This window comes from Nostoc sp. LPT (assembly GCF_017115165.1).
Taxonomy (GTDB): domain Bacteria; phylum Cyanobacteriota; class Cyanobacteriia; order Cyanobacteriales; family Nostocaceae; genus Nostoc.
The window spans coordinates 1-50,754 of record NZ_JABXKF010000053.1 but is presented as its reverse complement, the minus strand read 5'-3'; the positions used below and the strand labels follow the sequence as shown (position 1 = coordinate 50,754).

Annotated in this window: 45 protein-coding genes, 1 tRNA gene and 2 pseudogenes; 21 read left to right on the top strand and 27 right to left on the bottom strand. The window is 41.7% G+C overall.

The window, feature by feature from the left end:
- From HWQ58_RS12300 to HWQ58_RS12285, 4 genes and pseudogenes are all read right to left on the bottom strand, one after another.
- A pseudogene (locus HWQ58_RS12300) lies at positions 1 to 233 on the bottom strand (hypothetical protein); the annotation flags it as partial.
- A gap of 342 nt (positions 234 to 575) precedes the next feature.
- Entirely contained in the window at positions 576 to 1,097 is a 522-nt protein-coding gene (locus HWQ58_RS12295) for a DMT family transporter (RefSeq protein ID WP_292862340.1), read from the bottom strand.
- An 18-nt stretch (positions 1,098 to 1,115) separates the two neighbouring features.
- Complete coding sequence (locus HWQ58_RS12290; RefSeq protein ID WP_292862337.1) at positions 1,116 to 2,615, bottom strand: EamA family transporter; 1,500 nt, start codon at positions 2,613 to 2,615, stop codon at positions 1,116 to 1,118.
- 45 nt (positions 2,616 to 2,660) lie between these two features.
- Positions 2,661 to 3,968 carry a mannosyltransferase family protein gene (locus HWQ58_RS12285; protein ID WP_292862334.1) on the bottom strand — a complete coding sequence of 436 codons (1,308 nt, stop codon included), beginning with the start codon at positions 3,966 to 3,968 and terminating at the stop codon, positions 2,661 to 2,663.
- 625 nt (positions 3,969 to 4,593) lie between these two features.
- Here HWQ58_RS12285 and dxr point away from each other — a divergent pair.
- Together dxr and HWQ58_RS12275 are read left to right on the top strand one after the other, a co-directional pair.
- Entirely contained in the window at positions 4,594 to 5,790 is a 1,197-nt protein-coding gene (gene dxr, locus HWQ58_RS12280; protein ID WP_292862331.1) for a 1-deoxy-D-xylulose-5-phosphate reductoisomerase, read from the top strand.
- A gap of 455 nt (positions 5,791 to 6,245) precedes the next feature.
- Positions 6,246 to 6,443, top strand: a complete 198-nt coding sequence (locus tag HWQ58_RS12275; RefSeq protein WP_292862328.1) for a hypothetical protein — start codon at positions 6,246 to 6,248, stop codon at positions 6,441 to 6,443.
- A gap of 367 nt (positions 6,444 to 6,810) precedes the next feature.
- On the opposite strand, the gene HWQ58_RS12270 is transcribed toward HWQ58_RS12275, so the two are convergent.
- Positions 6,811 to 7,311 (bottom strand): thioesterase family protein, encoded by a 501-nt coding sequence (locus HWQ58_RS12270; RefSeq protein ID WP_292862325.1) that lies wholly within the window; start codon positions 7,309 to 7,311, stop codon positions 6,811 to 6,813.
- A 117-nt stretch (positions 7,312 to 7,428) separates the two neighbouring features.
- Here HWQ58_RS12270 and HWQ58_RS12265 point away from each other — a divergent pair, with 117 nt between their 5' ends.
- Complete coding sequence (locus tag HWQ58_RS12265; protein WP_292862322.1) at positions 7,429 to 9,498, top strand: CHAT domain-containing protein; 2,070 nt, start codon at positions 7,429 to 7,431, stop codon at positions 9,496 to 9,498.
- A gap of 245 nt (positions 9,499 to 9,743) precedes the next feature.
- Here HWQ58_RS12265 and HWQ58_RS12260 read toward each other — a convergent pair whose 3' ends face one another.
- The 4 genes from HWQ58_RS12260 to HWQ58_RS12245 all read right to left on the bottom strand — a co-directional run bounded on the left by HWQ58_RS12260 (position 9,744) and on the right by HWQ58_RS12245 (position 13,191).
- A complete protein-coding gene (locus tag HWQ58_RS12260; RefSeq protein WP_292862319.1) occupies positions 9,744 to 10,088 on the bottom strand; it encodes a DUF1815 family protein in 345 nt (114 codons plus the stop codon).
- A 1,027-nt stretch (positions 10,089 to 11,115) separates the two neighbouring features.
- Positions 11,116 to 11,331 (bottom strand): DUF2839 domain-containing protein, encoded by a 216-nt coding sequence (locus HWQ58_RS12255; RefSeq protein WP_292862316.1) that lies wholly within the window; start codon positions 11,329 to 11,331, stop codon positions 11,116 to 11,118.
- 79 nt (positions 11,332 to 11,410) lie between these two features.
- The gene (locus tag HWQ58_RS12250) at positions 11,411 to 11,581 is read right to left on the bottom strand and encodes a hypothetical protein (protein WP_292862313.1); all 171 of its coding nucleotides are present in this window, start codon (positions 11,579 to 11,581) and stop codon (positions 11,411 to 11,413) included.
- A gap of 32 nt (positions 11,582 to 11,613) precedes the next feature.
- Positions 11,614 to 13,191: an ATP-dependent DNA helicase gene (locus tag HWQ58_RS12245; protein ID WP_292862310.1), complete on the bottom strand. Its 1,578-nt coding sequence runs from the start codon at positions 13,189 to 13,191 to the stop codon at positions 11,614 to 11,616.
- A gap of 236 nt (positions 13,192 to 13,427) precedes the next feature.
- On the opposite strand from HWQ58_RS12245, the gene HWQ58_RS12240 reads away from it, so the two are divergent.
- The gene (locus HWQ58_RS12240) at positions 13,428 to 14,390 is read left to right on the top strand and encodes a M48 family metallopeptidase (RefSeq protein WP_292862307.1); all 963 of its coding nucleotides are present in this window, start codon (positions 13,428 to 13,430) and stop codon (positions 14,388 to 14,390) included.
- A gap of 128 nt (positions 14,391 to 14,518) precedes the next feature.
- Here the strand turns inward: HWQ58_RS12240 and HWQ58_RS12235 are convergent, their stop codons facing one another.
- Both HWQ58_RS12235 and HWQ58_RS12230 read right to left on the bottom strand, forming a co-directional pair.
- Positions 14,519 to 15,379, bottom strand: coding sequence for a type II CAAX endopeptidase family protein (locus tag HWQ58_RS12235; protein ID WP_292862304.1), 861 nt, complete (start codon positions 15,377 to 15,379; stop codon positions 14,519 to 14,521).
- A 164-nt stretch (positions 15,380 to 15,543) separates the two neighbouring features.
- The gene (locus tag HWQ58_RS12230; RefSeq protein WP_094350106.1) at positions 15,544 to 15,981 is read right to left on the bottom strand and encodes an AbrB family transcriptional regulator; all 438 of its coding nucleotides are present in this window, start codon (positions 15,979 to 15,981) and stop codon (positions 15,544 to 15,546) included.
- Positions 15,982 to 16,129: 148 nt separating this feature from the next.
- On the opposite strand from HWQ58_RS12230, the gene HWQ58_RS12225 reads away from it, so the two are divergent.
- A complete protein-coding gene (locus HWQ58_RS12225) occupies positions 16,130 to 16,291 on the top strand; it encodes a hypothetical protein (protein ID WP_292862301.1) in 162 nt (53 codons plus the stop codon).
- 1,162 nt (positions 16,292 to 17,453) lie between these two features.
- Positions 17,454 to 18,461, top strand: coding sequence for a succinate dehydrogenase/fumarate reductase iron-sulfur subunit (locus HWQ58_RS12220; protein WP_292862623.1), 1,008 nt, complete (start codon positions 17,454 to 17,456; stop codon positions 18,459 to 18,461).
- Positions 18,462 to 18,666: 205 nt separating this feature from the next.
- Here the strand turns inward: HWQ58_RS12220 and HWQ58_RS12215 are convergent, their stop codons facing one another.
- The 4 genes from HWQ58_RS12215 to HWQ58_RS12200 form a co-directional block, all read right to left on the bottom strand.
- Positions 18,667 to 19,191 (bottom strand): Tol biopolymer transporter periplasmic protein, encoded by a 525-nt coding sequence (locus HWQ58_RS12215; protein WP_292862297.1) that lies wholly within the window; start codon positions 19,189 to 19,191, stop codon positions 18,667 to 18,669.
- Positions 19,192 to 19,367: 176 nt separating this feature from the next.
- A complete protein-coding gene (locus HWQ58_RS12210) occupies positions 19,368 to 19,928 on the bottom strand; it encodes a hypothetical protein (protein ID WP_292862294.1) in 561 nt (186 codons plus the stop codon).
- 47 nt (positions 19,929 to 19,975) lie between these two features.
- Entirely contained in the window at positions 19,976 to 20,893 is a 918-nt protein-coding gene (locus HWQ58_RS12205) for a Ycf66 family protein (protein ID WP_292862291.1), read from the bottom strand.
- 248 nt (positions 20,894 to 21,141) lie between these two features.
- Positions 21,142 to 21,261, bottom strand: a complete 120-nt coding sequence (locus HWQ58_RS12200) for a photosystem II reaction center X protein (protein WP_012412183.1) — start codon at positions 21,259 to 21,261, stop codon at positions 21,142 to 21,144.
- Between the two features lie 305 nt (positions 21,262 to 21,566).
- Between HWQ58_RS12200 and HWQ58_RS12195 the strand changes: the two genes are divergently transcribed.
- Positions 21,567 to 21,854 (top strand): YggT family protein, encoded by a 288-nt coding sequence (locus tag HWQ58_RS12195; RefSeq protein WP_292862288.1) that lies wholly within the window; start codon positions 21,567 to 21,569, stop codon positions 21,852 to 21,854.
- A gap of 92 nt (positions 21,855 to 21,946) precedes the next feature.
- Here the strand turns inward: HWQ58_RS12195 and accC are convergent, their stop codons facing one another.
- Entirely contained in the window at positions 21,947 to 23,290 is a 1,344-nt protein-coding gene (accC, locus tag HWQ58_RS12190) for an acetyl-CoA carboxylase biotin carboxylase subunit (RefSeq protein WP_292862285.1), read from the bottom strand.
- Between the two features lie 183 nt (positions 23,291 to 23,473).
- Between accC and HWQ58_RS12185 the strand changes: the two genes are divergently transcribed.
- The 8 genes and pseudogenes from HWQ58_RS12185 (at position 23,474) to HWQ58_RS12150 (ending at position 30,491) form a co-directional block, all read left to right on the top strand.
- Positions 23,474 to 23,704, top strand: coding sequence for a hypothetical protein (locus HWQ58_RS12185; protein ID WP_292862282.1), 231 nt, complete (start codon positions 23,474 to 23,476; stop codon positions 23,702 to 23,704).
- An 86-nt stretch (positions 23,705 to 23,790) separates the two neighbouring features.
- Positions 23,791 to 23,871, top strand: a tRNA-Leu gene (locus tag HWQ58_RS12180).
- A 202-nt stretch (positions 23,872 to 24,073) separates the two neighbouring features.
- Positions 24,074 to 24,697: a chorismate lyase gene (locus HWQ58_RS12175; RefSeq protein WP_292862279.1), complete on the top strand. Its 624-nt coding sequence runs from the start codon at positions 24,074 to 24,076 to the stop codon at positions 24,695 to 24,697.
- 351 nt (positions 24,698 to 25,048) lie between these two features.
- Entirely contained in the window at positions 25,049 to 25,612 is a 564-nt protein-coding gene (locus HWQ58_RS12170; protein ID WP_292862276.1) for a Uma2 family endonuclease, read from the top strand.
- 423 nt (positions 25,613 to 26,035) lie between these two features.
- Positions 26,036 to 27,805 (top strand): DUF3352 domain-containing protein, encoded by a 1,770-nt coding sequence (locus tag HWQ58_RS12165; protein ID WP_292862273.1) that lies wholly within the window; start codon positions 26,036 to 26,038, stop codon positions 27,803 to 27,805.
- A 191-nt stretch (positions 27,806 to 27,996) separates the two neighbouring features.
- Entirely contained in the window at positions 27,997 to 29,058 is a 1,062-nt protein-coding gene (gene ccsB, locus HWQ58_RS12160) for a c-type cytochrome biogenesis protein CcsB (RefSeq protein WP_292862271.1), read from the top strand.
- 304 nt (positions 29,059 to 29,362) lie between these two features.
- Entirely contained in the window at positions 29,363 to 29,671 is a 309-nt protein-coding gene (locus tag HWQ58_RS12155) for a KGK domain-containing protein (protein WP_292862268.1), read from the top strand.
- Positions 29,672 to 29,780: 109 nt separating this feature from the next.
- Positions 29,781 to 30,491 (top strand): annotated as a pseudogene (locus tag HWQ58_RS12150) (Uma2 family endonuclease).
- Between the two features lie 107 nt (positions 30,492 to 30,598).
- Here the strand turns inward: HWQ58_RS12150 and HWQ58_RS12145 are convergent.
- Positions 30,599 to 31,942, bottom strand: coding sequence for a TMEM143 family protein (locus HWQ58_RS12145; RefSeq protein ID WP_292862265.1), 1,344 nt, complete (start codon positions 31,940 to 31,942; stop codon positions 30,599 to 30,601).
- Between the two features lie 262 nt (positions 31,943 to 32,204).
- Here HWQ58_RS12145 and HWQ58_RS12140 point away from each other — a divergent pair, with 262 nt between their 5' ends.
- Complete coding sequence (locus HWQ58_RS12140) at positions 32,205 to 32,882, top strand: Uma2 family endonuclease (RefSeq protein WP_292862262.1); 678 nt, start codon at positions 32,205 to 32,207, stop codon at positions 32,880 to 32,882.
- Between the two features lie 34 nt (positions 32,883 to 32,916).
- Complete coding sequence (locus tag HWQ58_RS12135; RefSeq protein WP_292862259.1) at positions 32,917 to 33,126, top strand: hypothetical protein; 210 nt, start codon at positions 32,917 to 32,919, stop codon at positions 33,124 to 33,126.
- Positions 33,127 to 33,393: 267 nt separating this feature from the next.
- Here HWQ58_RS12135 and HWQ58_RS12130 read toward each other — a convergent pair whose 3' ends face one another.
- Both HWQ58_RS12130 and HWQ58_RS12125 read right to left on the bottom strand, forming a co-directional pair.
- Positions 33,394 to 35,316 carry a tetratricopeptide repeat protein gene (locus tag HWQ58_RS12130; RefSeq protein WP_292862256.1) on the bottom strand — a complete coding sequence of 641 codons (1,923 nt, stop codon included), beginning with the start codon at positions 35,314 to 35,316 and terminating at the stop codon, positions 33,394 to 33,396.
- Positions 35,273 to 36,625: an ATP-binding protein gene (locus HWQ58_RS12125; protein ID WP_292862253.1), complete on the bottom strand. Its 1,353-nt coding sequence runs from the start codon at positions 36,623 to 36,625 to the stop codon at positions 35,273 to 35,275. The genes HWQ58_RS12130 and HWQ58_RS12125 overlap by 44 nt, the downstream gene beginning before the upstream one ends.
- A gap of 162 nt (positions 36,626 to 36,787) precedes the next feature.
- Between HWQ58_RS12125 and HWQ58_RS12120 the strand changes: the two genes are divergently transcribed.
- Positions 36,788 to 37,372 carry an Npun_F5749 family FMN-dependent PPOX-type flavoprotein gene (locus HWQ58_RS12120; protein WP_292862250.1) on the top strand — a complete coding sequence of 195 codons (585 nt, stop codon included), beginning with the start codon at positions 36,788 to 36,790 and terminating at the stop codon, positions 37,370 to 37,372.
- 44 nt (positions 37,373 to 37,416) lie between these two features.
- Here HWQ58_RS12120 and cysE read toward each other — a convergent pair whose 3' ends face one another.
- The 8 genes from cysE to HWQ58_RS12080 form a co-directional block, all read right to left on the bottom strand.
- Positions 37,417 to 38,181 carry a serine O-acetyltransferase gene (gene cysE / locus HWQ58_RS12115; protein ID WP_292862247.1) on the bottom strand — a complete coding sequence of 255 codons (765 nt, stop codon included), beginning with the start codon at positions 38,179 to 38,181 and terminating at the stop codon, positions 37,417 to 37,419.
- Between the two features lie 224 nt (positions 38,182 to 38,405).
- On the bottom strand, positions 38,406 to 38,897 hold the full coding sequence (locus tag HWQ58_RS12110; RefSeq protein ID WP_292862244.1) for a hypothetical protein: 492 nt from the start codon (positions 38,895 to 38,897) through the stop codon (positions 38,406 to 38,408).
- A gap of 184 nt (positions 38,898 to 39,081) precedes the next feature.
- Positions 39,082 to 39,567 carry a nucleotide exchange factor GrpE gene (gene grpE / locus HWQ58_RS12105; RefSeq protein WP_292862241.1) on the bottom strand — a complete coding sequence of 162 codons (486 nt, stop codon included), beginning with the start codon at positions 39,565 to 39,567 and terminating at the stop codon, positions 39,082 to 39,084.
- Positions 39,560 to 40,174: a molecular chaperone DnaJ gene (locus HWQ58_RS12100; protein ID WP_292862238.1), complete on the bottom strand. Its 615-nt coding sequence runs from the start codon at positions 40,172 to 40,174 to the stop codon at positions 39,560 to 39,562. The genes grpE and HWQ58_RS12100 overlap by 8 nt, the downstream gene beginning before the upstream one ends.
- Positions 40,175 to 40,187: 13 nt before the next feature.
- Complete coding sequence (locus tag HWQ58_RS12095; protein WP_292862235.1) at positions 40,188 to 42,917, bottom strand: peptidase M, neutral zinc metallopeptidase site; 2,730 nt, start codon at positions 42,915 to 42,917, stop codon at positions 40,188 to 40,190.
- Positions 42,917 to 43,426, bottom strand: coding sequence for a LysM domain-containing protein (locus tag HWQ58_RS12090; protein WP_292862232.1), 510 nt, complete (start codon positions 43,424 to 43,426; stop codon positions 42,917 to 42,919). Before HWQ58_RS12090 ends, HWQ58_RS12095 begins: the two co-directional genes overlap by 1 nt.
- Positions 43,423 to 45,636 carry an Hsp70 family protein gene (locus HWQ58_RS12085; RefSeq protein WP_292862229.1) on the bottom strand — a complete coding sequence of 738 codons (2,214 nt, stop codon included), beginning with the start codon at positions 45,634 to 45,636 and terminating at the stop codon, positions 43,423 to 43,425. Before HWQ58_RS12085 ends, HWQ58_RS12090 begins: the two co-directional genes overlap by 4 nt.
- 219 nt (positions 45,637 to 45,855) lie before the next feature.
- Positions 45,856 to 47,517 carry a DUF3352 domain-containing protein gene (locus HWQ58_RS12080; protein WP_292862226.1) on the bottom strand — a complete coding sequence of 554 codons (1,662 nt, stop codon included), beginning with the start codon at positions 47,515 to 47,517 and terminating at the stop codon, positions 45,856 to 45,858.
- A 159-nt stretch (positions 47,518 to 47,676) separates the two neighbouring features.
- Between HWQ58_RS12080 and HWQ58_RS12075 the strand changes: the two genes are divergently transcribed.
- The 3 genes from HWQ58_RS12075 to HWQ58_RS12065 all read left to right on the top strand — a co-directional run bounded on the left by HWQ58_RS12075 (position 47,677) and on the right by HWQ58_RS12065 (position 50,445).
- Positions 47,677 to 48,009: a rhodanese-like domain-containing protein gene (locus HWQ58_RS12075; RefSeq protein ID WP_292862223.1), complete on the top strand. Its 333-nt coding sequence runs from the start codon at positions 47,677 to 47,679 to the stop codon at positions 48,007 to 48,009.
- A gap of 472 nt (positions 48,010 to 48,481) precedes the next feature.
- Positions 48,482 to 49,651, top strand: a complete 1,170-nt coding sequence (locus HWQ58_RS12070) for a heat-inducible transcriptional repressor HrcA (RefSeq protein ID WP_292862220.1) — start codon at positions 48,482 to 48,484, stop codon at positions 49,649 to 49,651.
- 122 nt (positions 49,652 to 49,773) lie between these two features.
- Positions 49,774 to 50,445 carry a DUF2834 domain-containing protein gene (locus tag HWQ58_RS12065; RefSeq protein ID WP_292862217.1) on the top strand — a complete coding sequence of 224 codons (672 nt, stop codon included), beginning with the start codon at positions 49,774 to 49,776 and terminating at the stop codon, positions 50,443 to 50,445.
- Positions 50,446 to 50,754 lie beyond the last annotated feature (309 nt).

Sequence of the window (50,754 nt, the reverse complement as noted above, 5' to 3'; positions counted from 1 at the left end):
GGGTATTTTAGTCGAACAATTTTGTAAGTTAAAAAGCCACAAAGAAAATCAACAGTCATCGCAAAAAGCTTAATTGCCAAAATTTTCGGCAATCCAGAAAGCAGGGTGGCAGCAATTAAAATCCAGTAGAGGTAGGGGGGTGTATAGTCGGCAAAACTATATTTAAGAGCGCTCAACCCGCCATGAGATGCGATGAAATCATACCAGCGCGCTAAAAAAAACTTGTAATCCACTGATTTATTTGGAACACAAACCAATCGAATCAGCACTGCTAATATAATCCCAATAGGCAAGTATCCAGCAACCGGGAATGGCAGAGAGTTTAAGAACCTATTAAATGGAGATTTCACTAATTTGAATAATGTTTTGTCGGAAGCTTTCGTCATAAATTGTATCAGTCTCGTTGGCTGTGTCCAAATACTACAGCAGATTTTAAGTTGATGAAGTACAAAAATACCCCACCCGCGCCGATATAAATTTCATCAATATTTTGGAGTTTGGGCAATATTTTCACACTACTTATACAAGTTAAATGTGGAACAGCTTATCTTTGGTAACTAGCTCTCATACTGCTACTATCCTTCGTTTGTTACTTGAATAATCGATTGACTAGATTGGGCTAAATAGATACCCGCTAAAACTACGGCAAAAGTAGCCCAGTCAAACAAACCTACTTGTTCTGAAAAAATGAACCAAGCAAAAATGGAAGCTAGAACTGGTTCTAGAAGAAGTGTGACGGCAACAACGCCTGAAGAGATTCTACTGAGGCTATAAGCTAAAAGTCCCTGACCCAGCACTTGACAGAAGAGAGCTTGGAAAATGATGAAAAACCAACCCGTCCAGGAATAGGGCAATAGTCTATCTTCGAGGAATGGGAGAACGGGTAGTAGAAACATTGTTGTTACTCCACAGCGCCACAGCATGATAGTTGCAGTGCTAAATCTGGTTCGGAGTCTTTCTATCAGCAGCATACAAGTAGCCATGAAAACCGCAGTTAGCAATGCTAATGCATCCCTTAATATTTGATCGGTTGCAAATTGCACCTTATTGAGTTCAAAGGCGATTGCTCCTGCCAAAGCGATGACCAAACCAATCACGAATCTGTTGTCGAAACGTCAACCAAATAACAGATACCCAGCCAAAGCAACAAATAAGGAGTTCAAATTAGACAGTAAAGCCACGTTGGCAACACTAGTTTGACTCAGCGACCAAGCCCACAATAGAAGGTAGGTTCCAGCAGAGGTTCCCATTGCCAACAATAGCCACACTTCTTGACTTGTAAAAGGCTTCTGTTCTATGGATTGGTTATCAAGCAAGGCAGAAGTAATATTGCCCTCTCCCTCTGCCTCCTGCCTCCTGCCTCCTGCCGGCGCTCGTGGACTCGCTACCGTTGCGCTATCCTGCCTCCTGCCTCCTTCAACAGACTGTTGGTAGCGGAAAGCCTCAAGTCCATTCCACAGCCCAAAGACAATTGTCGCAATCCAACTGCGATGAAAGACTACAGCATTTGCACCAATTTCTTGTTGACACAATTTGGTCAGAGATGGTGCTAAAGATATGGGAATTAGAGCAAACAATAATGAGACAGTTCCTAATAAAGCTGGTGTTTCGGAGAATTGTTGCTTCAGTAATGACAGTTTGAGCGTCATACTTTGAACGAAAGTGTTAATTATATTTTTGACTGATTCTTGCAACGGCAAATTAACAGCCTCTTGGCTAGATACGGCTAAGTATAAACCCATTAAAACTACAGCGAAACCTACCCAATTTGAGAAAGTTAATGTTTCCGAAAAAATTACAAGAGCGAAAATACCGCTAAATACTGGCTCTAATAGATGCACCAAGGAGACAACCACAGAGGAGAACTTGGCAAGGCTATAGGTCAAAAGCCCATGACCTAAAACTTGGCAAATCAGCGCCAAGAAAATTACCCAAAGCCACCCACTGACTGTAGAAGGAAAAAGCTGATCTTGAGTAAACAAAAGTATAGGGAAGATCGCTAAAGCCGCGATCGCACAGATCCACAACTGAATTGTGGCCGGAGAAAATTTGGTTCGTAATTTTTCTACGATCAGCAGGTATGCACTCAATAAAATCGCCGAAACGATCGCAGCCAAGCTTCCTTGAACCTCATCTGTGGCAATTTGCAACTCCTCAAATTCAATAGCGATCGCTCCACCAAGGGCGATGACCATCCCAATCAGGAATTGGTTCTCAAAACCCTGACGAAATAACAGCCACACCCCTAAGCTAGTAAATATGGGAGCGAGGTTATGCAACACACTAGAAATCGCAACGCTAGTTTGAGTCAGCGACCAAGCCAACAAAACTAAAGTGGCAGCCCAAAGAATACCAGCACCTAGCAATAGCAAAAGATCCTGGCTGGTGTAGGGTTGCTGTTCTACAGGTTTGTCTCCAGAAAATCGCTGCCATATTGCTTTGTATCCATGCCAGAGCAAGAAAACCACACTAGCAAGCCAAAAGCGATTAAATACAGTGGCACTGGGGCTGAGTTCAATTTCGCTCAATTTCATAAAAATAGAGTCAAAAGATATGGCACCTACACCTAGAAATAATGAAGCGATCGCTATCTTCGTTTGATTCGATACATTCATTAGGAAATTTAAATTCAATTTCTTAGCAATAATGGATTGAACTTTCTAACCAACCCAATGCTCTTGGGCAAATCCTACAGCTATTTTGGCTAGTAGTATCACAAAAGCGCCCAATATTAAATATCCTTGACGAGGATGGCGAGATAGCAGCACACCAATTGCTATGTTCAAAGGCACAATACCGTAGGCGAGACGGCTTAATGAGATAGTGCCTCCAGAAGCTAGCAGCAAACCAATACCACAAAAGCCATAAATAACTGTAACTGGGGTCAGTTGCGTGTGTAAGCGCCACAACACATAGCCACCACCTAAGACCATGAACAAGTTGAGGAAGTTATTGATCCACTCTTCGCTTGCCAGAATCAACAAAAAGAAGACTAAACCATAAAAGCCATAAAATAATTTTACAGAACTAAAACGTTGACGGAAATGCCATAAAAGATAGCCACCGGCAACAATCACGCCAAATAACAAGAGATACCAGGGGTCTTGAATTGTACCAGAGGAGTTTTGAACCCAGCCAAATTGCCAATTTTTACTGCCAACGGCAATTTGCATGAACATATTTAACCAACCCTGCCAATCAAACCCCAGAGTTGGTCGCCATCCCCGCTGTGCTTCGATAAAAGCTAAAGGGTCGCCAAAATAAATCGCACAATACAAACTGAATAGAAGTATGCCAATAGCAGTAGTGAAACTAGCTATATAGGCAACGGGTGGTCGGCGTTCTTTCCAGGCTGCGATCGCCAATGCTGAAATTAGTGCCATACCTGTAGGACGTGTTGCTGTCGCCATCGCGCCCCAAAAAGCAGTCCAGCCATACTGCTTTTGATCGAACGCCCGCAAAGTCGCCGTACTCAAAAATAAATACAGCCCCTCTGTGTAAATCACTCCCGTAAACATCGAAGCTGGATATAAAGAAAGTACAGCAGTTACCCAGTGTGCTGTATTGATGCCATAATGATCCTTGACCCAAAAGTACAAACAGTAAAGTGCTGCAAAAAATGCCAAGTTGTTGATTAATGTGCCTGCCAATTCAAACGATAAGCCCAACTCCATCAAAACCCAGATGCTTAAGGGAAACAGGGGAAAGAAGGCCAGATTATGTTGCTTGCCGTCATTCACAAATTCATAACCAGAAGTTGCGATCGCTCGATAATGGATACTATCCCAAGCATCAAAAACCCCCCAGCCAAAACGGGGCAAAAATTCCTCTGCTGGTAAGGATAGTTTTGGCGCAACCAGCAACATAGCTGTCCAGATAAATATTCGACTGGCAAGCCATATTGCTGCTGGAAACAAGAAATCATTTTTCCATAAAACTTTTTTTATAACTATCTGAACTTTGACCATAGGGTTGAGTGCTTCAACAAACTCCTTTGAGCATCCTTTTACCTATGGCTGTAACACAGCAATTTATGAGTAATATTTTGCATATTAAATCCTCCACCAACATAATTAACAAACTGGACAGATTAAAAATTACTTAAAAGTGTTCCATACTTGGTTACTTTTGCCAATTTTCTCAGAATTTATCTTTAGAAATATAGTATTTATAAATACAAATTTTGTCTAGTTATATGAAAATTTGTCATTTGTCATTTGTCAAGAGTCATTAGTCATTGGGCATTGGGGAAAAGGCAGGAAGCAGGTGGTAACAGAGCGTAGTCGTTGGCGCAGCCTCTCGTAGAGAAGTGAGGCAGTCCCAATGAAAAAATTTTCATCACCATGCATGAAAATGGGACTGGTAACTAGTATTTTTACTCAGCACGGGCTAAACGCCCCGCTACCGCTAACAGCACTTTCAAGTCAGAAGGCAGAAGTTCTTTAATGCGTGAATTTTGAATTGATTTCTCCCTCATCTCCCTCATCTCCCCACTCCCTCTTTTGGCATCAGTGTATCGATTATGGTGATTGCTGTGATTAAAGAGTCCCAAGCAATTTATAGTGGGAGTTGTCTGTAAATCCTTAAGCAATTGTGAAAGCGATTACTCTCGTTGGTTCCACTGGTTCTATTGGTACTCAGACTTTAGATATTGTCACTCAGTACCCAGATCAGTTTCGGATTGTGGGATTGGCATCTGGGAACAATGTTGAAATGTTGGGTGCTCAAATTCGGCAGTTTCGACCAGAAATAGCAGCCATTTGCTCAGAAGATAAATTACCAGCGCTCAAAGAAGCTATCATTGACCTCGATCCCCAACCGATTCTACTGGCAGGTGACGCCGGAGTGATAGAAGTAGCCCGTTACGGTGATTCCCAAACCGTTGTTACTGGTATCGTTGGTTGTGCTGGTTTACTACCCACGATTGCAGCTATTGAAGCTGGTAAAGATATTGCCTTAGCGAACAAAGAAACTCTGATTGCTGGGGCCCCTGTGGTTCTACCCTTAGTTGAAAAACATGGTGTAAAATTACTTCCAGCTGATTCCGAACACTCCGCAATCTTTCAATGCCTCCAAGGTGTGCCAAAGGGAGGCTTACGGAAAATTTTACTCACTGCATCGGGTGGAGCTTTCCGCGATTGGGATGTAGAAAAGTTAGCAGATGTAACCGTTGCTGATGCCCTCAAACATCCTAATTGGTCGATGGGACGGAAAATCACAGTAGACTCTGCTACTTTGATGAATAAAGGACTGGAAGTAATTGAGGCTCACTTCCTGTTTGGGTTGGATTATGAGAATATCGAAATTGTCATTCATCCTCAGAGCATTATTCACTCACTGATTGAACTGCAAGATACTTCAGTTTTAGCTCAACTCGGTTGGCCAGATATGCGCTTACCTTTACTGTATGCCCTATCTTGGCCCGATCGCATCTACACCAACTGGGAACGACTAGATTTAGTCAAAGCTGGAAATTTCACCTTCCGCGAACCAGATCACCAGAAGTATCCTTGTATGCAGTTGGCTTATGCTGTGGGTAAAGCTGGTGGTTCGATGCCAGCGGTGTTGAATGCCGCAAATGAGCAAGCTGTAGCTTTATTTTTAGATGAAAAAATTCGGTTTTTAGATATTCCCCGGTGTATCGAATGGGTGTGCGATCACCATCAAAATGATAACCGTGCAAATCCCTCTTTAGATGACATTTTGGCAGCAGATAAATGGGCAAGACAAGAAGTTTTAACAGCGACTGAAAAATTAGAAACTCACTCGCGGATAATTTCTCTGCGATAAAAACCTTCAGTTCAGTTTGGACTGAGGATTAGAAATTGATGTTTAGTCCCCAATCTCTAATCCCCAGCCTCTAATTTAATTAATATGGAAATCATTTCACTTGATGGCAAAGATGTATTTACCTAACTACAAAAAAGTTCACAAATAAAACTTTATTGAAGATAACTTTTGACTTCCGGCTCAGTCGTCAGTTTTATGTATATTTATAATTTATCTACAAAAAAATAGAAAGCTTTACAAAAACTTTGCAAATAAAACTAGCATATCACATGAATAATTCTCTCGTTTTTAGGTAAAATATCTCCAGGCTAATTATTACAAAAAGCCCCATTTGAGTAAATATTCAAATCTGGGTTTAGCATCTTTTATACCAGTAATTTTTACCAAAAGAAAAGTTTACCCTTTCTGAGTCAACCCACTTTCAGACAAGGGTAATTATTAAGGAACTAATATATATGATTATTACGTTAATTGTAGCTTGGATAGTCTTCATAATATTATGGAAATTGCTGAAAGCAACTGTGAGCACTGCATTAACTCTTGCGGCAATCCTTATTTTATTAAATATTAGTTTTGGCATTACTCCCCAAGACATTTGGCATTACCTAATGCAGTTTGCTCAAAATCTGTCACAGATCCAAACTGGCAAGTAAGAATCTATATTTCAATTTTGCTAATCAAAGGTGAAGCTTGAAGAATAATTCAGAAACCTACAGCAGATTGCAAGTTAATGAAGTACAAAAATACCCCACCTTAACCCTCCCTGATCGATTGGGTGGGGAACAAGATTTCTTATTTTCCCCCTTTATAAGGAGGGATTAAGGGGAGTAAGAATGTACTTCATTTAGATGCAAAATCCTATAAATTCAGGAGTCAAAAAAAGAAAGTGAGGATTCAGCGAAAAGTCGGACTCCTGACTCTTGGCTCCTGTATTTTTTTGTGATAAATATGAAATGACAAAATTTTTAATTTTGATGCAACTGGCGTCAAAGTTTATGTGGTGTTTACAACCTTTGATGTTCAATTATTATTTAATGCTGAAATCTTGGCTAATGCATCCTTAACACTCGGCGGCAACTGACGCATAATCTTCCCTCTTTCGCGATCTAAAGCGACTAAAGTCACCTTGGCAGTGACGTACAATTGTTGTCCATCAGTTGAGACAATGGCATAGTCCCAATTGATTCGCACACCTGTTACCTCAGCCATACGCGTTTTTACCAGCACTGCCATACCCAATTGAATTGAACGGTGATAGCGCACCGACAGTTCTACTACTGGTAAATCGCAACCTATAGCGACTAAATCAGCAAATTCAACCCCTATAGATCGCAAGCATTCAATCCGCGCTTCTTCCATCCAAGCTATATAGGAACCGTGCCAGACAAGACCGGCATAGTCAGTGTGGTGGGGTTGCACTCTCACAGGGTATTCAAACCAATTCGCAAATTCATGATTGGATGAATTGTCAAGGGCGCTGGTTGGTGGTAGTTTTGGTTGGCTGGGTTTTTCTTCTGACATCTTCAATTTTCTCAGTACCTATAAGTTTTTAAAATTATTGAATAGTATAAAAATTAATTGTGTTGCCGGAATTCTTGATTTAATATTTACACTTCCGAGTATAGGGAGTGTTTTGTTATGCAGCCTAATCTCCAGTATGTTGGTGTTGTTACTTTAACTCTACTTAGTTTACTAACTTTTGGGATGGCTTACCAAGAAAGTAGCCAGGTCAACACAAATGCAAGGTTGAGATACGACTCTGCAGAAAAAGCTCAAGCTTTACCCAAGAATAATCAGCTTTCAGAAATTGCAAGGCTTAACAAAGAAGCGATTAAAGAATCTCGGCAAGGTCAATCGAAGGAAGGGTTACAGAAATTACAGCAAGCATTAGCCATCAGCAGAAACCTTGGAGAACGCTCTTGGGAAGCGGTAACATTCAACAATATTGGCAGAATCTACCAAAGTCAAAAAAAGTATTCTGAAGCACTTCAATCCTATCAGCAAGCCTTATTGATTAACAAAGAACTTGGGGATCTGGTTCGACTTGGCAAAACCTACAGTAACATAGGTTACTTATTCGATATCCAAAACCAGCCAGAGTTAGCAATTTTTTTCTACAAGCATTGCTTGATTAATCGTGAGAAAGCTCGCTTGAATCCATCAGCACTGAGTGCAGCACAACCAGATGCTTACAGCATAACTGTTAGCCAGACATATCGTATTTTGGGCGAACGATTGCTAAAACAGGAACGTGTTGCTGAGGCACAAAGGACAATGGATTTACTCAAAGTTGAAGAACTAGAGGAATATCTCCAGACTGTGCCAGGTAATCAACGTACTGTCAAAGGTATTAATATAGCGGCAATAGAAAAACCAATTAAACAAAAACTGGATCAAAGTGTGGATAATGCTGTTGTGCTGGGTAAAGAACTGACAACATTACGTAAAATTTCCCCCCAACAGCGCTCGCTCGAACAGAAACAACGCATTGAACAACTAGTCTTAAATCAACAGCAACTTCTAGATGGATTTAACGAATTTATCAATAGTCCTTCAGTGAAAGCACAGGTAGAGCAAATTAGTCGTACAGCGAGGCGGCAAAATTTGGATTTGGAAAGTCTCAACGAACTTCGGGATAACTTGGCGCGATTGCCGCAAAAATCGGCATTACTCTACCCACTGATTTTAAAAGATAGTTTGGAATTGGTCTTGGTAACTCCTGAATCTTCACCAATTCATCGCACCGTTGCTGTAAAACGCGAAAACCTCTATCAAACAATTGATGCTTTCCGCCAAGCTTTAATCAATCCCAGTCGAAATATCAAAGCACCTGCACGCCAATTGTATGACTGGCTAATTAAACCGATAGAGAAAGACCTGAAGCTATCAGGTACGCAAACTCTGATTTATGCTCCAGACGATCGGTTACGCTACATTCCTTTAACTGCTTTATATGATGGCAAACAATGGCTAGTGCAGCGCTTCAATGTGAATCATATTACATCTGCCAGTTTGACTAACTTAAACACCTCAAAACAATCGACTTTGCGGGTTTTAGCAGGTGCTTTTACGAAAGGTAATTATCAAATCAGAGTTGGTAATCGACAGGTTGCTTTCGCTGGTTTACCCTTTGCAACGCGGGAGGTGGAAAGTCTAGCAGCTGCGGTTCCTGAAACTACGAAGCTTTTAGACGATGCCTTTACCCCTAAAGTCACTGTACCCCAAATGGATGATTATACAATTGTCCATTTAGCGACTCATGCAGCCTTTGTGGTCGGTAAACCAGAAGATTCATTTATTTTATTCGGGAATGGCGATCGCATTAATTTTAGAAATGTCGCCACTTGGTCACTCCCGAATGTAGATTTGGTAGTGTTGAGCGCCTGTGAAACCGGCTTGGGAGGCAAGTTAGGTAACGGTGAAGAAATTTTGGGCTTTGGCTATCAGATGCAACAAACCGGCGCTAGAGCCGCGATTGCCTCTTTGTGGTCTGTAGATGATGGTGGTACACAAGCACTCATGAGTGCTTTTTATGGTATCCTCTCTACTGAAAAGTTGACTAAAACTGAAGCTTTACGCCAAGCTCAAGTCTCATTAATTACTGGAAACTGGAAGGAAATAAGTCATAATGCACTCGTAGCAGCAGTTAATGACTTTAGTCATCCGTACTATTGGGCACCCTTTATTTTAATTGGCAATGGACTTTAGGTGTATCGCATCTGACATCAACTACCCAACCTCTGACTTTGGTGTGTTTTAACACCTTCTATCTAGAGGCTGAAAATCCGACTCGTAAGATTTTGGCAGATACCAAAAAATATGCGATGGGCCAGCCATAGCCAATCACTTAATGGTAATGGAAAAATAGGTAAGAGCGATCGCTAACTAAGCCACTATTACCGATTAACAGTTACCAATAATCAATTTCTAATTTGCCATCGACCTCTGAAACCTTAATACTTCTTGGCAAGAGTTTTAGAGCTTGTATCACTTTGCATAGATTGCTTGACAAGATCGGCCAGTTCGTCTAATTGGCTAATTGCCTCCGCACCCTCTAGCTTCATTAATTCGCGGTCATCCCGCATTTCCGTCCAAGTAATGCCGTAATCGGACACTAAAAATCGAATCAGGTGGTTATCACCCAAGCTAACCATAAACGATGCACTATTCATTTGGTCGCCACAGGTATAGCAGGATGCAGGATACCCACGCCGCTCTAATACAATCGCCAAGGCTTGCAGGTTCATTACTAAGTCTTGGACGAATTGTCGATGTTGATGTGCTAGTCTCAGAAACACTTTTGTCCTCCAGACACCACAGTAAGTTGAGTTTCTTTTATATTTTCTTTAGATTTTCTCACCCATTGGTATTGTAAACTATTCATTACAATTACCAAACAGATGATATTGAGTCGTTAATTGACTACTTTGTTTAGGGTAGTGGATCGGGATTTTGAGGGTCGTATCAAACTATTCAGTTTGCAAATTCAAAATCTCGGACAGAATTGCTAAATTTAACTATATCTTTATACACTTCTGTCAGGGTAGATTCTTAGAGTAAGCGATCCGCTTTAAGAGTAACTTAAATCTAGCACTAGTCAACTACAAAAAAGCTAGATATTTGGGTTTTATTGGCTATGAGCAGCCAAATACACTGTTATTAAATGCCATAATGTAGTTTTGCATCGTTATAGTGTCTCTTTTAGATGTTTAATCTGTTTTCTTTCTAACGTAGATTTTGGTATAGACAAATGATTAGTTATACCAAATTCATTCCTCCTATATATATAAAGTGAAGCAGATGACAGTGCAAATTATAGATTAAGTAGTAGCAAGTGATAAATGTAATAATCAATACAAAGATAGCCTAGTTAGTAGACAAGTGTGAGTGTAGAATCCACATGGGGAAACTTAACACTGACAATACCTAAACTCAGCAGAGCAATGTTGCCATTTAGGCAATATTTCCAGGTATTTTCAGATTATTTTCAGAAAGTTGTACGAACTAAAGCACGGCAATTTAGAAGGATTCTTATCTTAGTTTAGTTTTACCAAACTTAATGCATATATAATATATTTCGATTATCTATCCAAAGCGAGTAATTATTTTTTATTAATAACTCAGTTAACTAATTCGTAATTCGTCATAATGCTTTCTACAAGAGGCTGCGCCTAGCTTGCTTTCCCATAGGGTATGCAAACTCGCTACCGTTGCGCCAACGTAATTCGGAATTATTGGCGAAACACTTGCGCGTCATTGTCTTTTTTAGTGGTCTTGAATTAGTTGGAGTCTGGATATCCAACTAATTCAATTATGAATTAAGAATTAATAGACTACTTGCCACCAACCGAAAGCTGGGCCGATAAAACGGATTGTTGCCCATCCCACAACCATAAGACCAATGCCTATCCAAGCACCACGAGTAGTCCAAGTGACAAATTGTTCGCCTTGAGTTTTAGTGATCGGAACCCAAGATAAGATCCGAGTCTCTTGACCGTATGTTTTCCCTAGTGTGGTTTTACGACGTTTTGCTTCACCCATAATCAGCAACTCAAATTATACTTAGGTTCTAAATTTATTTTGCCACTAATCATGCCTACTCCAGAGGCGATGAATCGCATCACCTTCCATAAGCTGATAATAGTGCTTGCTTGTTTGCGATCGCGCTTTGTTGACAAAATGTAAATTGGGGGGCAAAACAGTTCCGAGTTTCGAGTTCCTCGGCAAGCGAGTAAAGAAGTGAGATTCCCCACTCAGCACGGGCTAAACGCCCCGCTTTTGCTAACAGCACTCAGCACTCCTGAAGGACATTGGGAAATAACCTTAAGCTGAATTTTCTTCACCAGTGTTAGAAAACAGGCTGGGATCGAGATAGTTAATGCGTGCCAGAGGACTTAAAGCTGCGAGAATTTGAGCGCCGTAGCTGCGGTTAACTACACGACTATCAAGTAAAGCCACAATCCCTTGACTTTCTCGTACTGGAGCGATCGCCCGTTGTAATTCATTTAAAGCTGCTGGCAACAAGTATAAACGGAACCAATCTTGATGCGATCGCTTATAAAGAGCTACTCTACCAGCTACCAGGGGATTTTCCAAAGATGGTAGGGGCAAAGTAGCAATGATTAACAGATGGGGTGCGGGCAAGACTCGTTGATGTTCTCGCCAAAATTCCCAACCGCTAATCAAAATACCATTTTCATCTAAACAAGTTTTTTCTACTTGCACCCGCGAACCAAACTCTGAGGCCAGAATTGTCGCCACTTGAGACTTGAGTGGTACATCTCCCACCAAGACAACCGTCAACCCTGGTGCTGTCGCACTTAGACAAACTAGTGTGCGGACTTTGTGAATAAATGCTGCTTGAAATTCTGGTGTGTTGGGTAGGGGCAACTTATAGGGTACATACAGTTGAATTGCTTCCGCTTGGTTCTCCGAGGAGAATTTCAGGCAAGTTAAATCGTCCAAACCCAGGCGCTGGCGAAAAAGGGGAGCCTCAGTTTCCGGTTCGATAGCGCTGCCAATTAAAACTACTGGTTGTCGCTGCCAAATAGGCGAGAGTATTTCCCCTAATTCCATTGGGGCGTAGTGCAAAGAAAATAAACCTTGTCGATGGGCAATAGTCGCCCAGAAGAGAGGTGGGGGAGATGGGGGAGATGAGGGAGATGAGGGGGAAAGATTTTCGTTAAGGGTTTGAAATTGTTGCCAGAATTTTTTCCAGGGTTCCGGCAGTGTTTGTACTGTCTCTAAAGCAGCATAAAGATGGCCTAAAATTTCTATTTCTGGCTGGGAAATTAGATAGCACTGATATGGATTAGCAGGATGCTGAAAAAGTTCGTGTGTTAGTTGTATGCGTGCTTCACGAATTGCCTCAGCTTGGTTGGGACAAGCTAGCATCAGTTGATCCCAATCATCGGGTTGAATATCTTGAGTAAGTTGATGACGCACCCAATCTTCGAGATCGTCTACCCCATCAATAATTGTGGGAATGCCTTGGGGAAAGCGTGAGCCACCAGCCAATTGTCCTCTTAACCAAGCTTCTGGGGAGGTCAACAGTAGCCCTTGGAACTCAGCATCAGGCCAAGCGTCACCTGTTCTAATTGATTTATTGGCTGGTAGCCACTGCTGTAGACGGGGAATTTCCACCCGCAGCAGAAGTTGCTGAACTGCTTCTTGAGCAACAATAATTACAGGGCCATGCCACATCAGGGCTGATGCTACGAAACTAGTACGATACCGCCCTTGATAGCCACAAACTGCCCCGACTTGAATTAGGGCGCTACGTCCCAGGCGCAAGGCGCGTGCTACCAACCGTGCCATCGTCAAATGATGGGGCCAGGAAGGGAACCCCGCTTGCGATCGCAAAAAGTTATGTAGTGACAAATGAACTTCTGCCTCAATCACACGCTTTCAATTCCATACAAAGTGATTTTTACTTCCAATTGCCCCATTTCTATTATCTTGTCATTTGTCATTTGTCCTTTGTCCTTTGCCATTGATCCAAAACTAATGACCAATACAACTCTTGGAGAGGCTGCACTTCGACTACGCTCAGTGACCACGCCAACGACTACGCTCAGTACAAGTGACTAATGACTAATGACCAATGACCAATCACCAATCACCCAATACCCTAAATTATGCCAACTTACACAGGAATTTCCAGCGAAGCCTTTAGGCATCCACTAGATCGTCAAGCCGAGCAAGCTTTACGAAATTTACCAGGATTTGATTTAATCGCTCGTAAATTTGTGGAATTTATCTACGAACGCCCTCAATTAGTCTATCTAATGGGTAACACCATCCAAGTCGGGCCGCGTCAATATTCCACTATTTACCAGATGTTTCGGGAATGCGTCCGAGATTTGGACATTTACCCAGAACCAACACTGTTTGTCTCGCAAAATCCCCAAGCAAATAGCTATGCGCTGGGGCAAGAGAATCCTTACATAGTCATAAATACAGGGATACTAGACTTACTAGACGAAACCGAGATTCGGGCGGTGCTAGCCCATGAATTGGGGCATATTAAATGTGGTCATACTATTTTAATTCAAATGGCGATGTGGGCGATGAGTGCTGCTTCTGCCTTGGGAGAATTGACCTTTGGCATCGGTAATATTGTCACACAAGGCTTGATTTACGCCTTTTTTGAGTGGCGGCGCAAAGCCGAGTTATCGTCAGATCGCGCTGCACTACTAGTGATGGATGATTTGAATCCTGTGATGTCAACGATGATGAAACTTTCTGGCGGTAGTAACAAATATGCCAATGAGTGTAGTTTACAAGAGTTTATCAAGCAGTCAGAAAATTATCAGGCATTGGATGAGGATGGACTGAATCAGATATATAAATTCTTGATCTACAATGGCGCTCAGGGTATGATGTTGAGTCATCCTTTCCCTGTTGAACGCTTACATTACTTACGGTCGTGGGCAATATCCGAAGAATATCAGCAAATTCGCCGAGGAAATTATCAGCGATCGCCTGCTTCTGGATCGGTAAATGTTGCAGCAGAATCTTCCGCAAATGAAACAGAAATTTTACGCCGTCAAATTGAAGAATTACAACGAGAAATCGACAGAATGAAAAGGTCTGAGTAGTTTTGAGTACTAAATAAAGATTAGTACAGTGGAATGGTGTCTACTAAATCGTTGGATTTAGATCCCCGACTTCTCGAAGAAGTTGGGGATCTGCGTTAACATACATCTTCTATGGGAAATAAAAATACTTAAGAGTTGAACCAAATAATTATTCCAGTTCCCAATACACAAATAATTCCCGCCAAGCCAGCTAGGGGTTTTTTGTTCTTACCTGTGAACCAGTCAGAGACTTTACCTGTGTAAGTAATTAGTTCTGCTGTATCTATGGTAGCGATCGCCCATACCCATCCCGCGTGCAATCCCCAAGCTAAACCCAAATTACCACTTGCGGCAAAGCGTGCTAACACCAGCACCATTCCCATCAGCCATAATCCAGGAAGTTGGGGTGCAGTTTCGCGTTGCTCCCAAACCAAGTGTAACAAGGCAAAAATCAAGCTAGAAATTGCTGCTGCTACCCAAGCTGGGTAATCCTGCGCTAATTCTGTGAACAGGAAACCGCGAAAAACTAACTCTTCTATCCCACTGACTAACAACGCTATCAAGAAAATCGGTAGCAAAATGGGTAATACTAACTTGAAATTCGACTTTTCAAAAGAACACCAACCCAATCCGAATTGCCCACTAAATACAATGGCTAGACTCAGCACTCCCAAACTAAAACCTAGTGCTAAAGAACTAAGAGTTGAAAGATTGGCAACAAAGCCGTAATCTGAAAAAGATTTATTAGTCAACCAAATAACTCCCCAGAGAATCGGGGGAGCTAATAGGTAAAGTGAAACCAATAACGGCATTTTTTGCTCTGGCTGTAAAGGTTTAGGAGGTTGCCAATTAAGCAATATTGCTGATACTGTTGCTACTGGCAACCAGCAAACTATCCAGCAAACAAAAAATGCCGTCACTATAACTAGTGGCGGTGCATTTTCTCTAAACGCCAGTAAGACGTTGACCGAAAACTCAAAGAAAGTTATCAAAATAAACAAAAAAAACACGATAGACTTCTTGCATTATAGATTTCTTGCTGATTAATCAAGACTCTACTAAATTTGGTGACTTCTGCAAGGGGTCTAATCGTATTTTTTACCTGGCTACCAATTTGCTGTCGGGGTAAGGACAAGTTATCATCACCTGAAACTTATCTTTACCATCAGCAAATTTACTCTTCGTCTTCCAAATCTTCGTCTGATTCGTCAGAATCTATATCTTGTGAGGTTAGTTTTTTATCGCTTTCACCTAGTTGAATCAGGTGAATATGTTTGTATCCCAGCCTAATTTCAAACTCATCTCCAGCTTTCAAGCCCATTGCTTTGGTGTATGTAGCACCAATTACAATCTGACCATTTTGATGGACACTAACCCGATATGTCGGTTCACGACCACGACCATCTTTAGGTGCTTCTGGACTTAGAGGAATTCCCCTTGCAGATAGCAAAGCGTCATAAAAATCGGTGAGATTAACACGAACTTGGTTATTCTTAGTAACAGTGTAATAGCCGCACTGTTTAGCTCTTTCTCGGCGTGGTAATGTGGAAAGTTCTTTTACTTTAGCAAGTAGTGCTTTTCCAGTTAATGGCGCAGTTGCAGTTTCAGTCATTATGCTCAAATTTTCCTTACTCTCTCCAAACTGATAAACAATGTAGTCTCATGCCAGCATTTTATTTTTTAGCATTTGCATAGAGCTACTGAAGACCCTAGTGTAACGGGTGAATTCCTGTCGATAGGAGCCAAAAGCACTTCTATATATGGTTGTCCACAACCAACTAGAGGCCATAGTTGCCATAGACATTAATTTTGGCGATGTTACGGCACTTTTAACCATTATTCGCCATCAGAAAGAAAACTATTTTCTCCTTTGGCGCTACTGTAGCGGTGTAACTTTCAGCCACCTTTACAAATGGGGTTAGGTTCTACTGCAAATAAGTCGTAGACCCAAAGAATTGCAGGTTTTTCACTTTCAGTGCTTGCCTTTATTGCCAATGAGCAAGTAGAGTTTTCTCCACTCGTACTCTCAAGCTTAGGACAGCATAGTATTTCAATAGAGTCCTATGGGCATACACCCTTTTGTCCTACCAGTAGAGACGCGAATTTTCTTGTCTCTACATTACGAATCAACAAAGCAGTATTAACCGCGCTGATACGGCTATTGATTCTGGTTTTGCTACTTCGTAATTTTATATTAAATACTAGCATGGACTAATAATAGCAAAATAGTTGTTTAATTTTGAATTAAAATTGCTAGTAAATTTTTATTTAAATTCCTGGACTTAAAGAAGAAAAAAGCAGTGACGATTTTCTTAACCCTTTATTGCAAGCGTGAGCATTGCTATCTGGATTTTATAAAAATTTATATAATTGAGACGAGCAGTTTTGACCAATGAGTTCAATCCCATATTTTCTTGATTGAGAGCAAGCCAAAAAGCGAAAAGTCTCGCACATCCGGGTTTTGCGGTGCTCTAACTTTTCTTTGAAAGTGGTGAGGATTTTTCCTCGGTTTATTATCTTCAGGTCAAAAGCGGCGAGAGGATTTTGCACGTCTGTCTATGGGAAGAATAAATCTCTTAACATGTGCCTAGTACTTGATTGCCACTACTATATATTAAACATGGGCTTTCACACTTCTATATAATCAAAAAATTCCACCTTCGCTACCACTTGACGGAATTTTACTGTCAGGACTGCTTGACTCAAGTTGACATCAAGACGTGTTGTTAACCTCACATGCATTTCATTTGTATACGATCGCTAGGTCAAAGATCGACTTAAGTTACTTTTTAAGCAAACTCTCTTTCCTTTACATTCCCAAACAGGTAAATTCAATGCAAAGCTGCGATGACATTTTTGGCGTTTTAACTCAGAATTTGACAAAAATCTTGCCTACAACGTTACTACAAGTAAAATTTTAATGGTTATCCTTAAACTAGAAGTCAGTCGCCCTTTAATCGTCAGCCTGTTAACACTAGAGTTTGAATTAGGGGCGAAAAAGTATAACTCACTTTTCGCAACTACCTGCTTTAACTCATGATTATTGAGGCTGGTGAAGTAATTTTAAAATTTTGGTTAGTGGTTATGGAAGTTATTTTTAAGGTCATTCGACAGCAACAAAATTCCTCCCCTGTTGTGCAAACCTACCTTGTAGAGGCCGAACCAGGTAATACAATCTTGGATTGCCTCAATCATATTAAGTGGGAGCAAGATGGAACTTTAGCGTTTCGCAAAAATTGCCGCAATACTATTTGTGGTAGTTGTGCTATGCGAATTAATGGGCGTTCGGCTTTAGCTTGTAAAGAAAATGTTGGGAGCGAACTTGCCAGATTACAACAAATACCATCATCCCAAAGTAAAGTAAATGCTATTGGTGAAATCACGATCGCACCTCTTGGCAATATGCCCGTGATTAAAGATTTGGTTGTAGATATGAGCAGTTTCTGGAATAATTTAGAGGCAGTTGCCCCTTATGTGAGTACGGCAGCACGACAAGTACCAGAAAGAGAGTTTTTGCAAACACCACAAGAGCGATCGCGCCTCGATCAAACTGGTAACTGTATTATGTGCGGTGCTTGTTACTCTGAATGCAACGCTCGTGAAGTTAATCCAGACTTTGTAGGCCCCCATGCCCTTGCCAAAGCTTACCGAATGGTAGCAGACTCCCGCGATAGCGATACCGAAAATCGTTTAGCAAGCTACAACGAAGGTACTAAAGGCGTATGGGGTTGCACCCGTTGTTTGTACTGCGATTCTGTTTGTCCAATGGAAGTTGCACCATTAGAACAAATCACCAAAGTTAAACAAGAAATTCTCACCCAGAAACAAGCCAGTGATAGTCGTTCAATTCGTCACCGGAAAGTATTGATAGATTTAGTTAAAGAAGGTGGTTGGATTGATGAACGCCAATTTGGTTTACAAGTAGTTGCTAACTACTTTCAGGATTTAAAAGGATTACTCAGTCTTGCACCCCTCGGTTTGCGGATGATCCTTCGGGGTAAGTTTCCCCTATCATTTGAACCTTCCGAGGGGACAGAACAAGTGCGATCGCTTATTGAATCTGTGCAACAAGTAGAAGGGAATAGGGAATAAGGCATTGGCCAAACAGGACATGGAGAAGAGACAAAGGAGACAAGCAAGAGGGGGGAGTTAACAATTCAAAATTCAAAATTCACGCATTCAAAAATAAAGGAGAAACTTGTTCAATAATTCCCCCTTATCCTCCTCATCTCCCCCTACTCCCCTGCTCCCTGCTCCCTGCTCCCTTGCTTTGTCCCCAATCCCCAATCCCCATTCTTCAACGCGGTTCTTGAGGTATATTCAACGGTTGTCCATAACGGTCATATACTAAAACATCCCACTGACCATTGTTACTAGACTCAAAAGCAATCCTGCTACCATCAGCGCTAATTGTAGGGTTGCGGACTTCCGCTTGCAGGTTGTTGGTCAAATTCCGTGATTGGCGTGTTTCTCGGTCGTAGAGAAAAATAGCCGATCGCCCCTGACGGCTAGCAGCAAACACAATATAACGACCATCTTGTGAAACGCTAGGATGATTTGCGATCGCATCAAAGGAATTTAAACCTGGCAAATCAACCAAATCACGAGTTACTGTATCAAACATATAAACATCTTGGCTACCGCGTCGGTCAGTAATAAAAACAATGTATCTCCCAGAAATTTGGGGGTTTAATTCCGACGCGAAACTATTGAGACTCCGACCCCCCGGATCAAAGGGATAACTCAAAATGCGAGGGTAGCCAAAACACCCAGTCAATAAATTTAAACAGAAAAATACAGGTATAAAAAAAACACGTTTCATATATATTTCATTGGGCATTGGCCAAACAGGGCATTGGGCATTGGGCACAAGAGGCTCCAGAGGCATGGGACATTGGGAAGACAAGGAAGAAACTTCGTTCAATAATTCCCCCTTGTTCCCCTTGTCCCTCTCATCTCCCCCTGCTCCCTCATCCCCCTCATCCCCCTCATCTCCCCTTACGGAGGTGAACCCACAGTTGCACCGTTGGGAATATCTAACTCAATATTTGGCCCTCGGTCTAGGACTTCAATATCCCACTGACCACGAGTGGCGGTTTCAAAGACAACATAACGTCCATCTGGACTAATATTTGGTTTTCTGACCCAGCCGCGATAAATTGGTGTGACGATTTGTGACTGTTGCGTAGCGCGATCGTAAAGCGCCACCACTGGTCTACCTTGATCGCTAGTAAGATAAGAAATATAACGCCCGGTGTAGCTCAAACTAGGACTTTCGGCAATTGTCTCTTGTCGGTTTATCCCAGGTGTGCCAATAAACACTTGCCTCTCCAAATCGTACACTAGTAGCTGCTGATTACCATTGCGATTAGATACAAACGCTAAAAAGCGCCCATTTCCACTCAAAGCAGGTTGCTCTTCAGTGTAGCGACTGTTAAGAGAAGTAGGTCCTATGGGAATATCGTTAGAACCACAAGATACAAGCAAACTTGTTAAACCAAAAACCAGGCTCCAATGAATTGGTCTTTGGAGCCAAAATGCAGGCGTAAATTTTTCCACCTCAACTGTTTTCCGTCGCCTTTAAACCTAATTGCACGCCAACTGTTTTAAACATCGTCATCAAAATCGCTCAAATTATCTGACCCCTCATTTGGTTTTTCAATTGGGTTGTATGGCACATAATCAGTTGGGATCGCATCATCATCTTCGCGCGGTCTTCGAGGAGTTGAGTCAGTGGGCGGACGACGCCTTCTCGGTCTGAGAGAAACATCATCTTCACGACTTTCGGGACGCTGTGACCCGTTATTACTACCGCGAGAAGGTTTTCTAACTTCCCCACCCGAATTTTCCCAATCATCAACTTGCCTAGATGAAGAACCCCAGTTCTCTTCTTCAAAGCTTTCAGAAGGGCGATTTACAGGACGCCCAGAAGTCCGCCGACGCATTCTATCAGATGGAGCCTGTCTTTCACTACTGCTGTTACGGCGTTCTGAACGACGGGGGGGTTGCTCCTCGTAGTAGTCATCACGAGTGGAAATCTCATCTCTGCTACCCTGAATCCGGCGACGCGGGGGTCGTTCTTCCTCGTCTTCATAAGGCAGTGGATCTAAGTCTGCCTCCATCTCAGCCCCATACCTCTTGCGGTTGCGGTTCATTGAATAATTTCCGCTTACCTCTCGCTCATCGTCCACAATCGGAGTGTTGCGCTTTGCTTGCTGGGTAGCTATACTCCGCAGACGAATACTTTCAACTGCAAAAAACACAGTTGTGCCAACTAAAAGCAGTTGACCAAATTGTAAAATCGGGTCTAGCCGCCATCCTTGAAAGACAAGAATGAAGCCGCAAAGCAAGCCGACTGCTGCAAAAAAGATATCTTGATCCCGTGACAATTCTGGGCGCACAGTGCGGAGAAAATACAGTGCTGCCCCAGCCACAGCCAGGAAAATTCCTAGAATACTGGCTGAGTTTGCCCCAAAATTTACCTGAGCCAGAAAACTGGCTGAGTTCAGCCCAAAATTTATCATTGCTGTTTTCCCAATATCAAATCTATGTTAGCGAGTCACAATTAAAATCACTACTCTAATTAGTCACAATATATTGAAGCTTCAAAGCCTCTGGCAAAGAAGCTCTGAAGCTATTCACCGAAAAGTAAAAACGTCTATGTCTATCATCTACAACTGCCACCAGCCACAGTTTATGCTGCTTTTGGTGAAATAAATGTAGATTGCTGACAGACTATCGATTATGAGAGTTAAATTAACTCTCATAAGCATTATGAACGCTGTATTTTATCTTTTTGGCTAATGAAAATTAGACCAACTGTAACGGGTATCACAACAATTGCTGTACCCCATAGCAGACTCCAAAGAAAATTTGCTAAAGAAGGCGTCATACTTCTCAACCTTTTTTTACACACTTCATCCTAATTTTAATAGTGTATTACTTTCTTGAGAAGCCTCTAACCATGAACTGCTAAACTTGGTAACTGCTTTCACCATTTGTTGAGTTAACCGCGTCAGCAAGTTCGCTTTTCTATTTCAGAAGGAAATGACAGCATTTGGTTAAAATGATGATCAGAGTGCTTTACAAAGCTTAAAATTTCCTGGCGATGTCTACGACGGACTACGCCTACGCAAGGCGAAGCTTGCCGACGCCTAAGTTTTTTCTTTCTTTACAGATAGATAGTACCTGAAACCGATGACTGGTGTTAACCTGACTGCTTGGATTCTTGGCCCTGTGTTAGGGGTAATGACATTCTTATTTATATTTCGTATCATTCTCACTTGGTATCCGCAAGTGGATTTGAATCGGTTGCCCTTTAATTTAATAGCTTGGCCCACTGAGCCATTTTTAATCCCTTTGCGAAAGCTGGTGCAACCTATAGGTGGGGTAGACATTACACCTATTATTTGGGTTGGTATCTTCAGCCTGCTACGAGAAATTCTGCTAGGTCAACAAGGATTGCTGACTATGCTATCTCGGTGAATTAAAAATGGGGCATTGGGCATTGGGTATAAGAGGCTCTAGGGGCAGAGGGGATAAAACTTACTGCAACTGCTCCCCGACTCCCCACTCCCCTAACCGTTCATTTCCTGCACAAAATTTGTATAGACATTACCCTGTAAAAACTGTGGAGTTTCCATAATTTTTTGATGAAACCCAATAGTGGTTGGTAGTCCAGTAATGGCGCATTCCCGCAGTGCGCGTTTCATCCGGTTAATAGCAGTGGGTCGATCTGGCGCCCAAACGATTAACTTGCCGATCAAGGAATCGTAGTAGGGTGGGATTTGATAATCTGTGTAAACGTGGGAATCAATCCGCACACCAGGCCCTCCGGGGGGCAAATAGCTACTGATCCGTCCAGGAGAAGGGCGAAAGTCACGATCGGGATCTTCGGCGTTGATTCGACATTCGATCGCATGACCTCGTAATACTACTTGCTCTTGAGTAAGCTTGAGTCTTTCACCTTGAGCAATGCGGATTTGTTCGGCAACTAAGTCTATCCCAGTAATCATTTCTGTTACAGGATGTTCTACTTGAATCCGGGTGTTCATTTCCATAAAGTAGAATTTACCGGATCTATCCAAGAGAAACTCAATAGTACCAGCCCCACTGTAGTTAATGAATTGAGCAGCTTTGACAGCAGCTTGTCCCATTTTTTCACGTAGGTCTTGGTCGAGAGCCGGACTAGGAGCTTCTTCTAACAGCTTTTGATTCCGGCGCTGAATTGAGCAATCCCGTTCACCCAAGTGGATGACATTACCGTAGTTATCCGCCAAAATTTGAAATTCGATGTGGCGGGGACGTTCAATAAATTTTTCTATGTAAACGCCAGAATTCCCAAAAGCTGCTCCTGCTTCGCCTTGAGCTGCGAGGAAAAGTTTGACAAATTCGTCTTCCGAACGAACTAGGCGCATACCCCTTCCACCGCCACCTGCTGTAGCTTTGATCATCACTGGATAACCGATATCTTTGGCGAATCCTAATCCTTCTTGCTCGGATTCTACCAATCCCTCAGTACCTGGTACTGTCGGTACTCCAGCTTTTTGCATGGTTTCTTTGGCAGTGGATTTATCGCCCATCCGTCTCATAGCTTCTGGAGTTGGGCCGATAAAAGCAATATGATGGTCGGCACAGATTTCCGCAAACCGGGCATTTTCTGCCAAAAAACCATAGCCTGGATGAATGGCAGTAGCATTGCGCGTCAGTGCAGCAGCAATAATATTGGGAATATTCAAATAACTTTTACCGCTAGCAGGTTCGCCAATGCAAACTGCTTCATCAGCAAGTTGGACGTGGAGAGCATTACGGTCAACGGTGGAGTGAACCGCAACTGTGGCAATTCCCATTTCTTCACAGGCGCGGAGAATGCGAAGGGCGATTTCTCCCCGATTGGCAATTAATATTTTGTCAAACTTCATTTTTTAGTTTCGATATCATTACCAGTAGATTGACATTTTCTGTGATCCAACTTGAAACAACGCTTCCGCATTATTTCAAATTATCACAGGAGATTCGCCACCCTGATTCTAAGCAAACTTGCATATTGCAGGCTTGCTGTCTCTATGGGTCTTACTACACTAACAACATTGCTGCTGTAAGTCTTGGCTAGACTACCAAGCTGGGCTTTTGCAACGCCGATAGCAAGTCAGACGCTCCTGCATCGCTCTAAGCGAAGCTATGCCGTAGGCTTTACGCTGGGCTATCAAGCGTGCGTCATAGCCCATCGTAGAAATCGCCTACAGCAGACGGATACGCCATTGCACTTTGCCGAACACAGTAGCTCTACCCTTTTCAATATCACTTATACAGCTGCTAAATTTCTGTCAGTCTGATACCGCCTTGAGAAAATTTATATTTTTGAGCAACTGAATTTAGATATCACCTTTGTTATGCTATAGTCTATATTTAGACAAACTATGCGGATGTGGCGGAATTGGTATACGCGCACGCTTGAGGTGCGTGTGGCTTTGCCTTGCGAGTTCGAGTCTCGCCATCCGCATTTTTGCTTGTTTAAGCATAGGGTCAATAGTCATAGGTCAAAAAACCTTAGACTATTGACCCTTAAATATTTAAGTTTGCAGTGATGACTTTAGTCTTTTTCTGAAGCACTTCACTGCTTATTACATACTAAGCAAAGTTGCCTTGTCAAAGTACTAGTTTTTTATGCTTTTATAGAAATAGGTGAAGTTTTGTAAAAAGCATTGACTATTTCTTTTACGCCGACACACAACCTAACACTGCCACCAGCTTGGCATCGCCTCACTCCGATTTGGCAAGGAGGGGAGGAAATAATTCAACAAAGTTTACCTCACACTCAGCTAGCACCTGCATGGCAGCTAATGCTTTTGGGTGACGGCTCCCCAACACGTCACTTAGAATTGCTTACAGGAGAGGCTGTAGAAGTAGATGTTATTGATATGTCATTGATTGGCATGGACTTGGATGGAGCTCCTGAGTTAATCCAAGCTGTCCCAGAACCGCGATTACGGCGACAAGTATGGCTGCGTACCGCTTCTGGTCAAAGATTAGCTTATGCTACTTCGTGGTGGGAAGCCAGTCATGTCGATGAGTATTTACAAAACCGTTCATTACCAATTTGGGCAAGTTTAGCTCGTCTTCGCACAGAATTGTATCGGGATGTTCGAGGAATTTACTACGGTGACTCATTGGCACTAGAGTCCGGTTTTGGTGAAACTGGGCCTTTTTGGGGTCGCCACTATTTGTTTTGGCATCATGGGCAGCCACTGACATTAATTTATGAGGTTTTTTCACCTTATTTAACTAAATATTTGGGGGCTATGCAATTAAATTCCAAAAATCAGTAAGAAGCCATGATGTAGGCTGATCGCTATCGAGTAAAACTAAGTAGCTGAAATCATGCAATGAAATTATCAAAGGAACGTTGAATTATTGTTGCAGCGATCGGTACTGATATAGCTAAGTGCTGAGTGCTGAGTGCTGTTAGCGGAAGCGGGGCGTTTAGCCCGTGCTGAGTGCTGAGTAAAAACCCAGTTGTTTCAAAACTTTGAGCAATCAACACTGTCCTAACCTGTGTGACTACGGCTATAGTTTAGAAGATTCATTATTTGAAGGGCTACAAATTACACCTCAAGAAATCTTCCAACAAGCAATAATTTCCTACTGATGTTAGTAAGAAAGACACGAGGAAAGGTTTAATGAATACTGTTGTGCTTAATCTAGAACCGATTGCTCATTTAACCGATGAGCAATTTTATCAATTGTGTATTGCCAATCGTGATCTAAGCCTGGAAATGAATGCATCTGGAGAATTAATAATTGTGCCACCAGTAGGAGGAGAAAGCGGAAATCAGGAAGCTGGACTGATTGCTGATTTAGAAATTTGGAATCGTCAAGCTAAATTAGGAAAAGTTTTTAGTTCTTCAACTATCTTTATACTTCCCAACGGTGCAAAACGTTCTCCTGATGCTGCTTGGGTAAAATTGGAGCGGTGGGAAGCTTTAACACCAGAACAACGAAAAAAATTTCCGCCACTTGTACCCGACTTTGTGATGGAACTGCGTTCGGACACAGTGAGCCTTGCACCAATTCAAGAGAAAATGCAGGAATACATTAAAAATGGTCTGCGCTTGGGTTGGCTGATTAATCCTCAAGATCGTCAAGTTGAAATTTACCGACTTTTAAAAGCTGTAGAAGTTGTACAAATGCCAGCGATTGTTTCTGGAGAAGATATACTACCTGGATTTGAGTTGCAAGTATAGGTAGGCGATCGCATAAAAATAGAGTTCTTAGAGCGGGGTAATACTTTAAGAAGAATTGAGAGAAATCGCTAAAACCATTACAATACCTAGAGTTTTCTGATTGTATATAATTTCTGGAACTCCGAAAAAAATGTTATATTCTCTGAATTGCTTGGAATAACAGATTTACTTGTGGAAACTTTCCGACAGAGGAATTAATCTTAGGGAAACGTCCTACGAAATTCAACAAAGCGTGTTAAAAATGGTAACTGAGCCAAAAACATAGCTTTTAAAAGACTACGGAAAGTTGATTATCGAAGTACCATCAGCATCTAGGGTAGAAAAATTTAATATAATTAACTGCCCTAAAGAATGGGTAATACTGTTGGTGTACTTGACTAATCAAGCAAGTAATAAGTTTGCAAGTATAAGGTACAGGTTTCAATGCCACCGCCTCTTGTGTCTGTTCAGATGAAGAAAAATAAGAAACCGTCTCTGGTGCTGACGCTCTCGGCTGCTGGGTTATTGATTGGTGCGGGGAGTGTAGCTTACTGGTTGTTAGCCCAGAGACAAATATCTTCTAGCGATTTGCTAGTAGGTGCAAATATTATTCCTGGTGATGCCCTGTTTGCAGTTTCCTTAACAACAGATCCCCAGCAGTGGCAGAAATTGCGGCAGTTTGGGACAAAAGAAACCCAAACAGAACTGGACAAAAATTTAGTCCAGTTACGCGATCGCTTTCTGACGAATAATGGTTACGACTTCCAGAAAGATATCGCTCCTTGGGTAGGCGATGACGTGACGATCGCAATTCTTGCTCCAGCAACAGGGAATAAACCTGCACCCAAACCAGTTACCACCAATGAAAATGCTGCCAGCGATCAGCAATCAATGGTAATGGTATTGCCAGTGAAAAACCCAGAAATCGCCAAAAATATTTTGGCACAACCTAAAATTCTTAAACAAGGCAAATGGAGCGATCGCACTTATCAAGGGATCGCCATTAAACAAAGTCAGGGACAAGCAGGGCAAAACTTCTCGGCTGCATTACTAGATGGGCGTTTTTTAGTGATAACTGATAGTCCCAAAGCCACAGAACGAGCGATCGACGCCTACAAAAATAAAACATCCCTAGCCACAACAGGCGGCTTTACTGAGAATTTCCCGAAAATTGCCAACTACCAACCCTTTGCCCAGTTTTATGTGAATGTGCCAACAGCTGCGAAAATAGCCGCAGCTTCTCCAAACCGACCTTTACCTGCTCAAGTTTTGGCTCAACTGCAAAACAACCAAGGTTTAGCAGGGACAATAACCTTAGAGTCAGAAGGAATCCGCTTCAAGGGCGTTTCTTGGTTAAATCCTAATAGTCAACGTGTGCTGGTGGTGGAAAACAAAGCTGGGAAAATGCAAAGCCGCATACCTGCGGAAACCTTAATGATGCTTACTGGTGGTAACTTACAGAGGTTGTGGAGAGACTATGTTTTAACATCTCAGGGAAATCCTTTATCACCGATCGCACCAGAACAGATTAGAGGTGGTATAAAATCTCTTACTGATCTCGATTTAGAGAAGGATTTACTTAGTTGGATGAAAGGGGAATTTTTATTATCAGTGATTCCTGCTACTCCAAAAGAAGGTTCGCCAAATGATTTTCGTGCGGGTTTGCTGTTCATGGTACAGACAAGCGATGCCTATAGTGGGCAAAGCCTACGCAAATCAGCTGAAGCATCCATCAGTCAACTGGATGAAGTAATGAAAAATCAATACCAGTTTCAAGTGCAACCGGGGAAAGTCGCAGGTCAACCCGTTGTTAACTGGGTATCACCTTATGGTACGTTAACTGCAACCCACGGTTGGTTAGATGGAGATGTCGCTTTTCTGATAGTGGGCGCTCCGATCGCGGATAAAATTGTTCCCAAACCCAACTACACACTAGCTGGCACTCTTCCCTTCCAACAAACAGTTCCTACAGAACCCAATCCGACGAATGGTCAATTTTTCCTGGATGTGGAACGAACTGTGAAAAATTTCCCTTTACCAACTCTAATTCCCAATCAACAAACTTTGTTAGATGCAACGCGCACAATTGGGATGACATCTGCTGTCAGCGACAATCGCAGTAACCGTTACGATATTTTTATCGAACTTAAAAAAGTTACTAACACGACTACATTGCCCAGTCCAGAAGGGAGTAAAAGTAACTCTGTTAGATAGGGGAGTGGAGAGCAGGAAAGCAGCACTTCGGCTACGCTCAGTGACCGAGGAGAAGTTGCAGTAAGTTTTCCCCTTTGCACCTCTGCCTCTTGTACCCAATCCCCAATGCCCCATTCCCGATTCCCCTCTAAACATATAGGATCAAAACAGTCAGAATCGATATTTTAAATCATCCACGGAGAGAAAACTTTATGAATTTGGTTGTACTCCAGAACTGGCTGGACAATGCGTCCTTTGCCATATTATTCCTGACAATGCTGGTGTATTGGGGAGGAGCGGCTTTTCCGAATCTGCCTTATCTAGCCGCTTTGGGGACAGCTGGGATGGCGATCGCAAATTTGTGCATAGCTACTCTACTAGGGGCACGATGGATCGAAGCTGGTTACTTTCCCTTAAGTAATCTTTATGAATCTCTGTTTTTCTTAACTTGGGGAATTACCGCAGTCCATCTGATTGCTGAAAATAGTAGCCGTAGCCGCTTAGTAGGAGTTGCGACAGCTCCAGTGGCAATGGCGATCGCAGCTTTTGCTACCATGACACTACCATCCCAGATGCAAGCGTCAGAACCCCTAGTACCTGCCTTGAAGTCAAATTGGCTGATGATGCATGTCAGCGTCATGATGTTGAGTTATTCTGCTTTGATGGTGGGTTCCTTATTAGCGATCGCTTTTTTAATTGTCACTCGCGGTCAAAATATCCAGCTACAAGGCAGTTCTGTTGGTACTGGTGGCTATCGCAGCAACGGCTACCGCTTGCACAAAGCATCTGAACTAATTTCTCAACCACCAACCCCTGCTGTTGAAAATAACGGCTTTGCCCGTTTTGAAACTAGTAGCAACGGCAACGGTAACGGAAACACTGCTGTTTTGAATTTAGTAACTACTCCTGAATCTCAAGCTGTTACATCTGTTGAACCTCTTTCACCCCAGCGCCTTAGCCTTGCCGAAACCCTCGACAACATCAGCTATCGCATCATTGGATTAGGATTTCCCCTGCTGACAATTGGCATCATTGCCGGTGGCGTTTGGGCTAACGAAGCCTGGGGTTCCTACTGGAGTTGGGACCCGAAAGAAACTTGGGCATTAATCACCTGGCTAGTATTCGCCGCCTACCTTCACGCCAGAATTACTCGCGGTTGGCAAGGGCGTCGTCCGGCAATTTTAGCCTCCGCCGGCTTGCTTGTTGTTTGGGTTTGCTATCTCGGTGTGAATCTTTTGGGTAAAGGTTTGCATTCTTACGGTTGGTTTTTCTAAAAACCTCACTAAAACAGTACTGAGTGTTGAGTATTTTACTTTTACTGATAACTCAGGACTTGGTAAAGTCTTACGTAAAACATGGTGAGTTAAGTATTTAAGTTGAAACACAGAGGAGGGCAGAGTTTTTCTTTGCCCCTACTCTTAGAAGATCGCTAAGAGCGATTGCGCCAGACAAAAATTATTACTGATAACGACCAGGGACTAATGACCAATGACTAATGACTAATGACTAAATTATCATTTTATTTCGGATGAACTGTTATATCTCTGGAAAATATAGATTTATTGACAGGAGATTTTTATGGAAGATGGATTCGAGATACTAAACCATGATGAAGTTGTGTCTATAGAACCGGACACTTTTAATAAGTTAAATATTGCTAAAACTTTTAAAGTCCGTGATTTGATTACAGCAATTAAGGAATATGTTGGAGCTGAAGAAACAGATGAAGTAAATTTGTATACTCAAGGATTAAATTGTGAAGTTTTACAATTTAGTACTATGGGATGGAAAAAAGGAAAAGTTAGACTTGCTTTAGAATTTTGTCCTGATGAATCTGAGTCACCACTTGATGAAATTTTTCAAAAACTCAAACAAGTGGAAAATTAATATCCAATGAGCAAAATAACCCCGCTTCTTAAAGAAGTGGGGTTCTGATACTCTCTATGTTTGCAAATAAAATAGGATGTGCTAACAACTGAAAAACGGTAAACCTATTATGCTAAATTACGATCCATTAGCTTGTTTGCCGTCATCTGAGGAACTGCCCGACTCTGACGATACCCCAGTGGATAACGAATTACAAAATATAATTCCAGGTTTACTCAAAGTTATCTTGGCGATGGTTTGGGCAGAACGGATGGATTGGTTTTTTGGTATAGATATGGGGATTTATCATGACCCAGATTTACCAGCGATAGTCCCAGATGGATTTTTGAGTTTGGGCGTAGAGCGGTTTTACGATCAAAACCTCCGTCTCAGTTATGTGCTTTGGGAAGAAAAGAGAGTACCGATATTAGCGCTGGAGGTAGTGTCTCAGACATATCGCGGTGAGTACTCAACCAAGAAAGTAGAGTATGCAAGATTGGGGATTTTGTATTATGTGGTTTACAATCTATTTCGTCGCCGTAAGCCACGTTTAGAAGTTTACAAATTAGTTAATAATGTTTATGAATTTCAAGATGGTAATCCTGTTTGGCTACCAGAGATTGGTTTAGGAATTGGCATGGAACAGGGAACTTATCTAGGTATTCCACGCGAGTGGTTGTATTGGTATAACCGGCAAGGGCAAAGGTTTTTAACACCAGAAGAAGACAAAAAACTTGCTCAATAACAAACACAGCAAGCACAGCAAGAAGCTCAACAAGCACGACGACGTGCTGAATTATTCGCAGAACAGTTACGTAGACGCGGAGCGGCTTGTCGTTAGACATCGCTTGGTATAGATCCTGATTCTCTCACCTGAATTGCTTTGAAGATTCATCAATGAACTCAAAGGTGCAAATTGGAAGATATAGAGATAACGGAGAGACTAAACTACAAGATTATCCCGTTATATCGAAAGGCATTATCCCAAACATAATCAATCACTGCTTTCGCATCATCCAAGGGTAGAACGTGACATGCTCCTTGGCGATCGTAGGCTAGTAAAGGGATTTCTGGTACATTGTCTGTTGTTTCGCTATTTTGAATTACTTGACCGCGAATATCTTCTAAATTGCTTAGAGGCCCTTGAATATCAAAGTTAATCTTTGTGCCTAATTTATTATCCATCCAAGTTTCGATGCGAGAATCTAATTGTTGAGGAGTTAATGCTGTGGGGCTAGTAAGTAAATGATAGTATGCCAGAATAATTTCCTTACATTCTTCTTCTTCTGCTAATTCCAGAAACATTTGAAAAACACTATGATTGTTCCCTAAATTCTTGAAAAATAGCGTATCAGTTACAATTTTTTGAAACTTAATTTTTTTATTTTTGTAATTATTGTATTGCGTAAAGGCAAATCCACCTAAAGCGATCGCTAATGATAAAGCTGCCACCAAGACGGGCATAAAATTTCTGACTTTCTCAAACTCTACATTTAATGATTCAACCCAAAAAGTAACATTTAGTACTAGTAGAATTGCTGCAACTAGCAATAATAAATTCGGCAGTGTTCTTAATAGCAAAGGAATTGCCGCGCCAATCGCCGGAATTCCAAATAGTAACCGATCTTTCCAGGTCATACTGGTTTTTACATTGGGAAAGATTAAGTCAACATCTAATTTGGGAATATTTTTGTAGAAGTAAACATACATCTTACCGGGAATGAACTTTAATTCTTGGATATTGTCTTTCTTCGCCCGAAAGTAAGCTGCTTCTTTGAACTTGACTAATAAAACAATCCGTTCAAAAATATCAACTGTCTTTTCTTCTTGCCAAAAGAAGAATTTTTTTAGCAAAATTTTTTTATAACTATCACCCCGGTAATAACAGATTAAGCGGTCAAAATCCTCAAAATTTACTTTAGTTTTCAATTCAATGAGAGATTTTGTTGCCAGCGCTCGTTTGAGAATCGATTCAGGCAAAACAATATAATTAGCTCTTTCGACAATATGCCCAAAGGCTTCAACTACTTTCAACTCCATGTCATCATATTGCTCGAATGTTGGTGGAGTTATTGGTTGAATCTCTGCATTAGGATTAAAGGGTACGTAGTTATCTTTGATAACTTCTAAGGTTTTGTGGAAGCGAAAGTGATAGTATGCAATGAGGATTTGGCAGAAATCTTGAAATTTTTTGACATCAGCTTCATCTAGCTGACCGTCTTCCAGGCAAAGTTTGATAATATCACTGCGAGTGAAGGGAATAAACGCTTCTCTATTTTCGGAAACAGCCATGTTCAAAGATGAATCAGAATCTAACTAGGGTTTGCCACATCCCACAAAAACGGCGAACATGAGACATTATGTCTTCATTGGCAACTAAATTCTAGTATCTTGGGTGGTAAATCTAGCAGTTTTTTCTTGAGCCGAGGGAAAAAGTGAGTAGCGATATTTGCTTTGCCTTGCACATCTCCAATGCGTTCTGTCATTTCCAAAGACTTCAAGATTCATTAATAAAATAAAGATGTACTCATAACTGAGGAACAGGAAATCAATCATGCTAAATTACGATCCATTAGCTTGTTTGCCCTCATCTGAGGAACTGCCAGACTCTGACGATACCCCTGTGGACAATGAATTACAAGATTTGATTCCTGGTTTACTCAAAGCAATACTCGCAATGGCTTGGCCAGAAAGAATGGATTGGTTTTTTGGTATAGATATGGGGATTTATTATGACCCAGATTTACCGCCAATCGTGCCAGATGGATTTTTGAGTTTGGGGGTAGAGCGATTTTATGATGAAAACCTCCGTCCCAGTTATGTGCTTTGGGAAGAGAAGAGAGTACCGATATTAGCGCTGGAAGTGGTATCTCAGACATATCGCGGTGAGTATTCGACCAAAAAAGCAGAGTATGCAAGATTAGGGTTTTTGTATTATGTGGTTTACAATCCATTTCGTCGCCGTAAACCATGTTTAGAAGTTTACAAATTAGTTAATAATACTTATGAATTAGATGATAATAATCCCGTTTGGTTGTCAGAGATTGGTTTAGGAATTGGTGTGGAACGGGGAACTTATCTAGGCATTCCCCGCGAGTGGTTGTATTGGTACGATCAGCAAGGACAAAGGCTTTTAACACCACAAGAACAGGCTCAACAAGCTGAAAGACGCGCCCAATTATTAGCAGAAAGATTAAGATCGCTCGGCATAGATCCTGATTCTCTCACCTAAATTGCTGTAAAGATTCATTAACGAAGCTCCGAGGTTGACGACGAATGAAGCTCAAAGGTTCATTAATGGAGTTCAAAGACTCATTCACGAGTATAAAAGACTCGTCCGCGAGTATAAAAGACTCGTCGCCGAGTATCAAAGACTCGTCGCCGAGTATCAAAGACTCGTTCACGAGTATCAAAGACTCGTTCACGAGTATCAAAGACTCGTCCGCGAATATCAAAGACTCGTTCACGAGTATTAAAGACTCGTCGCCGAGTATCAAAGACTCGTTCACGAGTATTAAAGACTCTCGCGCGAGTATCAAAGACTCATTACAGCAATTTTCATATATTTAAAAAACACTCTCGCTTTCTTCTCTGCGCCTTCGCGCCCACCGTTCGCGTAGCGTCTCCGATAGGAGAAGTTTTGAGCGGCGGAAGCCGCCGCTCAAACTTCTCTCTGCGTGAGACAAAAAACTTTAGGTGCTGTAATTACGAATTACGAACTTGTACTGAGCGCAGCCGAAGTATTACGAATTACGCATTACCCTATCCAGACTTGCACTCACACTTTCAGCATCTGGTGACTTCAATCGCTGCAAAATTTCTAAAGCTGGTTGCAAATAGGATATCGCTTTAGTGTATTCACCCTGCTGTTCTGCCAAATGTCCTAACCACCACAGAGTCATTGCTTGGCCTTGGACATCTCCAATGCCTTCTCTTATTTCCAAAGACTGATTGAAAAGTGCGATCGCTTCATCCACTTCCCCTTTGTTGGCGTAGATACTTGCCAGTTGGTGCAATGTCGCCGCTTTGCCTTGGACATTACCAGTGCGTTCATTTATTTCCAAAGACTGATTGTAGAGTGCGATCGCTTCTTCCACTTCCCCTTTGTTGGCGTAGATAATTCCCAGACAGTACAACGTCGCTCCTTTGCCTTGGACATCTCCAATGCGTTCTTTTAATTCCAAAGACTGATTGTAGAGTGCGATCGCTTCATCCACATCCCCTTTGTTGGCGTAGATACCTGCTAGATTGTGCAACGTCGCCGCTTTGCCTTGGAAATTTCCAATGCATTGTGTTATTTCCAAAGACTGATTGAAAAGTGCGATCGCTTCATCTACTTCTCCTTTGTTAACGTAAAGAATTCCTAGATTGCTCAATGTTGCCGCTTTACCTTGGACATTTCCAATGCGTTGTGTTATTTCCAAAGACTGATTGTAGAGTGCGATCGCTTCATCCACTTCCCCTTTGTTAGCGTAAAGAATTCCCAGATTGCTCAACATCGCAGCTTTGGTTTGGACATCACCAATGCGTTCAGTTATTTCCAAAGTCCATTTGTAGAGTGCGATCGCTTTATCCACATCCCCTGTGTCAGCATAGATACCTGCTAGTGCGTGCAACGTCGCCGCTTTGGTTTGGACATCACCAATGCGTTCAGTTATTTCCAAAGACTGATTGTAGAGTGCGATCGCTTTATCCACATTGCCTTTGTTGGCGTAGATACCTGCTAGTTCGTACAACGTCACCGCTTTGCCTTGGACATCACCAATGTATTCAGTTATTTCCAAAGACTTATTGTAGAGTGCGATCGCTCTATCCCATTCTCCTAAATCATAATATGTGTCACCCAGTTCGTGGAGAACACTGGCTTTGATTCCTGCTAAATTTTCATCTTCTTCAGTCAACTTCAAAGCTTTTAGCAAAAAATATTCTGCTTTTTCTGCCTCAGCAATACTCCTATAAGCTGCCCCTAATTCCTGCAAAATAGTAATGCGGGTACGTACATCTGTTGATTCTTCCATTAGCAAGCGTTCAAGTAAATCAATCCGCTCTTGCCTTTCTGGTAAATCTAAACTTCCTAATATTCTCTCAGACTGAATTGTTTTTTCCAAAGCCAATTCTTGAGTAGACTCGACTGTTTGAAAATAAAATACTCCTTTTCTCCATGCCCAAAAATCTGGAGCATACTTTGCCAAACGTGTTAGGGCATGATCTGGCAGAAATATCAGTATAGGGTGAGGAACACTATTAGTAAAAGCGTCTCGGACAAAGTTTAAGTCTTGCAGTACAGGCGGATATTCCCCAGTTAAACCAATAGACTTTTCTAACCCGATAACAATTAAAACTAATTTTTTATCTGGTTCTAAATCAACTTCTTTTAAATCATGAATAATCTCATCCCTTAAAAAACGCAAATTAGGATCGGCAAAATTGAGAAGTTCAAACTGAATCTCATGGCATTGAGGATGGTTATTGAGGATTTCAATTAAAGTATTTTTATCTTCAGCAAAGTTAACAGCAACGAACCCAATCGTTAACTGAGTGTCAGCAAAATCAATAAAGGTTAACAGTTCCGCTAATGACTGCTGATTTATTTGCACAAAAGTTTCTTTTTCTAAATTTAACTCAGGGGTTACTTGTGGCTGATTTGACTGCTTCTTGGAAAGCATGGATTTGCCTCACAACTGGATTAACATAATTCCAGCGATTTTTGCCGTTGTACTCAAAAACCCAAAGATTGAACAGCATTAATCTGCCGATTTCATCTTTAGAAACATCCTTATTGACATATACCGCAGCCAAAGCAGAATAGTATTCTGTTGATATACTTCGCTCAAAATTAAACTGCTCTTGCTTAATCGCATAAGTGATATCATCAGCAGTAACTTTATCAAGACCGCGAGTTGCTGCTGTAAGAAATGCTTTTGATGCTATTTGCATCAATTGGCGGATGTGACCGCCGCTTGCTTTTGCTAAATCTACCAATAGTTGACGCGATTCCAACACTGCGTCTACTTTAACTCTTTGTTCAATTAAACTCGTAATTGCTGTTATCCCCTCATCATTATAATCTAGCTCGTTTTTGTCTTTTTCAAACTCATATATGTTGACCATCGGTACAATATTCGGTGTGTCGAAGGTGTTCGCCAAATTATTTTCAGAATAGACGATAGAAATTGGCGCTGTATAGATAATCGTACAATGTAAACTTTGTAATTGAAATGCGTAATCACAAAATAAATGTTTAGCTACATTTGGGGGCACTCTGTCTAAGTTATCAAAAATAATCAAAAATCCTTTTTCATATTCTGGGTATTTTGATTTAAGCTTGACAAAAGCATCCCCTAACAACAAATTTATATCTGCTTGTAAACGACCAATATCTTTTTGTAAATTCTGACGAACTGTCTTTCTTTGTTTGTCAGCGCCTTTAATTTGAGCCTGGATTTTACCCAATAGCTTTGAAAGAAAGGGAATCTTTATACCTGCTTTTGCCTCAGCACCGATACTTACTGACCTTTCAACTGTTTGTTCCGTTTCTTGAGTAATTTCTTTAAACCAAGACTCAAAATTATTTAAAAGTTGTGCATCAAAATTTAATTCCGATGTGTATAATACATCAGCAACTTTTTTAATAATTACCAAATATAAATCTGTGTATTCTGCGTCTAATATATCTAGTTCAGCGTCGGCTTCTATATAAATAACTTTATATTGAGATTCCCATTCTCGCTGAATCTTCCTTAATTCTGTACTTTTACCGCATCCCCGATGTCCAGTGAATAGAAGGCTGCAAAATTCGGCGGGTTCCAAAAAATCTAAGCGAGTTTTAACAGTATTAATTGCCTGTGTCTTGCGAACTTTTGATAAATCAACATAATAACGTTCAATATCTCTATTAGTGACTAGAGGAGCTACATCACAAACACGAAAAGCAGCTTTGAGGGTATTAGCACGATTAGCGGGTAAGGAACTCATTAGGTATTATTTATATTAAGAATTTATATATATTACAGCAGCAAAATCTTAAAGCTTCTTGGCGTTAGAGAACTTTTAGGAATCACTGGCGCTCAACCAGGAGTATTGAAGTGGTAGGATGTTCAGCAATACCTGGCGTTAGATTACCAACAGAATTGTATAATGTCTCTTGCTCCTTGGCGAAGTGCGATCGCTCATGCACTTGATCGCAACCGCAGCCTTGTTTATGCCCGTTACCTGCAACTAGCAACACTACAAGCGAATGGTCGCCCCGCTAATCGTACCCTAGTCTTTCGCGACTTTCTAGAAGATACAAACCAGCTAAAATTTATCACCGATAACCGTAGCGCCAAAACTGACCAGATACAGCAACAACCTTGGGCAGAAATTTGCTGGTACTTCCCCAATACACGAGAACAATTCCGCATCACTGGCTGTTTAACCCTGGTAAGCGGTGATGATTCTGACCACGATCTACAGCCAGCCCGGATCGCAATGTGGCAAGAATTGAGTGATGCGGCGCGTTTACAGTTTGCTTGGCCCCATCCTGGTAAACCCAGAATCCAAGAAGCAGGAGCCTTTGAGCCACCAGCACCCGATCCTGTTGAGCCAGTGGCTAATTTTTGTCTACTGCTACTCGATCCGGTGCAAGTAGACCATTTAGAATTACGCGGCGAACCACAAAATCGATGGCTTTACTGCCGTAGCGATCGGCAAGAATGGTCTAGCGAAGCGATTAATCCGTGATTTAGTCAAGAGTCAAAAGATTGACCCTTAACTCTTAAGTTAAACTAAATGCCAGCACCATCTAGAAATTCCTGGATAGTCTTATCCTTGAGGTTGCACCAGCGAATATCGTGGGTTAGCTCATCCTCTTTCGCTGCTAAACAACCCACTAAAACGGGAGTTTTTTCTGAAGAATTGGTGCGCTGAAGAGTTTGTATTTGTTCTTCCAACGCCTCAATCCGGTTTACTAAAGCACGAATTACTTGAGCTTCTGAATCTGGTAAGTTATTGTGTTCAAGAGGTGAAACCCGAACTCCAGAACGATACATAATACGCCCAGGCACACCTACCACAGTACAGTCTGAAGGCACATCTCTTAAAACAACAGAACCAGCACCAATACGGACATTATTGCCAATTTGGATATTGCCCAGTACCTTCGCTCCAGCTCCAACTACGACGTTTTCGCCCACAGTGGGATGGCGCTTGCCACATTCTTTACCAGTACCCCCAAGGGTGACACCTTGATAAATTAGGGCATAGTCTCCCACGATCGCAGTTTCACCAATTACTACACCCATCCCGTGGTCAATAAACACACTTTGCCCAATTGTTGCACCAGGGTGGATTTCAATTCCAGTCAAAAACCGAGCCAAGTGAGAAACCAGGCGCGGAATAAAGGGAAGACCAACACTATACAACCAGTGAGCCAGCCTATGGAATAACAGGGCTTGCAAACCAGGGTAACAAAATAAAACTTCCAACCAATTACGGGCAGCTGGGTCACGTTCAAATATGATACGAAAGTCAGCACGTAGTATAGATAGCACGAGATAGCACCCTCGGAAAGCACAACAAGCTACTCTCCCATATTATCCTCTCAGGTGTTACACGTAAAAATTGGGAATGGGGCATTGGGCATGGGGAAGAGGCAGAGGAGCTGGGGGCAAGGGGGAGAATGAAAAATTACCTCTTTCCCCTCTGCTTTCTGCTCCCTGCTCCCCTGCCTCCTCATCTCCCTCATCTTCCCCTGCTCCCTACTCCCCGCTCCTTATCACTTCTGCTCCACTGTCAAAGTATAATCACGCTTGACCCCAGGATTAAATGTACCTACCCAAATCCGATAAGTGCCCCTTTTCCAGTCGCGATCGCTAACGCTAGCATCTTTACTTTTACCAGTGTCATCGCCGCAACGAATCGTTGTTTGATCTGGGCCTTGAATGATTAAAGTGGTGTCGTTGTTGTTGCTATCGACTTGGATTGTTAGCTGGGGAAAGTCCTTTTCCAAAACCATAATGTGATCTGGTTTGGGATCGGCAAAGCCAATACAGGCTTTTTGATCGCGATCGCGATTACTGATGGCAGATAATGAGTAAGAACCACCTGTAAACCCCTGCACTGTTCCTTGTGCTGAATCAAAGTTTGTTGATAAATTAAAAGTGCCAAAGTTTGCTGTCTGTGCTATTGCAGGGGTAGCTGTGATGGCGGTAAGTATAGCCAACAGCCAACCGCCGCGAAACTGAAGTCGGGGGCAACAGTGTTTCATAGTAGCCCTCCAACAGGCTTTTAAATTAGTAATGATATATACATATTCTAGTTAAAAAAATCTAGTGAAATTTCAGTTGGGTGTGCCACATTCAAATGTGCCACAGTTAATGTTTTGGAAAGTGGACAGCGAATTGCTAGGTTGTTTATTAATATAAACGCAGCTACAATTCTATAAACAACATCTACGGTTCCTCAACTTCTGATTTAGATGTGATTATCTCTGTTGGACGCAGGGTTTTCTCTCCCAAAGAAAACCCTCGACGGACGATTTTAGTAATTGTTTGGTCTGCCATATCATTTCTGACTTCACGATCAACAACACGGCATAAATTAAAATCTGGCTGTGTACTTTGCAGTTCTATTTCTATAGGTAAGACATGGCGCTTTCCTAGTACACCGAGAAACTTCCGATTAACCGCCCCTACAGACTTGGGTAAACGCTGGAGAAATTCTGGGCTGGGATTGGGGTTCTGTTCTAGATAATCCAGTAAAGCTTCTAATGCATCACCAATTTCTAGCAGTTCTAAAAATAAATCTTCAGTGTTTATTGCGGTTTTAGTTTGCTGTTCTCGTAAAGACTGTTGTAATACAACTTTGTCTTTTTTGAGGTTGTTAATTTCTTGTATGGTCAAGTCTTGCTGTTCTTGACTGATAATAAAATCAGACATGGGAAACCTCTTTTGATAACATTGGTAAAGTTTTAGTTGCCCAAGTTTTCACTTGCGGATGAGTATGGTTACTCAAAAGCTGACAAAGCGCGATCGCTCTTTCTAACTGTCCAACTATTTTATACACTTTAATCAGCCACATTTGGGCTTGAATGTAATCTTTACTATTAATATCTGTACAGCCTTGGCAGTAGTCTTCTAGATATTTTATCGCTTTGGGGTAACGTTCTTCTTTACAAGCTATAATGCCCTCGGTGAACAACTCTGATAGGTTCATTGGTAAAGGCTCTCGCTCTAGGCGTTCTTCTTGGGCAGATTGAGCGATCGCTTGCTCTAATCCATCAAATTCTGGTAATAATACCAGTCCAGGTGCTGGCTGAAGCAAAGCCGATAAATCACTATATTTGAAGTGCTTAATAGTGGGCAGTATAGGACGCAAATAGTCGGCTATGATGCGTTCTTCTGGTTTTAATAAGCTTTTTTGGGCTTTAGCAATGATATCCACAGGATATTTCTTGTGCTTCATTGCCACTGCTACAGCTTTTGTAATTTCAGCTTTAGATGCTGCTGGGGATACACCCAGAATCTCATAAGGATTATATTCCATTAGATACCTTTAATTAACAAATTTTCAGGCTGTGGTAAATTTCTTGAAAAGCAGGTTCTTCTGGACAAAGTTCATAAGCCCAACGACCTAATTGCTGAATTAAATCAAAAGATAAATTGCGGTTTTGGATACCTTTAACCAAGGTATTAATAAAAAACTCAGCGAGATAGTTACGAATAGAGTTATGTTGTGAGTATTTGGCACGATGAACAGCTTCATCAAAGCGATCGCATTTCATGAAATTTTGAATATCTTTCAGTTCTTGGCTAAATCTGTAAACTTCTTGGACATTTGGATCATCTGGACATAGTTCATAAGCCCAATAGCCTAATTGATAAATATCTTCAAATCCTAAATCCCGATTTTGGAAACCCTTGATTAATATTTCTACGCAAATATCTGACACAATATTACGTATACGTTGATGCTGGGATTTTTTAGCACGTTGTACAGCTTCTTCAAATTGATTATTTTTTAATAAATTCTCAATTAATTCTAATTTTTGTTTAAATTCAATTCTCTGAATTAAGTCAATTACAACAGGATTTTGATTGTCAACTTCTTTTAGTTTTTGTAGTTCTCTCAGGGCTGTTGCTAATGAAAGTTGTTCATTAGTAATTTGTTCGCGTATTTGTTCTGCCTTATACTCAGCTAGATAACTTCTAGCGTCTCTACTTCCTAAAAGGTCATACCAAAACTGGGCAAACTCTAAATGCTCTTGAGATTCTGATATTGTTTGACGTTGCAATCCACAAAGTCTATCTATTTCTTGTTGCCAATCATTACTAGCTTGAATTTCTGGCTTTGCTTGTTTCAGAGGAATAATTGCCTCTTGCCATTTTTGTTGCTGTAGCTGATAGCAACCTTCATGGTAAGCAACAAATTTCTGAGCAAATACTGCAATATCAGAATTATCTGTGGTTGAGGGTTTAAGTTGAATTGCTCTTTGGTAATCTCCTTCTAAACAAGCAGCCATAGCTAATCCCCAATTTGTATACAGGGAATTTAAAATTTTTTGGTTAGAATTTATCCTATTGTCGTAACTACCTTGCCATTGAGGAAGGTAATGCTGATAACAACCAGGTGTGATAAATATATCCTTTATTTTCATTCCCCATTTTGACGGCTCACCCATCAGCTTTAGAGATAGTAATTCTAATCGGTAATAATCGCGTAAATTCAAATACTCAATAATGTTTGTATCTTTATAAGTATCTAATAACGTTGCTATTCGGCGTTTTAAGCCTAAAGAAATTAAGGTAAATTCTACAGGTTTATTTTCTAACCAAGGCACATCTTGAAGGCTTGGATCTTCAGTTATATTTGCTAAGGCTGTTGAAAACGAAATTATCAAACTAAAAAGCTTTATAGGTTCAGTTTGAGCAAGATAATAATTTGCTGTTGCCCAATTATGTAATGTGGTAATATTAGGGTTTGAAATCCAGGCTTTTTCAGCATTATCAACAATAATTCTCCAGTTTTTTTCTTGCCATACTTCCACTTCTAAACGAGGCTGAATATGTTCGTTGAGATTTTTATCGACTAACGGATCAAAACCAAATTTTTGGATAAATTGTGTACTTTCTGTTTTAGCATTCTCCCAATTTTCAGCTTTTACTAGTTGCTCTATATTATGTAGTCTTAGCAGGCGTTGGCGTTGGGAAAGATTTTTGATAATTTCTCGTTGCTTGGCAATGTCAGGAGTATTCAGTCCTTGCCATTCTTTATAAGCTACTTGTAAATCTTCTTGTTGCGCGTAGGCAAATCCCCGTAAGTAAGCAGCTTGTTCTCCAGGTATAGCTTCTAAGTGAGTTAGTGCGGTTGCCCATGCCTGAGTTTTAATTGCCACAAGTGCTAACCGGATTTGGCAGTATGTAGAGTTGGGCAAGAGCAATTTAGCATTTTTATAAAGGGATGTAGCCGCCTTAAAATCACCCGCTTTTTCTGCTGTTAACCCTTGGCGAAACTGTTCTCTTCCTTTAAGTGTTTGTTGTAACTTTTGTAGTAAATGAAGTCCGTCAGAGCGAGAAAAGTTAGTCAAAGCATTTTTTAAAAGTGCGATCGCTGCCTGTAATTTTCCTTCACTTTCAGCTTGTTGCACCTTTTGAAAAGCTGCATCATAAATTTCTTCTTGTTGGACTTGGGCAAGACTTGCAGCGATCGCCTGTTGTAGAGATTCAGTAGAATAAAGCTTTTCAGCCTCTCGATAAACTGCGATCGCATTTTTATAAAACCGATTTGCTGCCTGAGACTGTGCCTGTGTCACTAAATTTAAAAACTGCTGTCGCCGTTGCAGTTCTTCTTGGTACTGCTTGATTACCCGTGATATACGATCATCGTGGAGAATTTTGGTACAGCGCTGATAAATGGCGATCGCATTTGCAAGTGCTTGCGTTTCTAAAGGGTCGCCCGTATCTTGCTTGAGAAGGGTTTTGGCGTTAGCAGCTAGTTTATCCACTTCTGCTACTTGATAGCGCCACTGCTTTAGTTGCTGAGTAAGATTGTCTAACAGCCTACCTAGTAGCAATTGACAAATCAAACGCTCCCAAAAACCTGGTTTTCTTGACCAGACAGCGAGAGCTTTTTCTGCAATCATTACCGCTTCTCGCAAGTGCTTGTTTTGGGCTAATTGTGCTGCTTTTTGGCTGGCTTCTTTAGTCAGTGGCGCTTGCTTCCAGGCATCAACAATGCCCACCCCCAGTAAAGTTTTAGTTAAGGTATTCAAACTATCAAGGATGCTCATTAAGCACCCTCCTTGCAGTTGGGGATTTTTAACACATCCCCTACGTCTATATCATCTTCCCGTCCTTTGAGTTGGGGGTTGGCTTTAACCATTACTTGCCAAGAGGTTCCCTGACCACAAAATTTTTGGGCGATCGCGCTGAGGTGATCTCCCGATTTAACAGTATAAGTAATTGGTTTTGGGGGTTCCTTAGCTGTCACAGAGGCATGATTAACTGGTTGTTTTAAGCGATCGCTAATAACTGGATTGGGAGAAGAGACAGTTAATGTGTGTAACTGTGGTTGCAGGAATATAAAACTGCCCATTGCTCCCAACCCAATGCCGATAATCAGCAGCACTAAAGCAACTCCTAGTTGCCATTTGGTAATTTTCACTTGTCGCACAGGATCTTCCACCTGCGGTAATTCTTTAAGCATCCGAATTACAGAAAGATCAGTGTCGCAGTTAGGACAAGTGTCACCTTCAATTTCTTGGTAATCACACACAGGACAGTTCAGTTTCATCTTCATCGCGTTATTCCTGTGACAATGCTGTTGCTAGGTAACTCCTCATTTAGCCAACGCTGGATGTCTGGTTGCAATTCACTCCACAAGCGATTGGCTTCGTTTCCATCATCACTTTCCATAGCCCCAAGCATCCGAAAAAGTTTGTCAGACATGGCATTTGCTTCGGTCGGTGCAACTGCACAAGCTTGACGGATTCCTAAAAGACAAGCTTGAATAAGCTTGACCTCATCAGGTAGATTGTCAAGTTCTCGCCTTGCATCTTCACTCTGAGATTCCATCTTGGAGAGGTTATCGGTGTTGATGGCATCTTGCAATTCTTGACTCAGTTTTTGTAATCGTTCCTGCTGTGGTTGAGGAATTATCGATCCGCAGTATTTAACTAGGCGATCGCATTCATTCATTAGGTACTTGGCTTCTAGGCTTTCCTTAGACATGGATACCTGGAATTTTTTCAAGTTTGCACCAGCGCGATCGCGTAAATCGCTGCGTTCCTCTCCGGTCTTCGGATCGATGATTTGGTTACTTAACTGCACCACTGGCAGGGCTAACTTCAGCGCTTCTTCTACGCCGATATGAGTTAGGTTTTGGTCGTTGAGTTCTGCGATCGTTTCCTCTAATTCCTTATATATTTTCTCATCTGATCGCCCCCGCGAAAAGGTGCAACTCACTCTCTCTGAAGGGTCATTTTTTAATGTGGCAGTCATCCCTAGAACGCTGTTTTTCTCATCTAATTCCAAGTTGACTAAAACTTCTGTCCCTCTTGGATAAGCATGATTTAACCCTAACCAGATATCGCCAATACTTTCATTTCCGCCCACCCCATCCAAATCTTCTTTTACTTGATCGGGATTAAAAAATTGAAAATGAATCAACCGTTGTCCATTAGCAGCAGTTTTAAAAGTGTGGGATGTCTTCACTGGTAAAATATCACCCCGCTTAATTACTTGCTCTCTGCCATCCACCAGCTTGATAAAATAATCGCGGGATACTGTAGTTACTTTGTCTGTTTGTCCAGCCGCGACAATTGCTGCACCCTCAGCCACCGCATACATCGGGCGAGGATGCACTACTACTTTATCGGCTCCAAAGGCTTCTCTGACTTTGCGTTGGACTACAGGAATTTGGCAAGAACCGCCAACCAATAATACTACATCTACCATCTCTAGGTGATGTTCAGCGTCTTGTAGTGCTTGGCGGCAAATCTGAATTGATCGCTCCACCAAATCAAAAATTATTTCCTCAAATTGCTCATGAGTGATTTCTACTTCAATAGGAATGGCAATACCCAATTCGTCGAGTAATTGAGTCGCAGGAGCAATGCGAGATATTGTAGCAGTGCTTAATTCAACTTTGGCGCGTTCTACTGCTAACTTCAAATCGGCGTTAAATCGCACCCGTTGATAGTGGGGCATTTTGGTAATCAAGCCATCAATATCAGCAATTCCTTCTTGCTGGGCAAATTGCTGTTTAACAAACTTGATGATCCGAGAGTCAATGTCATCTCCTCCCAACCATAAATCCCCAGCTTTTCCCAGTTCAATAAATGAAGTTCCTGCTGCTTGAATCACCGAAGCATCAAATGTACCACCCCCAAAGTCAAAAACTAAAATCGTTTTAAAATCATCCCCAGTTGGAGAAAAGCCGTAAGATATGGCGGCGGCTGTGGGTTCCGGGAGCAATTCTAAGGGAGTGATTCCAGCTTTGAGTGCAGCTGTACGGGTAGCATGACGCTGTTTGTCGTTGAAGTAAGCGGGGATGGTAATAACTGCTTGGTTTATGACTTCGCCTGTTTTACCAATTCTTTGGCGATAAGCTTGGGCATTTTGCACAACTTTTTTGAGAATTTCAGCAGAAATATCCTCTGGCTGGTATTCTTTGCCTCCTAGCCACACTGCAATACTGTTGTCTGTACCCTGACTCGGTTGAGCAATTTTGTAACCAAATTCTGACTTTTGTTTCTGTACGGCTGGATCGCCAAAACCTCTTCCTATTAGGCGCTTGATGGAAACAACCACGTTTTCAGGATTAGCCCTGAGTTGGTTATAAGCTTGATCTCCTACCAAAAATTTATTTTGCTCACAAGCAACGACCGATCGCGTCAGTTTCCTATCTGGAGGCGTATTATCATTAGCTGTCACCACTTCCACTTCTGCTAACTTAAAAGCGGCGACAGAATTCGTCGTTCCTAGATCAATGCCAATTACCTTGCCCATTACTGATCGCTACCTGGGTATTGTGTAAATTATTTCTGATGTATTTGAGACTCACTGCTACATCGAACTTAAATTTATAAGCCAGCAGTTAGTACCTATCCAAAGATTACAAATACAAATAGCAAATGCTACAGAAAATCTACGTAAATATCATGGGGCAAAAAAAGGCAGAAGGTTAAAAATTATTTTACCTTCTGCACTTGAGCTTTTCTGAAAATCTCAGGAATTATTGAGTTGGAAAAAAACGCCACCTTTGAGCGATCGCTTGTCAGTTCCATAACTACTAACTGTGAGCGATCGCAAGTTGTTAAAAAATGGTTTACCTAAGACTTCCACTAGTTTGAGAATCGGTACTTGATGCTCTAACAAATTCTGGCTCTTTGTCCAGTCAACATATAAATAGCCTTGGTTTGGTAGGGGAATTGCAGCGATACTATCTTTGAAATTGGGATTGTCAATTATGGAATTATCCTTGGTTGTGAGAATTTCATTGATTGTCTCCAAGTCAGACGCGAAAATTTCGTAATTTCCTAAAGTTGTATGCAATCCCCGCACTTTTGTTTCAATGCTGAAAGATGCTCCTTCTTTGACATCACTTTTTTTTGTAGCTGTGGTTAACTCTGTCCAAGCGGAGATTTTTTGCTTGTCTATATTTAGGGTATTGATGCTGAGTCCGTTAGATGAAGCGATCGCATCTAATCGAGCAACGCCTTGTTCTACACCTTCGGATTTTTCCACCACAAAAATCCAATGTGGGGTTGTTTGCTCTTTATCAGGTAACAATGCTATGGCATATTCTCCTTGTACCCAACTGAAAATATCCTTTGGTAAATTTATACTCCAGCGTTTTTGAACATCCGCCAAAGGTTTTGCTAACCGAGAAACCACATCTTCCCCAGAACCATATATAGTTGCTGTTGCTTGTCTCCAGAGCTTGGCTAAATCGCTGTCACCCAAATTACTCAAATTCGAGCCGGAAATTGCTAAACCTGCGGATGCTGGAACATACTGTAATGCTCCCACAGGTTTAGATAGCGGTGCAGATGGAGGGACAATTTCCGATGAAGTCAAAAAGGTGGTTTCTGCCAGCAATCCTTGGCGATTCAACACTAAGGATATGATTTCACTGTTATAAAGTTGTTCTGGTAACTCTAACCCTTGCCATTTTGCTACGATGGGAAGATTCAAGAAAGCTACAGCTAATCCCCCTTTAAGCCGTTCTTTGGTAGCTTTTTGGTATTCGGGTGAGCTACTCAAATTCAGATCGGGCGCTTGGACGTTATTGATAGCATCTCGTAGTACTTTCGGATCGTTGGCAAATAAAACGAAGCTTTCACCGACAACAGCACCAGCAAGCAAGTCTTGTTCTGGTTGAGAATTGTCAGAAATCAGTTTTACACCTTTATATTGTTCAACAGCTAAGTTTGCTCCGGCTAATGCTCTTTTAGAAAACAACAACTCGACAAACTCGCGGCTTTTCTGCGGTTGTTTGGTTGCTAATGCCAACAAATACCCTGGCTGCTGTCCGTTTTCTGGATCGCGATCAATATCTAAGGTAGCGATCGCTAATGTAATTTCGTCCCCTAACCAGGGTTGAATGTCTTGTTTGTAATCTATGCCACTCTTGGCGAATAAACTGGTTTTGAGTTTAGATAGTTCCTCTTCCCGCTCCAACGCCTGCAAACGCTCAGGATTCGTCAATAATGAAACCATTGCAGGGGAAAGTTTCGACACGAATATGGCTGCACCAGGCCCAGAGCTAGAAGCAATCAGGTTAGCCGGACTTTTAGCGAAAAACCAGTAAAAGCCTGCGATCGCAATTACTAGCAGGGCGATCGCCCCAGCGACGAAAAAACCGATAAATGAACGTTGCCTATTCACATTAAACCTATTAAAAAAGACGGTTTACAGCCATTTAAGCAGAAAGCCTAGCAGAATCAATCAACCCTCTTGAGAATGGATGCTGATGTCAAGGCAGAAATTTTCTGTCACCATAAATAGTATTAGGACTATTTACGAAAACCTCATGACAGGGAACTCATGAATCAAATTAGTGTAGAAGAACTGGCGCAACGTCTTTCTTCTAGTGATACAAGTATTCAGCTAGTAGATGTGCGGGAACCACAAGAATTGGCGATCGCTAGCATTGAGGGCTTTGTCAACCTACCTTTAAGTCAATTTGCCGAATGGGGAGATCGAGTACCTACCCTCTTCAATCCCGAAGCCGAAACCTTGGTGTTATGCCATCATGGCATCCGCTCTGCCCAAATGTGCCAGTGGTTGATTGCTCAAGGTTTTACAAATGTGCAAAATATTTCGGGTGGTATTGATGCCTATTCCCAACTAGTAGACCCTTCAATTCCCCAGTATTAGCTTTTGCTCGAATACATGATTCAGATGGGACTTAACTCTTCCATCTGACTTTTGCTATCCTAAAGGCAGAAGTACATCACTTTAAAGGTTTGCCGGAAAGCTTGGAATTTGGGCATTAAGTACATCTGCACAAAACTTTTCGACTGACCCAAATCACACTTCAGCACTAGCCATTGCAAAAAAATACGTATCTAATAATACTGTCGCAAGCGCAAATTTGTGCAAAAGTACGGTTAGAAAGAAGCATCGTAAGGGTACATTATAATCAGCAGCTTTTGCAAAAAAAAGTTGAGCTACTATTTCAACCCTACTCTTAAAAAATGCTGTATGTATATAAACTTTAAAAATACTTATCAAAATATAGTTATACAATTTGCTATCTTAATGAATTATTAATATTCTCTGTTTTCGATTAAATCCACAAACTTTTTCAAAGTTTGATTAAAACTTGCCTTCAGCAAAACATACCATAATGGAAGTTCAGTTAACAAATCGACAACAGCATATACTTTGGGCAACGGTACGTCACTACATTGCTACGGCAGAGCCTGTTGGTTCAAAGGCTTTAGTCGAAGAGTACGACCTGGGTGTAAGCTCGGCGACAATTCGCAATGTGATGGGCGTTTTAGAAAAGTCTGGATTGCTCTATCAACCCCACGCTTCTGCTGGACGTGTACCTTCAGATTCAGGCTATCGCATTTATGTTGACCAGCTAATTACACCTTCTCTGCATTCGCGCAGCGTGTCGCAGACAGACGCTACGCGAAGCTTGCTTCCACGTTCGCGCAGCGTCCCGCAGGCAAGTGGTACGGAAATAGGTCGAGAAGTAGAGGTGGCACTGCAAAAGCAGCTACAGTGGCAAGATCGGAGTTTAGAAACCCTACTGCAAGGAGCCGCACAAATTTTAGCAACCTTGAGTGGTTGCGTTAGCTTGATCACTATGCCGCAAACGACCACAGCGCTATTGCGACATCTGCAATTAGTGCAAATTGAAGCCGGGCGGATTATGCTGATTGTGGTAACTGATGGTTACGAGACACATTCTAAATTGATGGATTTGTCGCCAACACCAGAAGAAACACAACGGGATTCAGAGGTAATCGATCGCGAGTTGCAGATTGTTTCTAACTTTTTGAATAGTCACCTGCGGGGGCGAAGTCTGTTGGAATTAGCCTACCTCAACTGGAACGAACTAGATCAGGAGTTCCAACGCTACGGGGAATTTTTGAAAAACTCAGTTGCTGAATTGACTCGTCGCACTCTTGCACCAACTGCAACCCAAATTATGGTTCGGGGTGTGTCAGAAGTTTTGCGCCAGCCAGAATTTTCCCAGTTACAGCAAGTACAAACGATTATCCATCTGTTGGAAGAAGAACAAGACCAACTGTGGCGATTAATATTTGAGGAACCAGAACCAGAGGATGGTGGTAAACCAAAAGTAACGGTTCGCATTGGTGCAGAAAATCCATTAGAACCGATACGTACCTGCACCTTGATTTCTTCTAACTATCGCCGAGGTTCGGTACCTGTAGGAAGTGTGGGAGTTTTGGGGCCAACGCGCCTAGATTATGAAAGTGCGATCGCAGTCGTGGCATCCGCTGCTGATTATCTCTCAGAAGCTTTCAGTTATTTGAATCCTTAATCGTATCAGGTGATATTTAACGGACAAGCTGCTATGGGTTTAGTCAAGTGAACAATACCATAGCTGGCAGATATCCCAATTTGTTGCGACAAAATCAATAATTAATACTACTTAAATCTTTTATGGTGAGAAAAATTGCCTTTGGCGTGCTGTGGCTGGGATTTGTGGTCTATGCTTTTTTACTCGCGCCTGCCGATCAACCCGGTACATTCGAGTTAATTAAAAACCTTTCTATCGGCCAGTGGCAAGGTGTTAACCCGTTAGTCATAGCACTATTCAACCTCATGGGCATCTGGCCTCTTATTTACAGCGCAGTAGTCTTTATTGATGGTAGAGGACAAAAAATACCTGCTTGGCTGTTTTCTACTGCTTCTTTCGCAGTTGGTGCTTTTGCCTTGTTGCCGTATTTAGCCCTACGAGAACCAAATAATCAGTTTCTCGGTCAAAAGAATACCTTGCTCAAGCTGCTAGATTCTCGTGTGACTGGTTTTGTGTTAGCGGTAGCCACGGTTATTCTAGTTGTCTACGGTTTAAGAGGAGGAGATTGGGGCAGTTTTGTGCAAGAGTGGCAAACTAACCGTTTCATCAATGTGATGAGTTTAGATTTTTGTCTACTCTGCCTATTATTTCCCACATTGTTGGGGGATGATATGGCGCGTCGCGGTTGGAAAAATCCGCAGTTTTTCTGGTTAATAACCTTGATACCGCTATTTGGCCCATTGGTTTATTTATCTGTGCGTCCACCTTTGCCGGAAGTGGGTACATCCATATCCAAGCAGCCAGCAACGAATTGAAGAATAAAGTGCATTTTTCACAATCCACAATCGTTCGACTGAGCGTAGCCGAAGTCTAAAATCCCAAGTGGTATCACCTAAAGTCTCCCCTTTTTCAAAGGCTTGGGGATTTTCTGTGGGTGCGTAAATCCCAAGAGAAAGTTTTTTCTGAAAGTACTTTACAAAACGCAATAAATTCTTTAAGATGTGTAACAGGTAGTCAAACCTACCTAAAATTCATCTTGCAAATAATCGCATTTATAAAACAATGACAACAACCTTACAACGTCGCGAAAGCGCCAACGTATGGGATCGATTCTGCGAATGGAT

Coding starts and splice junctions, on each gene's coding strand:
- HWQ58_RS12290 (WP_292862337.1), bottom strand. CDS start 2,615: ATGAATGTATCGAATCAAACGAAGATAGCGATCGCTTCATTATTTCTA.
- HWQ58_RS12285 (WP_292862334.1), bottom strand. CDS start 3,968: ATGGTCAAAGTTCAGATAGTTATAAAAAAAGTTTTATGGAAAAATGAT.
- HWQ58_RS12275 (WP_292862328.1), top strand. CDS start 6,246: ATGATTATTACGTTAATTGTAGCTTGGATAGTCTTCATAATATTATGG.
- HWQ58_RS12270 (WP_292862325.1), bottom strand. CDS start 7,311: ATGTCAGAAGAAAAACCCAGCCAACCAAAACTACCACCAACCAGCGCC.
- HWQ58_RS12265 (WP_292862322.1), top strand. CDS start 7,429: ATGCAGCCTAATCTCCAGTATGTTGGTGTTGTTACTTTAACTCTACTT.
- HWQ58_RS12255 (WP_292862316.1), bottom strand. CDS start 11,331: ATGGGTGAAGCAAAACGTCGTAAAACCACACTAGGGAAAACATACGGT.
- HWQ58_RS12240 (WP_292862307.1), top strand. CDS start 13,428: ATGCCAACTTACACAGGAATTTCCAGCGAAGCCTTTAGGCATCCACTA.
- HWQ58_RS12230 (WP_094350106.1), bottom strand. CDS start 15,981: ATGACTGAAACTGCAACTGCGCCATTAACTGGAAAAGCACTACTTGCT.
- HWQ58_RS12225 (WP_292862301.1), top strand. CDS start 16,130: ATGGTTGTCCACAACCAACTAGAGGCCATAGTTGCCATAGACATTAAT.
- HWQ58_RS12220 (WP_292862623.1), top strand. CDS start 17,454: ATGGAAGTTATTTTTAAGGTCATTCGACAGCAACAAAATTCCTCCCCT.
- HWQ58_RS12215 (WP_292862297.1), bottom strand. CDS start 19,191: ATGAAACGTGTTTTTTTTATACCTGTATTTTTCTGTTTAAATTTATTG.
- HWQ58_RS12205 (WP_292862291.1), bottom strand. CDS start 20,893: ATGATAAATTTTGGGCTGAACTCAGCCAGTTTTCTGGCTCAGGTAAAT.
- HWQ58_RS12200 (WP_012412183.1), bottom strand. CDS start 21,261: ATGACGCCTTCTTTAGCAAATTTTCTTTGGAGTCTGCTATGGGGTACA.
- HWQ58_RS12195 (WP_292862288.1), top strand. CDS start 21,567: ATGACTGGTGTTAACCTGACTGCTTGGATTCTTGGCCCTGTGTTAGGG.
- accC (WP_292862285.1), bottom strand. CDS start 23,290: ATGAAGTTTGACAAAATATTAATTGCCAATCGGGGAGAAATCGCCCTT.
- HWQ58_RS12170 (WP_292862276.1), top strand. CDS start 25,049: ATGAATACTGTTGTGCTTAATCTAGAACCGATTGCTCATTTAACCGAT.
- HWQ58_RS12165 (WP_292862273.1), top strand. CDS start 26,036: ATGCCACCGCCTCTTGTGTCTGTTCAGATGAAGAAAAATAAGAAACCG.
- ccsB (WP_292862271.1), top strand. CDS start 27,997: ATGAATTTGGTTGTACTCCAGAACTGGCTGGACAATGCGTCCTTTGCC.
- HWQ58_RS12155 (WP_292862268.1), top strand. CDS start 29,363: ATGGAAGATGGATTCGAGATACTAAACCATGATGAAGTTGTGTCTATA.
- HWQ58_RS12145 (WP_292862265.1), bottom strand. CDS start 31,942: ATGGCTGTTTCCGAAAATAGAGAAGCGTTTATTCCCTTCACTCGCAGT.
- HWQ58_RS12140 (WP_292862262.1), top strand. CDS start 32,205: ATGCTAAATTACGATCCATTAGCTTGTTTGCCCTCATCTGAGGAACTG.
- HWQ58_RS12130 (WP_292862256.1), bottom strand. CDS start 35,316: ATGCTTTCCAAGAAGCAGTCAAATCAGCCACAAGTAACCCCTGAGTTA.
- HWQ58_RS12125 (WP_292862253.1), bottom strand. CDS start 36,625: ATGAGTTCCTTACCCGCTAATCGTGCTAATACCCTCAAAGCTGCTTTT.
- HWQ58_RS12120 (WP_292862250.1), top strand. CDS start 36,788: ATGTCTCTTGCTCCTTGGCGAAGTGCGATCGCTCATGCACTTGATCGC.
- HWQ58_RS12110 (WP_292862244.1), bottom strand. CDS start 38,897: ATGAAACACTGTTGCCCCCGACTTCAGTTTCGCGGCGGTTGGCTGTTG.
- grpE (WP_292862241.1), bottom strand. CDS start 39,567: ATGTCTGATTTTATTATCAGTCAAGAACAGCAAGACTTGACCATACAA.
- HWQ58_RS12100 (WP_292862238.1), bottom strand. CDS start 40,174: ATGGAATATAATCCTTATGAGATTCTGGGTGTATCCCCAGCAGCATCT.
- HWQ58_RS12095 (WP_292862235.1), bottom strand. CDS start 42,917: ATGAGCATCCTTGATAGTTTGAATACCTTAACTAAAACTTTACTGGGG.
- HWQ58_RS12090 (WP_292862232.1), bottom strand. CDS start 43,426: ATGAAGATGAAACTGAACTGTCCTGTGTGTGATTACCAAGAAATTGAA.
- HWQ58_RS12085 (WP_292862229.1), bottom strand. CDS start 45,636: ATGGGCAAGGTAATTGGCATTGATCTAGGAACGACGAATTCTGTCGCC.
- HWQ58_RS12075 (WP_292862223.1), top strand. CDS start 47,677: ATGAATCAAATTAGTGTAGAAGAACTGGCGCAACGTCTTTCTTCTAGT.
- HWQ58_RS12070 (WP_292862220.1), top strand. CDS start 48,482: ATGGAAGTTCAGTTAACAAATCGACAACAGCATATACTTTGGGCAACG.
- HWQ58_RS12065 (WP_292862217.1), top strand. CDS start 49,774: ATGGTGAGAAAAATTGCCTTTGGCGTGCTGTGGCTGGGATTTGTGGTC.